This is a genomic window from Cytobacillus sp. OWB-43 (genome assembly GCF_034651445.1).
Taxonomy (GTDB): Bacteria; Bacillota; Bacilli; order Bacillales; family Cytobacillaceae; genus Cytobacillus; species Cytobacillus kochii.
The window spans coordinates 257,199-314,869 of the sequence record NZ_JAYEFF010000002.1 but is presented as its reverse complement, the minus strand read 5'-3'; the positions used below and the strand labels follow the sequence as shown (position 1 = coordinate 314,869).

The 57,671-nt window shown below is 38.1% G+C and carries 61 protein-coding genes and 1 pseudogene (1 of these 62 only partly in view); 45 read left to right on the top strand and 17 right to left on the bottom strand.

Going from position 1 to position 57,671, the window contains the following annotated elements:
* The 18 genes from atpD to U9M49_RS11300 form a co-directional block, all read left to right on the top strand.
* On the top strand, positions 1-151 hold the 3' end of the coding sequence (atpD, locus tag U9M49_RS11385) for a F0F1 ATP synthase subunit beta (protein WP_095371594.1). Its footprint begins 1,271 nt before the window's first position; the window shows 151 of its 1,422 coding nt (coding positions 1,272-1,422); its start codon lies beyond the left edge, outside the window; it ends in the stop codon at positions 149-151.
* Between the two features lie 22 nt (positions 152-173).
* Positions 174-581 carry a F0F1 ATP synthase subunit epsilon gene (locus tag U9M49_RS11380; RefSeq protein ID WP_095371595.1) on the top strand — a complete coding sequence of 136 codons (408 nt, stop codon included), beginning with the start codon at positions 174-176 and terminating at the stop codon, positions 579-581.
* Positions 582-1,367: 786 nt separating this feature from the next.
* Entirely contained in the window at positions 1,368-1,742 is a 375-nt protein-coding gene (locus U9M49_RS11375; protein ID WP_322909834.1) for an NADH-quinone oxidoreductase subunit A, read from the top strand.
* Entirely contained in the window at positions 1,733-2,245 is a 513-nt protein-coding gene (locus tag U9M49_RS11370) for a NuoB/complex I 20 kDa subunit family protein (RefSeq protein ID WP_157733862.1), read from the top strand. Before U9M49_RS11375 ends, U9M49_RS11370 begins: the two co-directional genes overlap by 10 nt.
* Before the next feature lies 1 nt (position 2,246).
* Positions 2,247-3,314: an NADH-quinone oxidoreductase subunit C gene (locus U9M49_RS11365; protein WP_322909832.1), complete on the top strand. Its 1,068-nt coding sequence runs from the start codon at positions 2,247-2,249 to the stop codon at positions 3,312-3,314.
* Positions 3,315-3,320: 6 nt separating this feature from the next.
* The gene (locus U9M49_RS11360; protein WP_095371599.1) at positions 3,321-4,421 is read left to right on the top strand and encodes an NADH-quinone oxidoreductase subunit D; all 1,101 of its coding nucleotides are present in this window, start codon (positions 3,321-3,323) and stop codon (positions 4,419-4,421) included.
* Positions 4,421-5,428, top strand: a complete 1,008-nt coding sequence (gene nuoH, locus U9M49_RS11355) for an NADH-quinone oxidoreductase subunit NuoH (RefSeq protein ID WP_095371600.1) — start codon at positions 4,421-4,423, stop codon at positions 5,426-5,428. The genes U9M49_RS11360 and nuoH overlap by 1 nt, the downstream gene beginning before the upstream one ends.
* Positions 5,429-5,443: 15 nt before the next feature.
* A complete protein-coding gene (nuoI, locus tag U9M49_RS11350; RefSeq protein ID WP_095371601.1) occupies positions 5,444-5,863 on the top strand; it encodes an NADH-quinone oxidoreductase subunit NuoI in 420 nt (139 codons plus the stop codon).
* Positions 5,860-6,375, top strand: coding sequence for an NADH-quinone oxidoreductase subunit J (locus U9M49_RS11345; RefSeq protein WP_095371602.1), 516 nt, complete (start codon positions 5,860-5,862; stop codon positions 6,373-6,375). The genes nuoI and U9M49_RS11345 overlap by 4 nt, the downstream gene beginning before the upstream one ends.
* Positions 6,368-6,682, top strand: coding sequence for an NADH-quinone oxidoreductase subunit NuoK (gene nuoK / locus U9M49_RS11340; protein WP_095371603.1), 315 nt, complete (start codon positions 6,368-6,370; stop codon positions 6,680-6,682). The genes U9M49_RS11345 and nuoK overlap by 8 nt, the downstream gene beginning before the upstream one ends.
* Before the next feature lie 48 nt (positions 6,683-6,730).
* Positions 6,731-8,596, top strand: a complete 1,866-nt coding sequence (gene nuoL / locus U9M49_RS11335; RefSeq protein ID WP_322909831.1) for an NADH-quinone oxidoreductase subunit L — start codon at positions 6,731-6,733, stop codon at positions 8,594-8,596.
* On the top strand, positions 8,596-10,089 hold the full coding sequence (locus U9M49_RS11330; RefSeq protein WP_095371605.1) for a complex I subunit 4 family protein: 1,494 nt from the start codon (positions 8,596-8,598) through the stop codon (positions 10,087-10,089). Before nuoL ends, U9M49_RS11330 begins: the two co-directional genes overlap by 1 nt.
* Positions 10,090-10,096: 7 nt before the next feature.
* Positions 10,097-11,596 carry an NADH-quinone oxidoreductase subunit NuoN gene (nuoN, locus tag U9M49_RS11325; RefSeq protein WP_095371606.1) on the top strand — a complete coding sequence of 500 codons (1,500 nt, stop codon included), beginning with the start codon at positions 10,097-10,099 and terminating at the stop codon, positions 11,594-11,596.
* 209 nt (positions 11,597-11,805) lie between these two features.
* On the top strand, positions 11,806-12,042 hold the full coding sequence (locus U9M49_RS11320; protein ID WP_095371607.1) for a DUF1146 family protein: 237 nt from the start codon (positions 11,806-11,808) through the stop codon (positions 12,040-12,042).
* Between the two features lie 219 nt (positions 12,043-12,261).
* Positions 12,262-13,011: a YwmB family TATA-box binding protein gene (locus tag U9M49_RS11315; protein ID WP_095371608.1), complete on the top strand. Its 750-nt coding sequence runs from the start codon at positions 12,262-12,264 to the stop codon at positions 13,009-13,011.
* A 33-nt stretch (positions 13,012-13,044) separates the two neighbouring features.
* Positions 13,045-14,361, top strand: coding sequence for a UDP-N-acetylglucosamine 1-carboxyvinyltransferase (gene murA, locus U9M49_RS11310; RefSeq protein WP_095371609.1), 1,317 nt, complete (start codon positions 13,045-13,047; stop codon positions 14,359-14,361).
* Between the two features lie 478 nt (positions 14,362-14,839).
* Positions 14,840-15,871 carry a stage II sporulation protein D gene (gene spoIID / locus U9M49_RS11305; protein ID WP_095371610.1) on the top strand — a complete coding sequence of 344 codons (1,032 nt, stop codon included), beginning with the start codon at positions 14,840-14,842 and terminating at the stop codon, positions 15,869-15,871.
* Between the two features lie 201 nt (positions 15,872-16,072).
* Positions 16,073-16,939, top strand: a complete 867-nt coding sequence (locus tag U9M49_RS11300) for a M23 family metallopeptidase (RefSeq protein ID WP_095371611.1) — start codon at positions 16,073-16,075, stop codon at positions 16,937-16,939.
* 78 nt (positions 16,940-17,017) lie between these two features.
* Here the strand turns inward: U9M49_RS11300 and U9M49_RS11295 are convergent, their stop codons facing one another.
* On the bottom strand, positions 17,018-17,674 hold the full coding sequence (locus tag U9M49_RS11295) for a LysM peptidoglycan-binding domain-containing protein (protein WP_095371612.1): 657 nt from the start codon (positions 17,672-17,674) through the stop codon (positions 17,018-17,020).
* Between the two features lie 653 nt (positions 17,675-18,327).
* On the opposite strand from U9M49_RS11295, the gene spoIIID reads away from it, so the two are divergent.
* The 7 genes from spoIIID (at position 18,328) to U9M49_RS11260 (ending at position 23,193) form a co-directional block, all read left to right on the top strand.
* Positions 18,328-18,600 (top strand): sporulation transcriptional regulator SpoIIID, encoded by a 273-nt coding sequence (gene spoIIID, locus U9M49_RS11290; RefSeq protein WP_095371613.1) that lies wholly within the window; start codon positions 18,328-18,330, stop codon positions 18,598-18,600.
* Between the two features lie 441 nt (positions 18,601-19,041).
* Positions 19,042-20,043 (top strand): rod shape-determining protein, encoded by a 1,002-nt coding sequence (locus U9M49_RS11285; protein WP_095371614.1) that lies wholly within the window; start codon positions 19,042-19,044, stop codon positions 20,041-20,043.
* Between the two features lie 147 nt (positions 20,044-20,190).
* Positions 20,191-21,006 carry a flagellar hook-basal body protein gene (locus U9M49_RS11280; protein WP_095371615.1) on the top strand — a complete coding sequence of 272 codons (816 nt, stop codon included), beginning with the start codon at positions 20,191-20,193 and terminating at the stop codon, positions 21,004-21,006.
* Positions 21,007-21,035: 29 nt separating this feature from the next.
* Entirely contained in the window at positions 21,036-21,872 is an 837-nt protein-coding gene (locus U9M49_RS11275; protein ID WP_095371616.1) for a flagellar hook-basal body protein, read from the top strand.
* 14 nt (positions 21,873-21,886) lie between these two features.
* Positions 21,887-22,168 carry a DNA-directed RNA polymerase subunit beta gene (locus U9M49_RS11270; RefSeq protein WP_095371617.1) on the top strand — a complete coding sequence of 94 codons (282 nt, stop codon included), beginning with the start codon at positions 21,887-21,889 and terminating at the stop codon, positions 22,166-22,168.
* 147 nt (positions 22,169-22,315) lie between these two features.
* A complete protein-coding gene (gene fabZ / locus U9M49_RS11265) occupies positions 22,316-22,738 on the top strand; it encodes a 3-hydroxyacyl-ACP dehydratase FabZ (RefSeq protein ID WP_095371618.1) in 423 nt (140 codons plus the stop codon).
* Between the two features lie 182 nt (positions 22,739-22,920).
* Positions 22,921-23,193, top strand: coding sequence for a hypothetical protein (locus U9M49_RS11260; RefSeq protein WP_322909830.1), 273 nt, complete (start codon positions 22,921-22,923; stop codon positions 23,191-23,193).
* 131 nt (positions 23,194-23,324) lie between these two features.
* On the opposite strand, the gene U9M49_RS11255 is transcribed toward U9M49_RS11260, so the two are convergent.
* The gene (locus U9M49_RS11255; RefSeq protein ID WP_095371620.1) at positions 23,325-23,756 is read right to left on the bottom strand and encodes a YwpF-like family protein; all 432 of its coding nucleotides are present in this window, start codon (positions 23,754-23,756) and stop codon (positions 23,325-23,327) included.
* 180 nt (positions 23,757-23,936) lie between these two features.
* Between U9M49_RS11255 and U9M49_RS11250 the strand changes: the two genes are divergently transcribed.
* From U9M49_RS11250 to U9M49_RS11235, 4 genes are all read left to right on the top strand, one after another.
* Positions 23,937-24,407, top strand: coding sequence for a hypothetical protein (locus U9M49_RS11250; RefSeq protein ID WP_322909829.1), 471 nt, complete (start codon positions 23,937-23,939; stop codon positions 24,405-24,407).
* Between the two features lie 184 nt (positions 24,408-24,591).
* Positions 24,592-25,002 carry a single-stranded DNA-binding protein gene (locus U9M49_RS11245; protein ID WP_307318234.1) on the top strand — a complete coding sequence of 137 codons (411 nt, stop codon included), beginning with the start codon at positions 24,592-24,594 and terminating at the stop codon, positions 25,000-25,002.
* A 661-nt stretch (positions 25,003-25,663) separates the two neighbouring features.
* Entirely contained in the window at positions 25,664-29,593 is a 3,930-nt protein-coding gene (locus U9M49_RS11240; RefSeq protein WP_322909828.1) for a S8 family serine peptidase, read from the top strand.
* An 812-nt stretch (positions 29,594-30,405) separates the two neighbouring features.
* Entirely contained in the window at positions 30,406-30,651 is a 246-nt protein-coding gene (locus tag U9M49_RS11235) for a hypothetical protein (RefSeq protein ID WP_095371625.1), read from the top strand.
* 40 nt (positions 30,652-30,691) lie between these two features.
* On the opposite strand, the gene U9M49_RS11230 is transcribed toward U9M49_RS11235, so the two are convergent.
* Positions 30,692-33,520 (bottom strand): DEAD/DEAH box helicase, encoded by a 2,829-nt coding sequence (locus tag U9M49_RS11230; protein ID WP_095371626.1) that lies wholly within the window; start codon positions 33,518-33,520, stop codon positions 30,692-30,694.
* Entirely contained in the window at positions 33,513-35,144 is a 1,632-nt protein-coding gene (locus U9M49_RS11225) for an SWIM zinc finger family protein (protein WP_322909827.1), read from the bottom strand. The genes U9M49_RS11230 and U9M49_RS11225 overlap by 8 nt, the downstream gene beginning before the upstream one ends.
* Positions 35,145-35,459: 315 nt before the next feature.
* Here U9M49_RS11225 and U9M49_RS11220 point away from each other — a divergent pair, with 315 nt between their 5' ends.
* Together U9M49_RS11220 and U9M49_RS11215 are read left to right on the top strand one after the other, a co-directional pair.
* Positions 35,460-36,122 (top strand): hypothetical protein, encoded by a 663-nt coding sequence (locus tag U9M49_RS11220; protein ID WP_095371628.1) that lies wholly within the window; start codon positions 35,460-35,462, stop codon positions 36,120-36,122.
* Positions 36,123-36,136: 14 nt separating this feature from the next.
* Positions 36,137-37,411, top strand: a complete 1,275-nt coding sequence (locus tag U9M49_RS11215; RefSeq protein ID WP_095371629.1) for an efflux RND transporter periplasmic adaptor subunit — start codon at positions 36,137-36,139, stop codon at positions 37,409-37,411.
* A 343-nt stretch (positions 37,412-37,754) separates the two neighbouring features.
* Here U9M49_RS11215 and U9M49_RS11210 read toward each other — a convergent pair whose 3' ends face one another.
* Complete coding sequence (locus U9M49_RS11210) at positions 37,755-38,582, bottom strand: DUF817 domain-containing protein (protein WP_322909826.1); 828 nt, start codon at positions 38,580-38,582, stop codon at positions 37,755-37,757.
* 193 nt (positions 38,583-38,775) lie between these two features.
* On the opposite strand from U9M49_RS11210, the gene U9M49_RS11205 reads away from it, so the two are divergent.
* The 4 genes from U9M49_RS11205 (at position 38,776) to U9M49_RS11190 (ending at position 41,447) form a co-directional block, all read left to right on the top strand.
* Positions 38,776-39,306, top strand: a complete 531-nt coding sequence (locus U9M49_RS11205; protein WP_322909825.1) for a hypothetical protein — start codon at positions 38,776-38,778, stop codon at positions 39,304-39,306.
* Between the two features lie 336 nt (positions 39,307-39,642).
* On the top strand, positions 39,643-40,035 hold the full coding sequence (locus U9M49_RS11200; RefSeq protein ID WP_095371632.1) for a hypothetical protein: 393 nt from the start codon (positions 39,643-39,645) through the stop codon (positions 40,033-40,035).
* Positions 40,036-40,189: 154 nt separating this feature from the next.
* Positions 40,190-40,453: a DUF3784 domain-containing protein gene (locus U9M49_RS11195; RefSeq protein ID WP_095371633.1), complete on the top strand. Its 264-nt coding sequence runs from the start codon at positions 40,190-40,192 to the stop codon at positions 40,451-40,453.
* Between the two features lie 58 nt (positions 40,454-40,511).
* Positions 40,512-41,447 (top strand): hypothetical protein, encoded by a 936-nt coding sequence (locus tag U9M49_RS11190; RefSeq protein WP_095371634.1) that lies wholly within the window; start codon positions 40,512-40,514, stop codon positions 41,445-41,447.
* A gap of 2 nt (positions 41,448-41,449) precedes the next feature.
* Here U9M49_RS11190 and U9M49_RS11185 read toward each other — a convergent pair whose 3' ends face one another.
* Positions 41,450-41,650, bottom strand: a complete 201-nt coding sequence (locus U9M49_RS11185) for a hypothetical protein (protein WP_095371635.1) — start codon at positions 41,648-41,650, stop codon at positions 41,450-41,452.
* A 93-nt stretch (positions 41,651-41,743) separates the two neighbouring features.
* On the opposite strand from U9M49_RS11185, the gene U9M49_RS11180 reads away from it, so the two are divergent.
* On the top strand, positions 41,744-42,094 hold the full coding sequence (locus U9M49_RS11180; protein ID WP_095371636.1) for a potassium channel family protein: 351 nt from the start codon (positions 41,744-41,746) through the stop codon (positions 42,092-42,094).
* 11 nt (positions 42,095-42,105) lie between these two features.
* Here U9M49_RS11180 and U9M49_RS11175 read toward each other — a convergent pair whose 3' ends face one another.
* The 6 genes from U9M49_RS11175 to U9M49_RS11150 form a co-directional block, all read right to left on the bottom strand.
* Positions 42,106-42,471, bottom strand: a complete 366-nt coding sequence (locus tag U9M49_RS11175) for a hypothetical protein (protein ID WP_307318250.1) — start codon at positions 42,469-42,471, stop codon at positions 42,106-42,108.
* Positions 42,472-42,486: 15 nt separating this feature from the next.
* Entirely contained in the window at positions 42,487-42,900 is a 414-nt protein-coding gene (locus U9M49_RS11170) for a VOC family protein (RefSeq protein WP_095371638.1), read from the bottom strand.
* Between the two features lie 1,037 nt (positions 42,901-43,937).
* Positions 43,938-45,263, bottom strand: coding sequence for a CitMHS family transporter (locus tag U9M49_RS11165; RefSeq protein ID WP_095371640.1), 1,326 nt, complete (start codon positions 45,261-45,263; stop codon positions 43,938-43,940).
* 155 nt (positions 45,264-45,418) lie between these two features.
* Complete coding sequence (locus U9M49_RS11160; RefSeq protein WP_322909824.1) at positions 45,419-46,117, bottom strand: response regulator; 699 nt, start codon at positions 46,115-46,117, stop codon at positions 45,419-45,421.
* Positions 46,089-47,699, bottom strand: coding sequence for a sensor histidine kinase (locus tag U9M49_RS11155; RefSeq protein ID WP_322909823.1), 1,611 nt, complete (start codon positions 47,697-47,699; stop codon positions 46,089-46,091). Before U9M49_RS11155 ends, U9M49_RS11160 begins: the two co-directional genes overlap by 29 nt.
* 110 nt (positions 47,700-47,809) lie before the next feature.
* The gene (locus U9M49_RS11150; RefSeq protein ID WP_095371644.1) at positions 47,810-48,229 is read right to left on the bottom strand and encodes an Rrf2 family transcriptional regulator; all 420 of its coding nucleotides are present in this window, start codon (positions 48,227-48,229) and stop codon (positions 47,810-47,812) included.
* A 154-nt stretch (positions 48,230-48,383) separates the two neighbouring features.
* Here U9M49_RS11150 and U9M49_RS11145 point away from each other — a divergent pair, with 154 nt between their 5' ends.
* Together U9M49_RS11145 and dnaN are read left to right on the top strand one after the other, a co-directional pair.
* Positions 48,384-49,016: an NAD(P)-dependent oxidoreductase gene (locus U9M49_RS11145; protein ID WP_322909822.1), complete on the top strand. Its 633-nt coding sequence runs from the start codon at positions 48,384-48,386 to the stop codon at positions 49,014-49,016.
* Positions 49,017-49,471: 455 nt separating this feature from the next.
* Complete coding sequence (gene dnaN / locus U9M49_RS11140) at positions 49,472-50,578, top strand: DNA polymerase III subunit beta (RefSeq protein ID WP_322909821.1); 1,107 nt, start codon at positions 49,472-49,474, stop codon at positions 50,576-50,578.
* A gap of 10 nt (positions 50,579-50,588) precedes the next feature.
* Here the strand turns inward: dnaN and U9M49_RS11135 are convergent, their stop codons facing one another.
* A complete protein-coding gene (locus tag U9M49_RS11135) occupies positions 50,589-50,933 on the bottom strand; it encodes a hypothetical protein (protein WP_095371647.1) in 345 nt (114 codons plus the stop codon).
* Positions 50,934-51,016: 83 nt separating this feature from the next.
* Between U9M49_RS11135 and U9M49_RS11130 the strand changes: the two genes are divergently transcribed.
* Together U9M49_RS11130 and U9M49_RS22690 are read left to right on the top strand one after the other, a co-directional pair.
* Complete coding sequence (locus U9M49_RS11130; protein WP_095371648.1) at positions 51,017-51,223, top strand: hypothetical protein; 207 nt, start codon at positions 51,017-51,019, stop codon at positions 51,221-51,223.
* A gap of 20 nt (positions 51,224-51,243) precedes the next feature.
* A pseudogene (locus U9M49_RS22690) lies at positions 51,244-52,073 on the top strand (alpha/beta fold hydrolase).
* On the opposite strand, the gene U9M49_RS11115 reads toward U9M49_RS22690, so the two are convergent.
* Entirely contained in the window at positions 52,070-52,381 is a 312-nt protein-coding gene (locus tag U9M49_RS11115; RefSeq protein ID WP_095371650.1) for a hypothetical protein, read from the bottom strand. The pseudogene U9M49_RS22690 and the gene U9M49_RS11115 sit on opposite strands and share 4 nt — an antisense overlap.
* 91 nt (positions 52,382-52,472) lie before the next feature.
* Positions 52,473-53,519 (bottom strand): LysM peptidoglycan-binding domain-containing protein, encoded by a 1,047-nt coding sequence (locus U9M49_RS11110; RefSeq protein ID WP_095371651.1) that lies wholly within the window; start codon positions 53,517-53,519, stop codon positions 52,473-52,475.
* A 386-nt stretch (positions 53,520-53,905) separates the two neighbouring features.
* Between U9M49_RS11110 and U9M49_RS11105 the strand changes: the two genes are divergently transcribed.
* Positions 53,906-54,055, top strand: coding sequence for a hypothetical protein (locus U9M49_RS11105; RefSeq protein ID WP_281203165.1), 150 nt, complete (start codon positions 53,906-53,908; stop codon positions 54,053-54,055).
* A 47-nt stretch (positions 54,056-54,102) separates the two neighbouring features.
* Here the strand turns inward: U9M49_RS11105 and U9M49_RS11100 are convergent, their stop codons facing one another.
* Both U9M49_RS11100 and U9M49_RS11095 read right to left on the bottom strand, forming a co-directional pair.
* A complete protein-coding gene (locus tag U9M49_RS11100) occupies positions 54,103-54,327 on the bottom strand; it encodes a hypothetical protein (protein ID WP_095371652.1) in 225 nt (74 codons plus the stop codon).
* Positions 54,328-54,371: 44 nt separating this feature from the next.
* A complete protein-coding gene (locus U9M49_RS11095) occupies positions 54,372-55,259 on the bottom strand; it encodes a helix-turn-helix domain-containing protein (RefSeq protein WP_095371653.1) in 888 nt (295 codons plus the stop codon).
* A 286-nt stretch (positions 55,260-55,545) separates the two neighbouring features.
* On the opposite strand from U9M49_RS11095, the gene U9M49_RS11090 reads away from it, so the two are divergent.
* The 4 genes from U9M49_RS11090 (at position 55,546) to U9M49_RS11075 (ending at position 57,663) form a co-directional block, all read left to right on the top strand.
* Positions 55,546-56,496, top strand: coding sequence for a rhodanese-related sulfurtransferase (locus U9M49_RS11090; protein WP_322909818.1), 951 nt, complete (start codon positions 55,546-55,548; stop codon positions 56,494-56,496).
* Between the two features lie 150 nt (positions 56,497-56,646).
* Positions 56,647-56,898: a hypothetical protein gene (locus U9M49_RS11085; RefSeq protein WP_322909817.1), complete on the top strand. Its 252-nt coding sequence runs from the start codon at positions 56,647-56,649 to the stop codon at positions 56,896-56,898.
* 3 nt (positions 56,899-56,901) lie between these two features.
* Positions 56,902-57,255: a hypothetical protein gene (locus U9M49_RS11080; RefSeq protein WP_307318264.1), complete on the top strand. Its 354-nt coding sequence runs from the start codon at positions 56,902-56,904 to the stop codon at positions 57,253-57,255.
* 3 nt (positions 57,256-57,258) lie between these two features.
* Positions 57,259-57,663, top strand: a complete 405-nt coding sequence (locus U9M49_RS11075) for a hypothetical protein (RefSeq protein ID WP_322909816.1) — start codon at positions 57,259-57,261, stop codon at positions 57,661-57,663.
* Positions 57,664-57,671: the final 8 nt, after the last annotated feature.

Below are 57,671 nucleotides of genomic sequence, written 5' to 3'. Positions count from 1 at the left end.
AGGTTCTTATGTTCCTGTAAAAGAAACTGTTAAAGGATTTAAAGAAATCCTTGAAGGTAAATATGACCACCTACCAGAAGATGCTTTCCGTCTAGTTGGTCGTATTGAAGAAGTAATTGAAGCTGCTAAAAAAATGGGCGTAGAGGTATAATTTAGGACCAGGAGGGTAAAAAATGAAGACGATTAAAGTCAGTGTTGTTACTCCCGATGGCCCGGTGTATGAATCCGATGTGGAAATGGTAAGTACCAAAGCTGAAAGTGGAGAGCTAGGTATTTTAGCAGGTCACGTCCCTATGGTTGCACCGTTACAAATTGGAGCTGTCCGTCTAAAGAAAGAAAATCAATCTGATTTGGTTGCTGTTAGCGGTGGTTTCCTCGAAGTACGTCCGGACCAAGTAACGATTTTAGCGCAATCTGCGGAACAAGCGACTGATATCGATCTTGATCGTGCCAAAAGTGCAAAAGATCGTGCAGAACAACGTTTGAATGAAACAAAGCGTGAAAACGTCGACTTCAAACGTGCAGAACTTGCACTAAAACGTGCGATGAATCGTATCAATGTTTCGGAGAGAAATATATAATCATCATGAAAACGAATCAATCCTGTTTTTATCATCAGGATTGGTTCGTTTTTTGTTTTGCGTGGGTCTATTTAAGCGTGTCTTTCGGGTGGTAAACGAACCGTGGAATGAATCGATAACATAAATTTGTGCTGTGATGCCTCTATAATACCAATACGTTTCAGAAATCCCGTGAGTGAATTAAATTGATTGGATGAGTTCAGCTGATAAACCAAAACGAGGCAAATAATGTGTGGTTGGAAAAATATGATTGGATTCGATGATAAACGAGTCAAAAAAATGAGGTAGCGGAAAAATTTGATTGGATTCAGTGATAAACGAGTCAAAAAAATGAGGTAGCAGAAAGATATGATTGGATTCGGTGCTAAACGAGTCAAGAAAATGGGGTAGAGGAAAAATATGAGTGTATCCAGTGTTAAATAAGTCAATTACGCTCAGTTTCTCAGCCTTCATCTTTTTGTAATTGCAAGCAAACATGCTCATAGTGAATTGAATTTCACTCATCCTGCTGATAAGATTTCTGACCCCTTGTGAGCAAAAGCTATATAGATCTATCTATTTCCTCACAATAATATAAACCTTCTCTTTATCCTACCAACAGTTCTTATTTTTTTCGGATAAGATTCAGTAAAAAAGATATATCCTATACAACTTGTCATATAAATGAAGTATGGGATAGATGGAAATGACTAGTGGCTTATCGACAGAATATGGCAAGGGTGTTATAATGTATCCGATTACATTTTAAAAATTTTGAATAGTTTCTATATTATGGAGGGGATGATATTGGAATTATGGCATCTGTATCAAAATAATTATTTGATAGTCCTTTCTTTTATAATTATCGGTGTGCTATTACCATTAGTTGCTCTATTTTTCGGGAAATTGTTGCGACCATATCAACCTAATGAGGATAAGTATACTACTTATGAAAGTGGAATTGATCCCTTTCAAGACTCAAGGGTACAATTCACGGTTCGTTATTACATGTTTGCTCTTCTTTTCGTCATTTTTGATGTGGAGACAGTGTTTTTATATCCATGGGCCGTAGCATATGAAAAATTAGGCATATTTGCTTTAATAGAGATGCTGATTTTCGTGTTTATGTTAGTGATAGGTTTAATATATGCTTGGAAAAAGAAGGTGCTGAAATGGATTTAAAATTAGATCAAATGAGTGAAAAAGAAATGGCTGAAATTCAGCGTAATATATTCATGTCTACATTAGAGCAGTTAAAAGGATGGGCTAGAAGTAATTCATTATGGCCGATGACGTTTGGCCTCGCCTGTTGTGCCATTGAAATGATGGGTGTGGGTTCTTCTCACTATGATCTCGATCGTTTTGGCTCTTTTTTCCGCACTTCTCCACGACAATCTGATGTCATGATTGTATCTGGTACCGTCACGAAAAAAATGGCTCCAGTAATTAGACGGCTTTACGATCAAATGCCTGAACCGAAGTGGGTGATTGCTATGGGCTCTTGTGCAACTGCAGGTGGTCCATATGTTTATTCTTATTCTGTTGTAAAAGGGGTAGACCAAGTGGTCCCAGTTGATGTGTACATACCAGGTTGTCCACCTAATCCTGCAGCACTCATATACGGTGTCAATAAGTTAAAGGCAAAAATCCGTTATGAGGCGAAAACAGGAAAGCGGGTGATCTGACTTGGATGAAAAAGATAAAGAGCAGTTAAAAAAGGAAGCAGCGGAAAAAGCAAGAGCAGCTGCACAAAGAAAACGGGAAGAGAGGGAAAAGAAAAAAGAAGAATCGCATGACTCAGTATCCGAAGTGAACCAAACAAAAGATGATGTTACCTCCAATCAAGATCTAGAAAAACAAAAAGCAGCGGCCGCCGCCAAGGCAAAAGCAGCCGCAATAGCAAAGAAAAAAGCAAAAGAGACAGAAGGAAAAGAAACAGAGCCAACCTCCAATCAAGATCTAGAAAAACAAAAAGCAGCGGCCGCCGCCAAGGCAAAAGCAGCCGCAATAGCAAAGAAAAAAGCAAAAGAGACAAAAGGAACAGAAACAGAGCCAACATCTAACCAAGACTTAGAAAAACAAAAGGCAATCGCTATTGCCAAAGCCAAAGCAGCCGCTGCAGCGAAACGAAAGGCAAAGAACGCGAATGAAAGTGGCGATTCAGAGAAGGCTAAAGCCATCGCAGCCGCCAAAGCAAAGGCAGCTGCAGCAGCAAAGGCAAGAGGGAAAACAACTCAAGCAAAAGAAACAGAAGAGCCAGAACCTATCACACCATCACCTCAACAACCAATCTTAGATCGTTACCTCAACATTGTAAAAGAACACTACAAAGAAGATATTTTAGAAGATTCCTATATTAATCGTATGAGCAAGCATGTGCCCACTATTGTTGTTAAGCTAGAACATTACTATTCCCTTGCCTTGTTATTCAAACAACATAGCGGTCTTCATTTTGAATTTTTATCAGAATTACATGGAACTGATTTTGAAACATATATGGAGATTTATGTTCATTTATACTCCTTTAAAAATAAGCAGTCTGTCGCTTTGAAAGTGAAAATGGATCGTGAAAATCCAAGAGTTGATTCTATTGCAACTATATGGCCAGGTGCGAACTGGCCAGAGTGTGAAGCATATGACCTCCTTGGTATTCAATTTACCAACCACCCTGACCTACATCGCATTATGCTTGGGGAAGATTGGGTTGGTCATCCTCTCCGCAAGGATTATGAACCTTATGATGTGGAGGTGTAAAAGGCAATGATCAGAACAGAAGAGATGCTATTGAATGTAGGACCACAGCATCCCAGTACACATGGCGTTTTTCGTCTTGTTATCAAAATAGATGGAGAAATGATTATTGATGCCAAACCAGTCATCGGTTATCTCCATAGAGGAACAGAAAAAATAGCTGAAAATCTGCAATATACACAAATCATTCCCTATACAGATCGCTTAGATTACTTGGCCGCGATGACAAATAATTATGTGCTTTGCCACGCAGTTGAAACGATGATGGAGCTAGACATTCCTGAACGAGCGGAATACCTTCGCATCATCACGATGGAACTCGGTAGAATTGCTAGTCATCTTGTTTGGTGGGGTACATATTTGCTTGATTTAGGGGCGACAAGTCCATTTTTATACGCTTTTAGAGAAAGAGAAATGATCATCAATTTGTTAAATGAAATCTCAGGTGGCCGCCTAACATTTAATTATATGAGAGTAGGCGGAGTGAAATGGGATGCACCAGACGGTTGGATAGAAAAAGTGAAGGCGTTTATTCCTTACATGAGAGAGCAGTTAGCGGGTTACGGAGATCTCGTAACCGGCAATGAAATTTTCCTTAATCGTGTAAAGGGTATCGGTCAATACACAAAAGAAGAGGCAATGGACTATTCCTTAAGCGGAGCCAATTTACGTTGTACTGGGCTTGCTTGGGATTTACGGAAAAGTGAACCTTATTCCATTTACGACCGGTTTTCTTTTGAAATATGTACAGCTGATACAGGTGATGCATGGGGAAGGTACCAAGTGCGTATCCAGGAAATAGAACAAAGTTTACGGATACTTGAGCAAGCGGTGGAGCAATTCCCTGAAACAGGTGAGGTCATGGGTAAGGTTCCTAAGGTCATTAAACCGCCTAAAGGAGAAACGTTTGTACGCATCGAGTCTCCTCGAGGAGAAATCGGTTGTTATATTGCCAGTGAAGGTAAGAAAGAGCCATATCGTCTGAAATTTAGGCGGCCGTCTTTTTATAATCTGCAAATCTTACCGAAGTTACTAGTTGGTCAGAATATGGCTAATTTAATCGCAATCCTTGGCGCAATTGATATCGTGCTTGGGGAGGTGGACGGATAATGATTGAGGGATTATTAACTTCTGAAGCGACATGGCTCCATTTCTTCATTTATTTTGCATTAACGGTTCTGCTGTTATTTATTGTTCTAGGGTTTGTCACTTATGCCATTTTAGCAGAAAGAAAGGTTATGGGCTTTATGCAATTGCGGCATGGGCCTAACCAAGTAGGAGGAAGATGGGGACTATTACAAACAGTTGCGGATGTCTTGAAGCTACTGATTAAGGAAGATGCCATTCCGCGGGCAGCAGACAAACCATTATTTATTCTTGCACCGTTAATTGCTTTTACACCTGCTTTTATGGTATTAGCAATCATTCCATTCACTGATCGATTTCAATTCGCTGATATCGGTGTTGGTTTGCTTTATTATATTGCTGTCTCGGGTATTACGACTGTCGGAGTTGTGACCGCAGGGTGGGCTTCTAATAATAAATATGCATTAATGGGGGCAATGAGGGCAGCCGCACAGATGATATCATATGAAATTCCACTAGTTATGTCGGTCATTGGTGTCATTCTTCTGACAGGAAGTATGAACTTAAATGATATTGTGTTAGCGCAAGAAAATGGCTGGTATATTCTTTGGCAACCGATTGCCTTTATCGTCTTCTTTATTGCAGCAGTAGCTGAATTGAATCGGGTGCCGTTTGATTTGGCTGAAGCGGAGTCGGAACTTGTTGCAGGTTATTTTGTTGAGTATACCGGTTTTCGTTGGGCGTTCTTTATGTTAGCTGAGTATGTGTATATGTTCGCAATGTCAGCGTTAATAACTGTCGTCTTTTTAGGTGGTTGGCTACCATTACCCTATTTAGGGTTTATACCGGGAGCCGTTTGGTTTGCACTTAAATTTATGGTTGTTATCTTTCTGCTTATTTGGTTCCGTGTTACTTTCCCAAGGATACGTGCCGACCAACTAATGGAGTTCGGCTGGAAGGTATTATTGCCAGTAGCTATAGCGAATATCTTCCTCACTGCATTATTAAAAGAATGGATCAATCTATTTTAAAGGGGTGACAAAGGTATGTTTGGATTAGCAAAAGGATTGAAATACACGTTGAAAAATATGACGCGCAAGAAACTAACCTATGATTATCCTAATGAACCCTTACCACTTCCCGATCGCTTTAGGGGAATTCAAAAATTTTATCCAGAAAAATGCATAGTCTGTAATCAATGTGCCAATATATGTCCGACAGATTGCATTACACTCACGGGGAAAAAGCATCCCGATTCAAGTAAGCGGGGGAAAATTATTGATACGTATGATATAAATTTCGAAATTTGTATACTATGTGACTTATGTACGGAAGTTTGTCCTACTGAGGCAATCATTATGACAAATCATTTTGAACTCGCAGAATATAGTCGTGATGAATTATTTAAAGATCTTGTGTGGTTGGATGAAAATGATACCCAATTACGAAAGGAGAATAAGGCATGAGCGGCGAGTTTTTCATATTTATTGTTTTATCACTCATCGCTATAGGCGGTGGGATCATGATGATCAACTTAACAAAGGTTGTTCATATGGTCGTCGCTCTCGTCTTTACTTTCATTAGTATTGCTGGCATTTACGTCATGCTTTCTGCAGAATTTATTGCAGTAGTCCAAATCCTTATCTATTCAGGTGCGATCACAATTATGATGCTTTTTGGCATTATGTTAACGCGTCATAATGACAAGAGCGAGACGAGTGGAGGAGGCTTTAGAAAATTTCTCATCTTTCTAGCCATCCTTGGGTTCGGGCTCGTCTTTTACTTAGGTATATACCAACTTGAACTAGGGGAACCATCCACTTCGTTGCATGAAAATAATACAGAGCAAATAGGGATTGCCCTTTATTCGAAATATATTATTCCTTTTGAATTAACTTCGGTTATTTTACTCGTCGCCCTTATTGGTGCGATAGTGTTAGCGAAACGGGATGATGAGGAGGGGGAAGAACGTGAGTAGTGTGCCGTTATCTGCCTATTTAACACTAGCCATTATCCTCTTTTGTATCGGATTATACGGGGCATTAACGAAGAAGAATACTGTCATTGTACTTATTGCCATTGAATTAATGTTAAATGCGGTTAATATTAACCTCGTTGCTTTTAGTAAGTATGGCATGATGCCTTCAATAGATGGCCAAATATTTGCCCTTTTTGCCATTGCAGTTGCTGCGGCTGAGGCGGCAGTCGGGCTCGCTATCCTCATAGCTATCTATCGAAATCGTAAATCCGTCAATGTAGATGATTACAACTCTTTGAAAAATTAACTTGAATGAACATACGTCATTCGTATGAATAAAAGGGGACATGAAGAAATGATGGAGATTGCATGGATCATACCGCTTTTTCCGCTTTTCTCCTTCTTAGTGCTACTTATTTTTGGAAGGAAGTGGCGGAGAGGGCAAATTGATTTCGCAGTAATTCTTTCCTTAGTTAGTTTTATATGTGCTTTACTGGTTTTATTTGCGCGTTTCACGCAGGAAAATGTAAAGGTAGAGTTCATATGGCTAACCATAGGGGAGACTCAATTGACTGCAGGTTTTGAGGTCAATCAATTAAATGCCCTTATGCTTGTCATTGTCTCGCTCGTTAGCTTCCTCGTACATATGTATTCAAAGGCATACATGGAGGGAGATGAGCGCATAACAGTATTTTTCTCATACTTAGGATTATTCACCTTTGCGATGCTTGGACTTGTTCTTTCTCCTAATCTATTACAAACATATATATTCTGGGAGCTTGTGGGCGTTGGCTCATTTCTATTGATTGGTTTTTATTTTTATAAAGAAGAGGCAAAAGTAGCTGCCAAGAAAGCATTTATCATGACGAGAATTGGTGATATCGGCCTTCTCATTGGTATGATTCTTCTCTTTTGGCAAGTAGGGAGCTTTGAGTATGATGAGATTTTTGCTGCTATCTCAGCGGGTGGTCTATCAGAAACGATGGCTACCTTAACAGCTATTCTTATCTTTATCGGAGCCGTTGGGAAGTCTGGTCAGTTCCCGTTGCATTCGTGGTTACCTGATGCGATGGAAGGACCCACGCCTGTATCGGCATTAATTCATGCTGCCACAATGGTAGCAGCTGGTGTTTACCTTGTAGCAGCACTTTATCCGTTATTCGCCTTCAGTGAGGTGGCCATGCTTACCATAGCTATTGTTGGTGGATTTACCGCCATTTTTGCTGCAACGATTGGGATGACCCAAAAAGATATTAAAAGAGCTTTAGCGTATTCTACTGTAAGTCAGCTAGGTTATATGATGCTTGCATTAGGGGTGGGAGGTTACGTGGCCGGTGTATTCCATTTAACAACACACGCCTTTTTTAAGGCACTATTGTTTTTAGCAGCTGGTAGTGTCATTCATGCTGTTCATACCCAAGATATTGAGAAAATGGGTGGCTTATGGAAGAAGATGAAATGGACTGCACCGTTCTTTCTAATTGGGACAATGGCGATTAGCGGAGTACCTTTATTATCAGGCTTTTTTAGTAAAGAAGAAATATTAGTGTCTGCCTGGGTGAGTGGTCATTACTTATTATTCACACTTGCAATCATTGCTGCTTTCTTCACTGCATTTTACATGTTCCGCTTATTTTTCTTAGTATTTGGTGGAGAAGAAAAGAAAGAGCATTCAATGGTAAAAGATTCATCCAATTGGATGACCGTTCCCATGCGAGTTCTTGCGTTGTTAGCGATTGTTGCTGGTTATATACAAACCCCTTGGTTCGGAACATTTTTAGGAGATTGGTTAACAACGGGGATAGCTGCAAATGTGCATGGTCATCTCGATGGTCCGCTTTGGGTGATGATTGTAGCCACGATTGTAGCATTCTTAGGTATCTTGCTTGCTTGGTTGATGTATAGTAAGAAAGTTATTTCCAGAGATTGGTTTACATCAAGAGCTCCTTATACGTATCAGCTTGTAGTAAATAAATATTATATCGATGAAGTGTATCAGTATATCTTTGTTAAAGGTAGCCGCTTTGTAAGTCAAGTTCTACATTTCGTGGAGGTTTATTTAATTGAAGGTCTCATTTCTCTTGTAACCATCACCATTAAACAGTTGAGCATGATTGGTTCAAAGTTTCAAAATGGGCAGACTCAATTGTATGGAACGGTTGCTTTTGTTGGGTTAGCCATTCTGATCGTAGTGTTTGCAGTGACAGGAGGTGGCTTATAGTGGGATTCCCGTTTATATTGAGCATTATTGTATTTGCGCCCCTTCTCGGTGTCTTATTATTAACACTGGTTGCAAAAACGAAGGAGAAAACGATTAAAACAGTCGCTACACTTAGTACCCTTCCTTCTCTTTTTCTATCAATCTACTTAATTATCTCATCTAAGATGGGTGTAGAGTTAGTTAGTTATTCTGGGAAATTAAGTTGGATGCAATTTGGTAATCCCGAAGTCTTTGGCAAATTATACAGTATTGATTATGAATTAGGAGTAGACGGTTTTTCTCTTATTCTATTGTTATTAACAGCCTTACTCTCTACGTTAGCCGCCTTTGCTTCATTTCAGATCAAAGCAGGGTGGAAAGGTTATTACATGCTATTTCTATTATTAGAAGTTGGCATGCTCGGGGTGTTTGCTGCTGAGAACTTAGTTTTATTCTTTATCTTTTTTGAAGTGACTTTAGTGGCAACCTTCTTTTTAATAGGCAAATGGGGGCTATATGAAAAAGAACGAACAGCCTTCTCTTTGCTCATTTATAACGGGATTGGGTCAGCAATCCTTTTAGTTGTCATCATGGTATTGTTTGCTAAAACAGGTACGGCGAATATCGAGGCCTTAATGTCTATTTTAAGTGCAGATGATGGAACGGTTTTTTCATCAAAAGAGAAAACGGGCTTGCTGCTTGCCTTATTCATTGCCTTTGGGATTAAGCTTCCTATTTGGCCGTTTCACAGCTGGATGGTTAAGGTTCATGCTGAAGCGCCAGCAGCAATTGTCATGCTTCATGCGGGTGTACTGTTGAAAATTGGCGCCTATGGTCTCATCCATTTTGGTTTAGGCTTCTTTCCTAACCAGTTTCAATCGCTCACTTTATGGCTGGCGATACTTGGTGTAATCAACTTGCTTTATGGTGCGTTTTTAGCATTATCCCAACAAGAACTGAGAAAAATTTTAGCTTACTCATCGATTTCGCATATGGGTATCGTGCTTATCGGATTGGCTGCATTAAATGAAGCGGGGATACAAGGAGCGATGTTTCAAGTGGTCTCACATGGGTTAATTGCCGCCTTGTTCTTCTATCTTATCGGTATCTTTTACGAGAGATATCAATCTAGTTCCATGGATGATTTAAATGGGCTAGCGAAAACAATGCCAATCGCTTCAGGTTTTTTGTTAGTAGCAGGTCTCGCCTCATTAGGTTTACCCGGTATGTCAGGGTTTGTCGCGGAATTTCTCGTGTTCCTGGGTCTATTTCAAGAATGGCCAGTGCTTGCAGTTATCGCATGTTTAGGAATTATATTGACGGCTGTATATATATTACGAGCAGTACTAGGGATTACTTTTGGCCAACAAGAGAAGGTGAAAAGGGTAAGAGATATGACGTCATTAGAGATTTGGCCAGCAATTATTTTGCTTTTATGTATTGTTGGTATTGGTGTTTATCCAGATATTATCGGTTCAACTTTAAAATCAATCATCATTGGATTAGGGGGGTGAAATAAAAATGGATCTTGATACATTATTATCATTTAGTTGGCATGCGATGGTTCCAGAATTCATTATTCTTGGTACAGCTACTCTACTATCCCTCCTAGATTTATTTCTACCGAGGTCGTTTCATCGGAAATGGCTCGGTTGGCTTGGTGTAGGAAGTATCGTTGCAGCTTTAATCTTTTTACTTACACTCATAGGGGACACACCTTTTGCGATCCTCTATGACACCTTCCGATTAGATTCCTTTGCGATTGCTTTTAAATTAGTGTTATTAGTTGCTGCCGGCTTTGTGTTGTTGTTAGCTATTTCATATGAACCGAAAGAAGAATTAACGGAGTTCAGGGGAGAGTTTTTCTATTTATTTTTAGTGGCATTACTTGGTGCGATGATTATGTCCTCCAGCGCTGATTTAATTACTCTTTTTGTAGGTTTAGAGCTAATGACCTTATCATCCTATATATTAGTAGGAATAAGAAAGAAGCATCTCCCTTCAAACGAGTCAGCAATGAAATATGTCATTAATGGTGGAATTGCCACAGCTATTACTTTGTTCGGTATGAGTTATTTATATGGGATTGCTGGGACAACCAATATTTTAGAAATGGCGGGTAGGCTTCAAGAGTTAACGAATACTCAACATCTATTTTTATTAGCACTAGCTTTTCTGATGATTTTAGCTGGTTTAGCATTTAAAATCGCTGCAGCACCTTTTCATATGTGGACACCAGATGTTTATGAAGGAGCGCCGATACCAGTTACCGCTTTTTTGAGTATTATTTCAAAAGCAGCAGGGTTTATTTTAATCATTCGAATGTTCATCACGGTTTTTTATCATATTCCGGATGTGAGTAACAATTCTTCTTTATTAATGGCGCTGCAAAACTTTTTAGCCGTTCTTGCTGCCGTGACGATGATATGGGGGAATTTAGTGGCACTAAGGCAAACGAAGATTAAGCGGATGCTTGCCTATTCAAGCATTGCACATGCGGGATATTTATTAGTTGCGGTAACGGCTTTCTCCGCCTTTATGGTAGAGACGATTTGGTTTTATTTAACGGCCTATTTATTTATGACAATCGCTGTTTTTTCTTTGTTACAATTAATGAATATTGAAGAGCTAAAGCAATTGTCTGGGCTTTCCAAACGCGCTCCCCTTTTAGCTGTTGCACTCGCACTTACTATGCTAGGGTTAGCGGGGATACCAGGAACATCAGGGTTTATTGGCAAACTGAATATTTTTCTAGGCGCATTAAGCACAGAACCAACGCATTATCTATTAGCTGTTATCCTAATCGCCACTACGGTGATATCTTATATATATTATTTTAAGTTGATTATTTACGCTTTCTTCCGAGAAGCGAATCATACTTTTCAAATGAGTGGGAAGAAGTTGAATAGCATTATCATAAGTATTTGCGTGATGATGACAGTATTACTAGGCGTTTTTCCACAATTAGCTTATGATTTCCTCCATCAAAATTTTTTATCATTTTATGATTTCTTACAGTAGAAACGGGTATAGAAGAAGGGAGAGCTCCTTCTTCTTTTTTATTTATGGAAAGCAAAGAGCTTAAAGTAAAGTAAATTATGGAAAAATAAATTTAGGTGAAACGAAAACTGAAACAAAAACGTCAATTGTTAAGAGGGTGTGTGCTATCTTTCTGAAGGTGATTTGAGTTAAAATAAATGGTGTAGTTTTTGATTGAAGGAGTGGGTCATGTGATCTCTGGATTTGGCCAACAGGCATTGGTTAGTATTATTGTACATTTAATATTTATTGCTGTAGCTTGGTATGCTTTGCAAGCGATTAAAATTGATACGTGGATCAAGGCGAACCATGTTTTGCAAGCAAGGGTATTATATGTATTGTTATCGATCGCACTTGGATCGATTGTCGGTAACTTTGTGCTTGATTATCTTCTTTGGTCTCAACAACTTCCATTTATTTTGCAATAATCCATTTGTCAAAAAATAGACCTTAAATATAGGTCTTCGTACATGTTTTCATTTGCTCAAAGTTTGAGTACAATGCATGATGTTGCTATAAATTTTCTTAAAACTATACATATAATCTGACTTAATATTCACTCAACTAGTGGATGTCAAAATGTGACGATAATTCCCAAGTATGCCGATCTCTCCTTTGGTAACAATGGTAGTAAGGGAGGGAGTTAAATGAAGAAGTATTCATTTATATTTTCTATAATGGGAATTGTCGGGTTAGTTTGGATTATTTTCGGCAATCATTCGGATGCAGCATCTGTAGAAGAGCTTTCACTAATACAAATCGCTCAAACTGTTCAGGACGAGAATATTTTGATTCAAGAATGGTCAGTTCATGCAAGGGAAAACTTGGAAACACTACAAACCTTTGCAGAAGTAAAAGCATATACTAAAGAGATGAAAAAGAGTTTTACGGACTGGAAATGGTCTGTCCAAAAGGAATCTCAAGAAAGATATGAAGTCATAGGAACGCTTAAAAAAAATGATCTGACTGAAACGATAAAAATACTTTCAACCGACACAAAAAACAATGTACAAACGTATGTCATTTATGAGGCGAAAGGTGCTGGCTACGAAGGCAGTATCCAGGAAAATATGGGGAACTATATGAAAAGTCAGATGTCTGACATTTTTACTAAAAAACCCAATATTTTCTCTTGTATCATTGGTCATTATGATGGTAATATGAGGGAGTCTATGCTTGAACAAATGAACGGATTATTGTCCACATTTAATGCGAAAGAAATAGAAGCGTTAGAAGAAGAGCAATTTATTTCGACATCGGCATATTCACCTATGTTCAAAGAGTCTGTTACAACGGATGGCAAAGATATGAATTTACAAATTGGCTTAAGAAAAGAAGGGTTGGGCGCTAAGACAACTATTGTTATCGGCACACCCATCATAACGATTGAATATTAATATAGAGAAAATGGACGCGGAGGGGAATACACTTTGGAAAAAATCATCGTCCGCGGCGGAAATCGGTTAAGTGGCACAGTCAAAGTAGAAGGCGCAAAAAATGCTGTTTTACCGGTAATCGCTGCAACATTGTTAGCAAGTGATGGAAAAAGCGTAATTCGTGATGTCCCAACTCTCTCCGATGTATATACAATTAATGAAGTATTACGTTTTTTAAACGCCGAAGTGGGGTTTGATAACAATACAGTAACTGTTGATGCATCTAGAGAGTTAAAAGTAGAAGCACCATTTGAATATGTTCGAAAAATGCGTGCATCTGTTTTAGTCATGGGTTCACTATTAGCGAGAAATGGAAGAGCAAGAGTAGCATTGCCAGGCGGCTGTGCGATTGGTTCACGCCCGATAGATCAACATTTAAAGGGTTTTGAAGCAATGGGTGCAACAGTTAAGGTTGGCAACGGTTTTATTGAAGCAGAAGCTCCAGAAGGAAAACTGCATGGTGCGAAAATATATCTTGATTTTCCTAGCGTAGGCGCAACAGAAAATATTATGATGGCTGCTACATTAGCAAAGGGTACAACGATTCTAGAAAATGTAGCAAAAGAGCCAGAAATTGTGGACCTTGCGAACTTCCTTAATAAAATGGGTGCAAAAGTTCGTGGTGCTGGAACAGGAACGATTCGTATTGAAGGTGTGGATGTATTATTTGGTGCTGAGCATCATATTATTCCAGACCGAATTGAAGCAGGTACATTTATGGTAGCAGCAGCCATTACAGGCGGCGATGTTCTTGTCAAAGGCGCTGTACCAGAACATGCAACATCTTTAATAGCAAAAATGGAAGAAATGGGCGTTCAGTTTATCGAAGAGGAAGAAGGCGTTCGCGTCATCGGCCCGTCAGAACTTAAAGCTGTCGATATTAAAACGATGCCTCACCCAGGTTTTCCAACAGATATGCAATCTCAAATGATGGCACTATTGCTTCATGCCAAAGGCACAAGTGTTATTACGGAGACTGTATTTGAAAACCGCTTCATGCATGTGGAAGAATTCCGTCGCATGAATGCAGATGTGAAAATCGAAGGTCGCTCTGTTATTATGGAAGGACCATCCAACCTACAAGGTGCAGAAGTTGCCGCAACCGATTTACGTGCTGCAGCTGCTCTCATCTTAACAGGACTTGTAGCAGACGGCATAACACGTGTAACAGAATTAAAACATCTTGACCGTGGCTATGTCGATTTCCATAAGAAACTAGCGAGCTTAGGTGCAGACATTGAACGTGTGACTGAAGCAGACGAAGATATGTCTACAACTGAACAAACCATCATTACTGATTTGAATGCATAAAAATGGCGAACCACTAATCTTTTTAGAGATTGGTGGTTTTTTTTAGCTAAGGATGAAAATGTAGATGTACATATATGTGAGATCAAAAAAGCCAAGTTATATTAGGGAATGGGTGCACAGAGTATATAAAACTGATGAGATGTTGGGCAAACAGGAAATGCGCACAAATGAAGTCACATAACCATCGAGATGTGATTGAGGGCAAAAAAGGACAAAGGTTCATCCACAATTTTTTTTAGGTGTTGTAGGACTCTATCTATGATTTGGTTGTGGACTCAAAACTATTCATTACCATAGTGAAGGTGAACATTTAGCTCTCGCAATTAGCCCTAACTCCATTTTCACTCGGTTCTCTATCTCTACCATTACACAAGAAATAGCTACTTTACTAGAGAAATTCAATAGTGGGATTTTGTCATAATGGCTCTATTTCGACCATATGATTGAATGAGACGTGAATCTTGATGGAGGCTAGCATATGACAAAATTCAAACCATTCATCGTACTATCAGCATTACTCTTTACACTTGTATTAATTATTCCAGCCTTACTAGTAGTTCTTCCTTTGGGAAATGATGAGAAGCAAGAGAATCGAGAAACTGTAACTGCGGAGAAGAAGAAGGGGGAGGCAACACCTTTCACCTCGATGGAACCTGCAGTTGATGTGGCTGTTTACCGTACCGATGCCAACAAAGTGGAAACCTTTGCTTTTGAAGACTATCTTATTGGGGTTGTTGCTTCTGAGATGCCTGCTGAGTTTGAGCTAGAGGCGTTGAAGGCACAAGCATTAGCAGCGCGAACGTATACAATGCAGCATCTACTGGCAGATGAGGGTTCATTACCAGATGGTGCCATGATTACTGATTCCACTGATGATCAAGTTTTTAAAAACAAAGAAGAGCTCAAGAAAATATGGAAGTCCGATTATGATTGGAAAATCGAGAAAATTACGCAAGCAGTTCAAGAAACAAGTGGGCAAATTCTTACCTATGATGGTAATCCTATAACAGCAGCGTTCTTTTCAACAAGTAATGGCTATACGGAAAATGCAGAAAATGTTTGGGCTAATGCGACCCCGTATTTAAAAAGTGTCAAAAGCCCCTGGGACATTGATACACCAAAATTTGCTGATCAAATCTCTATCCCTGTGTCCGAATTTGAAAAAAAATTAGATGTGAAAGTACCTTCGGGTCAAACTGTTGCTAAAATTGTTGAGAAAACAGATGGTAATCGAATAGGGAAAGTAAATATTAATGGAACCATGATTAAAGGAACAGATGTTAGAATGAAATTAGGATTGCAATCAACTGACTTTACCCTGAAGAGAAATGGCGATCAGATTAATATACAAACAAAAGGATATGGACATGGGGTTGGCATGAGTCAGTATGGTGCAAACGGTATGGCGAAAGAAGGTAAATCATATAAAGAAATCGTTTCTTATTATTATAAAGGAATCGAAATAAGTGAATCTGATACGATGGTGGCAAAATTAACTGCACAAAAGTAAGTTTAAACAAACAGCTTCAATCGGAGCTGTTTGTTTTCTGTTTGAATGTAGATCTCTTAGTACTTAAGTATTCAGAAAATAATTATTTTGATAAAACATGTATATAAAAATCGAGTTAGTAAAAAATAAATCCAAAAAAATTTTTAGATGATGTATATATCTTCTGGAATCTGTTCAAACTGATGCCAGAGGTGATGAAAAATGAGAGAGGAAGAAAAAAAGACTTCTCAAGATTCTAGTTTTAAAAAGTTTATGAAGAAACGTTGGGCTTATCCAGCAATTTACATCGCGAGTGCAGCACTCATACTTAGTGGCGTTCTATGGTTCCAAAACAGCAATGAAAATGCTTCAGACACAGATGGATTCGATTACGGTGAGACAGATCTTACTGGCAAAGGTAATGAGGATGCAGTTGAAGTAAATAATGCAATGGAGAACTTTGTGCTACCGGTAGAAAAAGCGGACGGAGCAGTAATCCAAACTAAATTCTATGATGTACATGGTGAGGAAGCGGCTCAAGAAGAAGCTTTGGTATTCTACAATAACACATACCAACCAAATGCAGGTATTGACATTGTTATGGAAGATGGGAAAACATTTGAAGTTCGTGCAGCATTAAGTGGAACAGTTACTAAGGTGGAAGAAGATGCAACACTAGGTAATGTCGTTGAAATTCAGCATGCTGAAGGAATTGTGACACGCTACCAATCCATTACTGATATGAAAGTAAAAGAAGGTAGTGTAGTGGAGCAAGGAGATACAATTGCTCAATCTGGTCAAAGCCAAATTAACCAAGAAGCTGGAGAGCACGTACATTTTGAAATCCGTAAAGATGGTGTAGCTGTAAACCCAGAAGAGTTTGTTGGTAAAACGTTAAGTCAATTGGAAAAAGCTGAAATAGCTGAAGAGAGTACACCTGCTGAAGATGCAGCCCAAGAAGGTTCAACGGAAAGTGCTGATGATGAATCAGATGCTGCGCCAAGTGATGAAGGCCAATCAGAAGATGATGGTGCAAGCAATGAAGATGAAACAGACGCTGATACTTCTTCGGATTCACAAGAATCATAAATAATGTTGAGACAAAAATGGAAAAGTTTCGACATTTCTCGGGAAATATTCATTCGTGAATATTTCCCTTTTTATTTCTTATGGTGTTTGAGTAGAATGTATTGATAGTAATGAATTTTTTTTATATGTAATGAATAAATCTTGACCAGTAAATGCTTGAAGTCTAGAAGCAGACTGTAGAGGTGCCAGTAAAGTGAAGAACTCTTCATCGGCTTGGAATTCGAGCACACGATCATCTGCAGCTCCAATAAGTTTAGCTTGCGATGTATACATTTCATCAATGATGGTTAATGGCTGAAAAGCGTTAATATGATTATCTTTAAGGTTGTTGAGTGTTTTTAATTCTTCAACGCTTAGTCCGTATCTACCGGCAATTCTCCATAATGTTTCCCCAGGAGCGACAATATGTATAAATGGTTCACCTGATAAACCTTGATAGTTTGTAGGATATGGAATGTCTAGCGATTGCCCTACAGTAATATAATTGTCTACAAGTTGGTTATGTATTTTTAATTCTTCGACAGAAAGATTATGTTTTTTGGCAATACGATAGAGTGTATCATTTTTTTTAACTTTATAAGTAGCGGCTTCTGATGATTGCTCATTCAAGCTGAAAATGACAGCAAGAATAATGACTGTAGCAGCCAAGATGCCTGTTAATTTCATTCTTCTTATTTTCATCCTTCTTTGTCTCGCTTCAAAGATTCTCTCTTTCCGTGGCTTTAACACTGTCAAAATAAATCACCCTTCAATTGGAAAATAATTGTTATATAACCATGTTTTATCTATTGGCTCGATTTTTAGTGTAAGTCAGGGATGGATTAAACAACAATAGGAATAAAGAATCTCTTGTTCATTATAAAGAATTGGGTATTTGGATTTTATGTATGGACTTTTATCACTTTTCATTGGTTACTGAAATACATTTAATTGAGTGATTAGAACTAAAAAATGCTCTTTTGTAATATAGAGTAAGAAAAAGGGTTTGCGAAACTTGTCGAAAAATAAGAATTTATAATCAGGTCTAATCACCCTTTTTTAAGTCATAAGTCGCAGGTATTAAATAACAACCATGTTTTATAGAGAATGTCTTCTTGAAAAAGATTGCTTAAAATGAAAAAAACATACAGCTACTTGTCCTACTTGTGTTTTTTGTGCATATATTTTAATCCAAGCTAATAAACTGTTACAAACCTTACAAAGAGAATGTTTGAGGTGAGGGGTCGTTTGTTTAGTAACAGCTGTATAATCTCTAGGATATGTTTAGCTACTGCTCGGCAGGTTTACCTGCTACTCTTTTAACAACTAGTAAAAAACACACTATAAGACAAAGTAAAAACGAGTCTCATTTCACACTTCTCACATCCAATTTAGGGAGGGCGAGTAGTGTGCACGATTACATCAAAGAGAGAACCATCAAGATTGGAAAGTATATCGTGGAGACGAGAAAAACGGTTCGCGTAATTGCGAAGGAGTTTGGCGTATCCAAAAGTACAGTCCATAAAGATCTTACAGAAAGATTGCCTGAAATAAATCCTGACCTTGCTAATGAAGTAAAAGAAATATTAGATTATCATAAGTCCATTCGTCATTTGCGAGGGGGAGAAGCAACAAAGTTAAAGTATAAAAAAGAAGAGCTTGAAGAAGAACCCATCAAATAATGTATGAAGCGGGCAGAGGGAGGTAAGATACAACCACCATCTGCCCGTTTAACCATCACTCCTTTATTACTTCAAAGTGTTCTCACCAGCTTTTATCCCAAGAATCAACCAATTCGACAATTTCTCCTTAAAAAGTCACAATATATTTTGACAAATAGTTATTTATTCTCCTAGAGATGTGCTAAAATAATTAACTAGGATATAATGAACTTGATATGTGCTTTTGTTAACGTGGAAGCCCTAGGATATACATAAAACAACTCTTTTCTCAGGTTGCTTGAGAAAGGCTTTTGTATGGGGAAATATTCGTGCGGAAACGAAAAATCAATGATAGATTGCTTACATAAGCAAAAAACACAAAAGGCATTTTACATGCCTATTAAGCCATTTGAACTGTAAAAATGAGAAGAAGATTTAGTTGCGAGGAGGAAGTTAGGAACAATGTTTGCAAGAGATATTGGAATTGACTTAGGTACGGCAAATGTACTGATACACGTAAAAGGAAGAGGGATCGTATTAAACGAACCTTCTGTTGTAGCCATTGATAAAAACACGAATAGAGTACTAGCTGTTGGTGAAGAAGCACGCCGTATGGTGGGGAGAACGCCTGGAAATATTATTGCTATTCGCCCGCTAAAAGATGGTGTTATTGCTGACTTTGATGTAACTGAAGCGATGCTTAAGCACTTTATTAACAAATTAAATGTAAAGGGCTTTCTATCTAAACCACGTATTCTTATTTGTTGCCCTACAAATGTAACGAGTGTCGAGCAAAAAGCGATTAGAGAAGCCGCAGAAAAAAGTGGCGGTAAGAAAGTCTATCTTGAAGAAGAACCGAAAGTTGCTGCAATTGGTGCGGGAATGGATATTTTCCAACCAAGTGGTAATATGGTCGTAGATATTGGTGGAGGAACAACGGATGTGGCTGTTCTATCTATGGGTGATATTGTTACATCTTCTTCAATTAAAATGGCCGGTGATAAATTTGACAATGAAATTCTCCAATACATTAAAAAGGAGTATAAGCTTTTAATTGGTGAGCGTACGGCTGAAGATATTAAAACTTCTATTGCAACAGTATTCCCTGACTCTAGAAATGAGAGCATGGAAATTCGTGGACGTGATATGGTTTCTGGATTACCTCGCACAATTACTGTTCATTCAAAAGAAATCGAACAAGCTTTAAAAGAGCCTGTAGACGTGATTGTTCAAGCTGCAAAAAGCGTTTTAGAGCGGACACCACCTGAACTATCAGCAGATATTATTGATCGTGGCGTTATTCTGACTGGTGGAGGAGCATTGCTTCATGGTATCGATATGCTTCTTGCTGAAGAATTAAAAGTACCTGTTCTCATTGCTGAAAATCCGATGGACTGTGTCGCAATTGGAACTGGAATTATGCTTGATAACATTGATCGTTTACCACGGAAAAAATTAAGTTAACAAATGAGTAAGGCTGACCTAATGATTCTCCTATAGGCCAGCCTTTTCGTTGAAGAGGAATGCATTTACCTCTAAGTAAATAATGTTAATTAATTATGCAGCCTTTCCGATATAAAAGGGAGACGATAATATACGGGAGTGACCGATATGTTTAGAGGGTTTTACACTGCAGCATCAGGTATGTTAACGCAGCAAAGAAGAACGGAAATGTTAGCTAACAATATGGCCAATGCAAATACACCTGGTTTTAAAGCAGATCAAACAGCAATTAGCAGTTTCTCTGATATGTTACTGCAAAGAATAGATAGTCAAAATATCCCTACTGAAAACGGATTTCGTATACCAGTTAACGAAACAGTTGGAAGTATTAGTACAGGTGTATATTTACAAGAAGCAATGCCTTTATATACCCAGGGTGATTTGAATGAAACAGGTCTGGCTACAGACTTATCGCTTGAAAATGGTAATCTTCCGGACGGTAGTGCATTGTTTTTTACTGTTGCTGGTGAAGATGGGAATACAAAATATACACGCAATGGTAATTTTACATTAGATAGCCAAGGGTATTTGACTTCAGCAAGTGGTTTATACGTCTTAGATACAAACGGGAACAGAATCCAACCAGGTAGTGAATCATTTACCGTTAATGATGAAGGGTATTTAACAAATGCAGCTGGAAATACCACACGAATTGGCGTAGCTTATGCGGAAACAACAGAGAATCTTCTAAAACAAGGAGATGGACTCTTCGCTACGGAAGATAATACTGCTTTGCAAAATGGTTACGGTAATGTAGCCTTTCGTATCCACCAAGGTTTCTTAGAACGTTCCAATGTTGATACCTCAAGAACGATGACAGATATGATGGCAAGCTATCGTACGTTTGAAGCCAACCAAAAAGTGTTACAAGCATACGACCGCAGTATGGAGAAAGCAGTAAACGAAGTTGGCCGTCTTGGATAACAACCAGGAAGTTATAAGGAGGCGATGAAATGAACCGTGTAATGATTACAGCAACAAACACCTTATCACAATTACAAAAGCAAATGGATATACACGCCAATAATATGGCGAATGTCGATACTACAGGTTTTAAAAGAAGAGAAGCGTCTTTTGGTGAACTTCTCGTTCAACAATTTAATAATCAACCTGCTGAAGAACTAATGGGCGTACAGAGAATGACTCCAGAAGGCGTTAGACAAGGTGTAGGGGCTAAACTTGCCCAAGCTAAGCTAGTGAGCACACAAGGCAGTCTAAAATCAACTGATCGGGCATTAGACTTCGCTTTAACAGGAGAAGGTCAATACTTCCGCATTCTTCAACAAACCGAAAACGGTGCTGAAATCCGTTATACCAGAGACGGCTCTTTCCATCTTACGCCGTCAGGGAATAATGAAGTGATGCTTGTAACTGGGAATGGTGATGCCGTTTTAGGACAGAATAATGAACCCATTACTTTTTCTTCAGATGTAAACCAGTTTACATTATTGGAGCAAGGCAGACTCCAAGCTCATACTGCTAATGGAGACATTGAAACGGTAAATATTGGGATTACGGTCGTACATAAACCACAATATTTAACACAAATCGGTGAAAATATGTTAAGCTTGCCTGCAGAGGCTGAAATGGATGGCATTGATATTTATACTGATTTAGCTGGGCAGTTCAGTGGCGATATTTCACTATCACAAGGTGTCCTAGAACAATCAAATGTCGACCTTTCAAAGGAAATGACCGACCTAATGAACACACAACGTTCATACCAATTTCAATCACGTTCAATAACGATGGCTGATCAAATGATGGGCCTCATTAATGGAATTCGTTAAAGGGGAAGAAAACGATGTCACTTAATAACGAGCAAGATTCGTCAACAAGAATAACTAAACAAAAAGCGCAACATAATTCAACTACTACACGTGAAGATAAAACCACAGTGAACCGAATTAGAGTGCGACTTATACCGATCTGGCTACGAATTATTATTGTGCTAGTTTTACTTGCCATTTGTATCATCGCGGGTGCAGCGTTCGGATATAGTGTGCTTGGTGATGGCCAGGCAACAGATATTTTTAAAAAAGAAACGTGGATGCATATGATTGATTTGGTTAATAAAGAGAACTGAAGAATGGGGAGCGCATGTATATGCCTCCTTTTTGTTTTGACTTATTTTAAGAATTTGAAAATGAAATTGTTTTATCTTTGCATTTGGGCTTTTTTTTAGTACAATAATAATTAATATTATACCTATTATTAGTAGGAGGTACTAAAAATGCTTGATATTAATGAAATAAAAGAAATTATTCCTCATCGTTATCCCTTTTTATTAGTAGATAAAATCCTTGAAGTGGAAGAAGGTCAAAGAGCTATTGGCATTAAAAATGTTACGGCTAATGAAGAATTCTTTAATGGCCATTTTCCTGATTACCCCGTCATGCCTGGTGTTTTAATTGTGGAAGCATTAGCACAAGTAGGCGGAGTGGCGATGCTGAAAAAAGAAGAAAATAAAGGAAAGCTCGCTTTTTTCACTGGGATTGATAAATGTCGATTTAAAAAACAAGTGAAGCCGGGCGATCAGCTGCGATTAGAGGTCGAAATGACTCGTGTGAAGGGCCCGATTGGTAAAGGAAAAGGTGTTGCAACCGTCGACGGCGAACTAGTTTGTGAAACAGAAATGATGTTTGCATTGAAATAACATCAAAAGAAGTAATGCCCGCTTTATATAGGGCATTACTTCTTTTTTTCTCTGCAAGGCACTATCACAGGCGGAAAATTTTACAATCAATCAATTTGAAATTTTGTTCAGGTTTTCGGGAACGATAACAAAAGACCACAATAGAGGTCAAAAATTTTTGAAATTGGAAGGGAGTTTTACCCATGAATCCAAAGCTGTTAAAATTACTGTCTGCATCTGCTTTAGCGGCGACAATGCTTGTTGGTTGTGGAGCAAACAATGAGCAAGAGCCACCGCCAGAAGATAATGATAATATTGAAGAGCCAGCAGAATTAGAGGATGGAAATGACATTAATAATAATGATCAAGACGATCTAAACAATGATGATGATGGTATGCTTGAAGATGACAATAATACAGATGAAAATTTAAATGAAGATGCACCTGCGGACGAAGAAAACAAAGATAATATGTAAATAAAAAAGAGGTTCCGATTAAACAATCGGAGCCTCATTAAAGTTTAAAGATATCCACGCGAATATTACGAGTATGAACATCTCGAAAAATCGGGTGGAGATCCTCGGAGAAAGCATATATTAGCTTTTCCTTATTTTTTATTACTCGTCAATCTTTGTGCTCTTTTCATTTGGCCTTTAAATTCAGCAAGAAGTTTTTCGCCACTTAACCCTTTAGAAACGAGGTCACTAAGTAATATCTCTGCGAATTCATTTCTTTTATGACGAATGCTCCCTAAGAAAAGGACACTCATATGTTCTTCAAATTCATTAATGGATGCAATTTTAGTAATGAAATGTGCTGGATCATTATCTTTTTTCGTAATTACTACTTGTAGCGGTACATCGATTTCTTTTTTGCGGAGATTGGAAAAGAAGGAAAGGTGCTTTTTATCAATAAAGGCCTCGAGTAGCCACCGACTATTCTCATCCTCTTTATTAATAATGAGTCCGTCCTCCAATTCGACATCTACTAACTCATCCTCATCCCAAACCTGCATGGAAACTAGCTTAAATGTCTTCATGCGACCCCTCCCTTTCTCAAAAGTTAACTGAGTTGTCTAAATTATATCATAGAAGATATACAAAACGAAAATATCTTACAAAAGGTAAGTTATAGTTTATTTACCCCTTTTTAGGTCCCCTTTACACATATAAAAAGAAATAGGATATGCTTAAGGAAAACAGTTTGAAGGAGATAAATATTGGAAAAATATCGGACCAATACCTTATATTTTACATACCATTTCACATGCTCTCCCAATGAAATAACAGCAAGCGATAAACGTGACACTGCAAAAATTCTGTCGATTGATATTTTTTTTACAATAAAGATTAACAATCAATTATATTTCCAAGCAGATTTACCTGCCTTTGAATTTTATAAAGCATTGGCGAAATGGCAAAAAAAATGGTTGAAAAATCAACAAGCGGCATTTTATTATTTTTCAATTGAGTATGATGAAGGAGCTATTTTGGAAATGATTCCTTTTCATCGGTTAGCACGATTGAACACTAGCTGGCCAGAAGCTGAGGTTTATAATGTTTTTGCCCACCAATATCTTGTAAACGAGCTAAGCTTACTAGAAGGAAATTTAAAAAACGATATAGAACGTTATTTTGATATTAAAATCAGTTCATTTATGCCTCATATTCCTTATAGAGAAGAATGTTGAAATTTGTCGAAATTTATCTTACCTTTATTGCAAAAGTTAATTTTTTGCCATATTTTTATGGGAAAATTTAAATTCTGACCGTCTATCCGCAGTTTTGAAAGCCTGTCGTAAATGAAAATTATTTTTCCGTTTTTTTACAAGTTATACAAGCTATATTAACCTAGTGTCAGAAAGGAGGAGGATGATGAATCAAGTTGGCATTGTTGGAAGGTTAACGAAAGAGCCGGATTTAAGACTTGTATCAGATGGAAGGTCGGTGGCAAATATAACGGTTGCGGTCAATCGTCAATTTCGCAATCAAAATGGAGAGATAGAAACTGATTTTATTCAATGTACACTTTGGCATAAATCTGCGGAAAATCTCGTTCAGTATTGTACGAAAGGGTCACTTATAAGTGTTGTTGGCAGATTACAATCAAGATCATATGAAAAGGATGGAAAAAGGAAGTATGTGATGGAAGTGATTGTCGAGCAAGTACGTTTCCTCGATAATCGAAAGAAAGAAAAACAACAAAGGGAGGAGATGAATCCAGATGACTCAAGAACAAAAAGTGATGGAAACACTCATAGAGAGTCTTATCAAAATGCTTGGTAATGCAAACTATCGAATGAGTGAGATGGAGAGTAGACTGGCACAATTAGAATGTATATTGAAAGAATCGTATGATAGAGGAAGAAAAAGAGCTTAAAGGAACCTCAATTTACTTTTATCCCCTTATTACCTTCTATTAGAAAGAATCAATGAACATCCTCATAATATCCCCAACTTGAAGCAGTGCCTATCGCACTGTTTTTTTCTTGTAAGTATTAGGACGTATAGGATATTTAAAAGTAAATTTTGAAGTCAACAAAATAAGGAAGCAAGTGGAGAATGGAGAAACCCCACACTCAAATAGGAAGGCTAAAAGCATTGTAGCAAAAGGGTGCAATAACAGACTTAGCAGAATAGGACCATGACAATATATCATTTTTCGTTTCCTTTATCATTTTATGCTGAAAACAAGTGCGCTTGTTATAGTTACATTTCTCCACTATACCATTTATGATTTCCCGTTTGTTTTTATTTTGAGAGAGGAAAAAGTGGGTATATGTGAATGGTTCATTAATAAAAAATATTTCGAATTATAAAATAATTATATTTTACTAGGCAAATTAGCATAAATTGGTACTTTAGTACTCTAAAACTAAATTTTTCCTTATGTTAATTTAATAGAGAAACGAAAAATTCTGAATTTTATTTACAGAGGGGGAGTTGAATGTTGAAAAAAAGCAGGATTCTTGTCGTATTAATGGCCTTTTTACTTATTTTCTCTGGGTCAGTGTCAGCAGCAGTACCTGAGAAGAAGGTAGAAAATACTAAAGGGAAAGAAAATCAGCTCAATCTACAAAAAATAGAAAAAACGGATGCCGAGGAACAATATAAGAAGTCTGATATTGTTCGTGTAATTGTCGAAATGGATAGTGAGCCGACCATTGCATACGCACAGAAAACAAAAAAAACATTTAAAGAACTACCCGCAGCAACGAAAAAGAAACTGACAAACGAGAAACTAGCAGAACAAAAAGCGGTGAAGCAAAAAGTTAAAGACAACAAAGTGAAGCTCGTCGAACATGAAAGTTTCACAACAGTTGTGAATGGATTTAGTGCAGATGTAATGTATGGGGATATTGAGAAAATTAAAGAAGTAAAAAATGTATCCTCTGTTGAAATAGTGAATGAATATGAACGCCCAGAGGAAAAACCTGACATGGTTTACAGTAAAGAATTGGTACAAGCTCAAGAGGCTTGGAGAGAATATGGCTACAAAGGCAACGGTATGGTTGTCGGGGTTATTGATACAGGTATTGATCCAGATCATCAAGATATGATTTTATCAGATGAGACGGAAGTCGATTTAACAGAATCTAAGGTTAATAGAATAAAAGCAGATAACGAGCTACCGGGAAGCTATTATACTGAAAAAGTACCATATGCTTACAATTATATGGATGAAGACGAAGTAATCGGTGATGTGGCTGAAGGAGCAAGTATGCATGGTATGCACGTATCAGGGACAGTAGGCGCAAATGGAGATGAAGAAGATGGTGGAATTAAAGGTATTGCACCGGAAGCGCAAATTCTCGGTTTGAAAGTATTTGGTAACGATCCTGAATTCGGTTCTACATATGGAGATATCTATGTAAAAGCCATTGATGATGCGATTATTTTAGGAGCGGACGTATTAAATATGAGTCTTGGGTCAACAGCAGGATTTGTCTCGCCAGAATCTGCCGAATATAAAGCGATTGAGCGAGCAGTTGATAATGGCGTCCTTATGTCTATTTCAGCTGGTAACTCTGCTCATTTTGGTAATGGCTTTGCCAACCCAACGCCAGAAAATCCGGACTTTGGTGTAGTTGGTTCGCCAGGAGTATACACAGATTCATTACAAGTGGCATCTTCTGAGAATTCATTTATGGATCTCGATGCCATTAAGGTGAATATAAATGGCGAAGAGGTGGATGCTCCATTTCTTTCAGCTGGTGACAAGCACCCTAACGATGTCGACACAAAAACGTTCGATGTTGCAGATGGAGGACTTGGCTACCCTGATCAATTAACAGAAGTTACAGGGAAATATGCAATGATTCAACGTGGAGAATTGTCATTCGTTGATAAGGCGATAAATGCACAAGCGGCAGGTGCTGTTGGCGTAATTATCTATAATAATACAGATGGTTTCGTCAATATGCAGTCAGATCCAGCTATTACAATTCCACAATTATTTATGCCAAAAGTGAATGGTGATCCAATTGTTGAAGCGCTTCGTGCTGGAGAAGAAGTAACATTTACTTTTACTGGTGAAAAAACAACAGCACCAAACCCTGAAGCAGGCAAGATGAGTGCCTTCACTTCATGGGGTGTGACACCGAACTTAGACTTTAAGCCTGAAATTACGGCGCCTGGTGGGCAAATTTACTCGACATTAGAAAATGGCCAATACGGCATGATGAGTGGTACATCCATGGCAGCTCCACATGTGTCTGGTGGTGCAGCACTCGTTCTACAAAGAGTAGATGCTGACTTTGATTTAACTGGTTATGATCGTGTATATACAGCGAAAAATATTATGATGAACACATCTCAACCAATCGATGATCAAGGCCTTGTTAATGAGTCACTTGAGTGGGATGTTCCTTATTCACCTCGTAGACAAGGATCGGGCATCATGCAATTGCACTCAGCTCTTTCTACACCAGTCGTTGTAACAGAGGTAGAAACGGATGAGGCAAAGGTAGCCTTAAAAGAAGTTGGGGATACTTTTGAGTTCACATTGCAAGCAGAAAACTTTAGTGATGAAGACGTCACTTATGACGCAGCTGCGAATATCCAAACAGATTTTGCTGCATATGGAGAATTAGGCTGGAATCCAAATGAACTTGAAGCACAAGAATTATTGAATGTTGAGGTCACTGTTGATGGTCAAGAATCGGCTGAAATTACTGTTCCTGCAGGAGAAACAGTTACGTTTACCGTTCAAGCCGATGTAAGTGATGCACAAGTAGTTGAACCGAGCCAAACGGGTAATTGGACAACGCCAGTTGATGTTGATGAAGTATTTCCGAACGGTTATTTTGTGGAGGGGTATGTGACATTAACTGATTCAGCAGATACTCACCCAGAACTTTCTGTACCATATGTAGGATTCAAAGGTGAATGGGATCAATCGCCGATATTAGATGGATTAAAGTATGATGAATCATCCTTCTATGGTATGGGTGGTGCTGTTTATGAATCTGGCGACAGTTACTATTATCTTGGTTATGACCCGATAGCTGATGCATATAAAGCGGATAAAGTAGCAATTTCTCCAAACGGAGATGGTGTACAAGATGCCATCATTCCTGCTCTTTCATTCTTGAGAAATGCCCATCAAGTGGTATTTAGTGTATTAGATGAAGATGGTAAGCAATTGCGCAAGTTGAGAACAGACAATGATCTGAGAAAAGACTATTATGACGCTGGTCAAGGTAGTTATTACAAAATTAACTCAGCATGGAAATGGGATGGAAAAGTAAAAAATAAACTTGCTGCAGATGGTAAGTATTATTTTGAAATTAAATCTGTCATTGACTTCCCTGATGCCGAATGGCAGTCAGTAAAAATTCCGGTTATCATTGATACAAAGGCACCGGAATTGGCTTTCAAAGTGACTGAAGGTAATAAAAAGTTAACGATTAATGCATCAGATCATGAAAAAGGTTCTGGCGTATCTTATCTTGATATTTTAGTAGATGGTGAGTCTTTATTAGAAACACCGCTTGCAGGGGATACAGAGGAATATACATTCTCAGAACCATTAGAGGTTGGTTCGACTGTAACTGTACAAGCATTTGACTATGCGGGCAATGTAACAACGAAGGAGCTAGAAGTGAAACCTGCCGATCAAAAGGCACCAACCGTTCGTTTAACGACTCCCGAAGCTTTAAGCACAGTGAATACAAATGATATTCAATTTACTGGTACCATTACTGATGAATCTGAGATTAGTGAATTTACTATTGCAGGTGAGGAAGTAGAACTGACTTATGATCAAGAGAAGAAACAATATACTTTTGATACAATTCTTCATTCTGAAGACGGTGCACCTTCCTTTGCCATTAAGGCAGTCGATGCAGCAGGGAATGTGGCCCAGTTCAAACGAACAATTTTAGTAGATGCAACCGCACCAGAGGTTGAGGTACTTGGATTACCTGAAAGTGAATATATTGAACATGATGCTGAAAATCCAGTTGTGGATGTAAGAGTAGCCGATAATTTTGATCAAATCCGTCTTTATTTAGATGGCGATGAGGTTTATTTCAAAGAATTCCAAGAACCTTATGAAATGAGAAGCTTTGAACATGTTGTGGCAGATATTGAGCTTGAATTACAAGACGGAGCGAATGAATTTACGTTCGAGGCAATTGACATTGCAGGCAACAAAACGGTACAAACAGTGGAATTATACAAATTAGGTGAAGGAGAAGAAGCACCTAATGGAGACGGACCAAACAACCAATTCCCGATTTCTCCAGAAAAGCCTGGAAATGTTGTGAAACCAACACTACCAGGTAGCGGAGGTGGCATTAAAGCACCGAATCCACTACCAACAAACCCAATTGCACCAGGAAAACCTGTGATTGGTGGTAAAATAGGGTTCTAAATAAGCGTAAGAGTCTAGCAGATTGCTAGGCTCTTATTTATTACGTATAGAAAAGACTAGAAATGGGTGAGGGGGCAATACAGTAGTTAAATGAAAATAAGGGTTAGTGGTATTAGCAAGTCTCTTAGAAGGGAAACTAGAGCTGAGCGCGTAGCAAATAGGAGTTGTGAGTCATTCAGAAGAAAACCAAGAGCTGAGCGCGTAGCAAATAGGAGTTGTGAGTCATTCAGAAGAAAACCAAGAGCTGAGCGCCTTGCAAATAGTGTTTGTGAGTCTCTCAGAAGTGAACCCAGAGTTGAGCGCGTAGCAAATAGGATTTGAGAGTCTCTCAGAAGAAAACCAAGAGCTGAGCGCGTAGCAAATAGGATTTGAGAGTCACTCAGAAGTGAACCAAGAGCAGAGCGCCTTGCAAATAGGATTTGAGAGTCACTCAGAAGAAAACCCAGAGCTGAGCGCGTAGCAAATAGGATTTGAGAGTCTCTCAGAAGAAAACCCAGAGCTGAGCGCCCTGCAAATAGAGTTTGTGAGTCATTCAGAAGAAAACCCAGAGCTGAGCGCCCTGCAAATAGAGTTTGTGAGTCATTCAGAAGAAAACCCAGAGCAGAGCGCCGCGCAAATAGGTTAAGCAAGTCACTCAGAAGCAATAACAAAAATGAGTGCGTAACACAACCCATACTGACATTCCATCACATTTGCGAACTGCCATCCGAACTGCCATCTAATTAAAAAAGTAAAAACAACCATTTTCCAAAAGGATATTCAGCAAACTTTGTCGAAATGGTCATAAATACCTATAGAGAGGAGGTGAAGTTATGAATGAACCTCTTGTCTACCAAAGAAAAGAAGTTCTATGTCCGATTAGTTTTTACGATGCCCTCCAATTAATCTCAAATCCAACTTCTAAAGATTTCCACCGTGTTTCCTTCCAACAACGCACACCCATCCAAAGAACTACTCCCATCAATGATCCGTTATTGAAGCAAACGCTATTTATGTGTAACGAAGCGGTTATCTTCTTAAGTAATCATAAGAAAGATAGGCAGGAATTAAAGGTTTAAAAAGAAGAAGCTGCCCGAATAAGGCAGCTTTTTCAACACACTATGACAGCAAGATCAAATCGCGTAACTCATCCGTAGATAATTTTGTTAGCCAGGCTTCGCTTTGAATAATTTGTTCATTAAGTGATTGCTTCTGATCAAGCATGCGGTCAATTTTTTCTTCTAATGTTCCTGTGCATATTAACTTATGGACATGGACAAATCGTTTCTGCCCAATTCGATAAGCGCGGTCAGTCGCTTGATTTTCAACAGCAGGATTCCACCAGCGGTCATAATGAATGACGTGGTTTGCAGCGGTAAGGTTTAGCCCCGTTCCACCAGCTTTTAATGATAAAAGAAAGACCGGGAACTCCTTGTTTTGGAAACGTTCAATCATGATATCACGATTCCCTTTAGGCACACTGCCATTTAAAAAAGGGACTTCAAAGCCATATTTCTTCTCAAGCAGTTGCTGAATCATATGACCCATCTCGATGTATTGCGTAAACACTAAGCAGCTTTCTCCTTGCTCGTGGACAGCAGCAATTAATTCATCAAGTTTCTCTAATTTTGAAGAGCGGGAAATTAATGCATGATTTTCGACTTTTTCCTTTAAATAGAGAGCTGGGTGATTACATAATTGCTTTAGGCGACTAAGTAACTGTAAGATAAGACCCTTTCTTTCAAAACCAGTTAGCTTTTCAATCTGCGCAAATGTATCTTGCACCAATTGCTCATAAAGAGCAGCCTGTTCTGAAGTGAGTGGACAATATTCCTTCTGTTCGAGCTTGTCGGGCAGATTTAACGCCACTTCTTCATCTTTCTTCGTTCTGCGTAAAAGGAAGGGACGAATATATGCTTGCAGTTGTTTAACTTTTTCCTCATCCTGGTCTTTTTCAATCGGAAGAACAAAGCGTTTATGAAAAGCACCTAGACTACCAAGGTAACCATGGTTGGTAAAGTCAAAAATGGACCAAAGCTCAGAGAGACGGTTCTCCATGGGTGTTCCTGTCAAGGCGATATGATGCGTTCCCTGTAATTGCCTGACGGCTTGCGATTGCTTTGTTTGTGCATTTTTAATATTCTGTGCCTCATCAATACTTACAGAACTCCATTCGATTTCCTTTAGGCTATCAATATCTAAGTGAGTTAGCCCATACGAAGTAAGCACAACATCTGCTTCCTTCACTGCTTTTTCTAATACTTTTCCTTTGGCACGATAAGAACCGTAATGAAGATAAACATTTAAATCAGGGGCAAACTTTTCAAATTCCTTTTGCCAATTTCCTAAAACAGAAGTAGGACAGACAATTAGGGCAGGTTGTGTATGGTTTCCGTCCTCTTGCTCTTTTACTGCCAGTATATATGAAATCAATTGGATCGTTTTTCCAAGTCCCATATCATCAGCAAGGATGGCACCAAATTTAAACGAACGTAAAAATAATAACCAGCTCATGCCGAGTTTTTGATATGGTCGTAAGTCGCCTGCCAATCCAGCTGGAATAGGCTCAATGGGGATATCATGAATATTCCGTAGTTGATTAACCATTTTCCTCCATTGACGATTTAATTCTATTTGTACTTTTGCGAATGCCCGTTGGCTTTGTGCTTGATCTTCATCTTTTTCCCCACCAAGCAATTCTTGTTCGATTAAATCCCGGACATGAAGTCCTTCTTGCTCGGCTTTCTTCATTAAACTTTGAATATGCTTTACAAAATGGGGATCAAGCTTAATCCATCGGCCGCGAATATATACAAGGCGACGTTTCTCTTCAACCATTTGCCGAAATTCTTCTTCAGATAGTTCGACACCATTCATCGAGAAGCGCCAATCATAATCAAGCATAGCCTGCAATCCAACAAAGGATGGCCTGTGACTGCTTGATGCTTTAACCTTTGCCTTTACATTCATGCTTGCCTTTTTCATTGCTTGCCACCAAGAAGGGAGAAGGATTTCAACGTCAAGAGCAAGTAAGGTCTCACTCGCTTCAGTTAAGAATAACCATGCTTCTTCTTCTGTAAGTTGAGTGGTCAATTGTTGTTTCTTTCCTTCTAACCATGGAAACATCTCGAGAATACGAATCATTTCCTTGTCTACTTCCCCCTCGTAATCGAGCCAACCAGGAGGATAATTCCCTTCATCTTTGTAATCAACAAAGAGATCTGGATTTTCTCTTCCTCTTAAAAATACGGAAAGGGACCATGTGAGGTCATCTTCTGCTGGCTCCTCAAGTTTAATCCCGAGTGAAAATGGTGTAGGAATTTCTTTTATCCCTATCCATTCCTGCCACTTTTCTTCATCAAAATACGCAGCTAATGCTCGTGCAGAGAGATATTCGTTGCGTAAAGCAAGTAGCTTCTCTCCGAACGCCGCTTTCGCCTGCTTGTTTTTTTGTAAATAATGGTCAAGGGCATGATGGAAGAGTTGCTGAATCATCGGTTTGATTGGTTCATCTAACAATGACTGTTCCCAAAAATCAGGGTGAAATTCATTAATGACATCAGCTGGCAATGCCCAGCGAAAGTGGTCACTTTCCCAAGCGTCAAAATCGGGCATCCATTGACGCTCATCGATGCAATCTTTGAGGATTGGAGCAGCAGCTAGTAGAATCTCAGCTGTTTCATCCCATTTCCAATGAATAAAACGATTAAACTGCTCGTTGGAAAATAATGTAACAATCTCCCAACTATCTAAAAGAAAACCACTGATACCATCGATAGTTTTTTCATTAATCATCGTGCCAAAGAAGCTTTCGCTATGAGAGTAAAAAAGCATGGGCTTCCAGTCAACAGGAGGTATCGTTCTTTCCTTATCATCTTTAGCAAAAATGAAAAAGGCATCCGCTTTAATCATATTTATTTGTATGGAGATCATCCTCGTTTTAAGCATGAATTAGTTTCCCTCTTTTACATTCTTCCTGAAAAGCACGTAGTCGTTTTGTGCTTTCTAACAGCTCCTCTAGGAATTGTTCCCATTCACTAGCCAATGATAATTCTTCATAAAGTGAACGAAGTTTTTGCATTTTCTTCACTGCTTGACGGTATTGCTCACGACTTTTTAAATGGATATCGTGTTGGATTGCTTGATGGTATAAGGGAAGTAGCAATGTGGGCTCTGCTTTTTCAAGACGCTCTAGCCGCTCTTGTGAAATGTCAGTGAGTCGGATGCTGAGCAGTGCTTGGAGATCAACCCATTTCTCCCATTGTTCATATTCATATAAGAAATCATCGTAATAATAAAAGCTATAAGGTAATGTTTCAGTTAAAACTTTTTCGTATAAGTCATTCCGTTTTGTTTGTTGGCAATAAGGTGTAATGACCTCTAAAACCATTTTTACGAGGTCTGAGCATTTATGAAAGTCATCTTCTTCCTCTAAGTATTTAATTGCATAAGGAAGGAGTGTTTCGATATATTGTTCTGCACGTTTCCATTCTTTTTGAGCATTTAGTTGATATATCCAATAAAAGAAATAAGGTGTATAATCATAATCGCCCTCATCGATCAATTGAAACACTTTTTGATCATCATGTAGTAAAAAATGTAAATGGGCCATGCCGATAGTACATGATAGCGAGGCATCAGTTTCATATAGTGTACGTAGTTTCTCTAACTCTTCTTCACGCCAACTCTTTTGTTTGAAAAATTGTGTCCAAAGTCTACGGTATAGTTGAATTCTTTCAAATTGAACTATCTCAGAACGGTGGTCTATTAAGGCTGTTGCTTCATTTCTTAACCGTTCGATAAATGGATCAAAGGCAAATGGGACTGTTTGCTGGGAAAGTCTTTCCATCATGACAGAGGACTCTTCCATTAAGTCTTGAAAAAGGTGGAGATAATGGCGTTCTATCTCCTTTTCACTATGTTTACATTCAGTGGCAAATTGTTCGAGTAGCATAAATGTATGCATGCTACCAATTAATTGGTATAGCAATTTCCATTCTTTTTTTATAGGAGCATAGGCATTTATTTTTCGTAAATAAATATAAAATAAATCAGAAACGACGTATGGCTTTGGATATTGTCCAGATTGATACATAATTTGCTGGAAATTCTCTGTAAAGGTACGAATCCAATTATCATAATCAGGTTGTTTTGTTGGGTTCGTTTGCATAAGGTCACGTGCGCGCTTCAAGCCAAGGTCTGCTAAGGTCTTCCGTTCCTTAATGGGGGCACGCCAACTCTCTATCCAATTAGAAACACTGTTATTTTTCGCTAACAGATAAAAGAATACCGCCATCATATGTCTACAAGTATCTTCCGCAGGACAAGAACAACGACTTATATGATAATCTTCTATATTAAGGGACACTTGGACTCGGTTTACATCTAATACAGCTGCTGTGATGGAGTGTGACTCATAGCGAATCTGCTTCACGAGCCCTTGACGGTATAGAATTAATCCTTTTTGCACAAGTGCTTGATCAGTAGCTGCGTGTGCGTCTAGCTCTTCCTTCACTTTGCGTGCCATATCCTCTAACGGCTCTAAAAAACGCTCAGGAATCCCATTATCCATAGCCTTCACTCCATTCACATCAATTATTGTACCTTTTTAGCATTCCTCCATTATACCATTTTCTAGGCAAAGGTTGAAGCCGCCCGCAGGATTATGGAAAGAACGGCTTTCGTAAAAATATACTCTTTAATCAAACGAAAATATCCATTTCTTAATCGGTCTATTTATGTAAAAAGAACGATAGATGACGAATCGTGTCGAACCTTGACATAAAAGGGTTTTTCGTGCCTTAATGGTACCTTTAAACTATTCAAATATATGATTTTTCAGTTACAATATAAATAGACTAGAAATTTTTGGCTTGGGGGACATAGTATGAGTGAACGAGTACCTCTTTTCCGTGGATTGAAACAGCCGCAATTTGTCGCTTATCAATTGGGAAAAGAGGAGGAAGTTGTCGGTTTATGGAAACCGGTTGTTTGGCTTACTTTAGCGAGTATCATTATTGCAGGCATTTCAGCTTTTTTCGGTATAGGTAGTGAGTATGTTTCAAGATCATTGCCGGATTTAACGAGGAGTGGATATGAAGCCTATCAAACTTTTTTTGCTGTGGGACAGGTAACATGGGGACTCATCTGGATATTATTAGCTATCTTTATTCCTTCACTCTTTTTTTGGACCATATTAGAAGTAGATTATCGTAAATTATTATTTGTACAACTGATTATTACGATGATATTTTTAATAGAAAAATTAGTTTTCATTCCAGTACATTTGTTTTTAGGAATCAGTGCTGAATCGAATATATTTTCACTAGGAATTATCGCCCAAACGTTTACTTCGATTGAGCTCATTATATTCTTTCTAGCCAATATTACGTTATTCAAAGTATGGGCTATCATTCTTACATATAAGTATTATCGCCACTTATCTGAGCGATCCCCACGTTTTATTATTTGGACTTTAATAGGTTTTTATTTATTTGTTGCAGTTATATCATCCTTACTTTCATACATTAAATTCGAAAATATTATTTAAGAAGGGGTTCTCTCATGAAGCTGAAATGGAAGCTTTTGATAGCAGCAGTGATTACGTTATTCATTGCTTTGAATATCACACTTATATTTACAAGTGAAAAAGAGATTAACCGCGTAAACTATATTTCAAAATGGACCGTTGCCAACGAACAGGATTTAATAGAAACGCTACCTGTTGCTGGTATGTTTATGCCAAAGGAAGAGCAGTTTTTCTACCACGATCAAGATAAAGGGAGTTTTCAGGGCTTTCTTGTGGAAAAAGGTCAGGCAGTAGAACCAGGAACAGCCGTACTTGAATATTCCCCACAAAATATTAATGAAACAAAGAGTGCTTTTCAAATGGAAATCGATCGTCTCAATCAGGAAGTGGCGAGTTTAGATCAGCATATTTCTCAGATGGAACAGTTACTTGCCACATCAAACACAATGCCAGCTTCGTCAACAGGTACGAGTCAGCAATTGCAGACCCCAAATGATGATTCAATTATTGTACAAGTAGAGCCCTTTGATAGCACAGCGTATATACAACAATCGATCGCTCGCGATATAGAGAATAAAGAATTGGATAAAAGTAAGTTGGAAAGTGAAGTCGAGAAATACGAAGAAATGCTAACCGCAGCTGATTCAAGCATGATAGAACTCACTGCAGAAAGCATGATTTCAGGAACGGTAAAGGAACTAAAGCATACGCTTGAAAATCCGATTCTCACAATCATCTCTAACGAGCAAAAAATCGAAGGGGAATTAACAGAGGATGAAGTGCAACAAATCTTACCGGGCATGAAGGTCCTGATTACTTATGAAAATAGTAATAAACAATTAGAAGGGACTATTGATACCGTTTCCGTATATCCAGAAGAAACACCAGAGATTGGCAAGGAGAATAGCTACTTGTATACGGTACAATTAACCGAGCCAGAAGATGGAACAAGCGTTTTTGGCCAGCATGTCAACGTAAAAATCGTTACCAATGAAGTACAGGGAGCAACGACTGTTCCCGTAAAAACGATTAAACACACAGATAAAAAACAAGTGAGTTATATCCTTGGTGCTGGAGGTTATGTCGAACGAAGACAGTTGGATACAGGGATGAAACTCGACCATACAGTAGAGGTACAAAAGGGAGTAGAAGCAGGAGAACTAATTGTACTCGACCGTCCACTACTAATCAAATCTAACCACCCGTTCATTACACCACTCTCGCCAACCAAAAACACAAAGGCCAGCTACGGGGCTATGTCAGGTATGGAGATCTTTAAAACAATCTCTAAAGGATTTTTATCTAGATAAATTGGAGGCACGAGCAAATTTTTTTGTTCGTGCTTTTTCGTGGTACCAGCGGGTTCTAAAAAGGGAGGTTGGCAAAATAAAATAAGTCAAGAGGTAAAGAAAGATAAAGCCAAGCGGGTAGACTGATCAAGTGGAATGGGAATGAGCACATAATATGAGTCGAAATTAGCAGGAAGTATGAGTGAATAGGTAATACTCACACGAGCGGGTACAAAATGAGTAAGAAGTATGGCAAATTAGGAATGCCCACACAAGAGGGTACCAAATGAGCAGGAAGTGTGGGCAAACAGGGAATGCCCACACAAGTGGAAACAAAATGATTAAGAAGTGTGAGCAAATATGTTTAGTTTTCTCCTAATCTGTTAGAGTGAAGTGATTCATAATCATCCACTTTTAATCGGAGGGTAGGTTGCTTTTCCTTCACTCTTTTCAAAGTCGCGACAATCAGAAAACTCACGATAACAAGTAAGAGCCATGAACTTACTTTTCCTAAATGAACTAAACTCCATGCTTCTGTTTGGTTTGGATATTGCCACGCCCCAAAGTAGGTGGCAATATTTTCAGCAATCCAAATAAAGAAGCCGATGAGTACAAACGAGAGGGCCAGTGGCATATGGTAAAACTTGTGACCAACTTTATACGCTACCGCAGTCCTGAAGAATACAACTATTACAGCCGCGCCCAACCACCAACGTATATCAATCCAGAAATGATGAGTGAAAAAGTTTAAATAGATAGCTGTAGCGAGTGGCACTGACAATATAAAAGGTGGCCATTTGATCAATTTAACATCTAGTCTTCGCCAAGCCTGACATAAATAACTCGCCACACTTGCATACATAAAGCCACTATACAAGGGAACCCCGAAAACCTTCGAGTAAGCTTCCTCTGGATAAGCCCATGACCCCATATGTACTTTGAAGATCTCCAATGCCAACCCAATGATATGAAAAAGAGTGATGACTTTCAACTCATCTTTCGTTTCAAGTCCAGAGCGAATCATTAACCACTGAGTCACTATACAAATGAGCAGGAGCCAATCGTATCTTGGTAAGAGAGGGAGGGGGATGATCTGCGTAATCGCCAATGATGCAAAAATAACAACTGGAAAAATACAAGATAACGCCTGTGACCAACCAAATCGTACGAGCTGTTGTATGGAAAAAAACATGAATGGATACCTCCGAATTTTATTAATGTTACTTTAACAGGTTATTTATTGTTTTTCAATAAAAAAATAATGAAATAAGAAAAATAATTATTCTTTTGCTGCGTACTTAACTAGGTTCAACAGCGTATCTGATAATGGAAGATTCTACTGAATCACATCAAGAAAGACAAAATTTATTGAGCATGAATCCGACTTGCGCGTAAAACATGGTAGATTGACAAGCGCAATTGCGCGCAAAGCTAGAATATGCGCAAAAGTGAAAGGAAGTCTGAGAAGAATTGCGCGCAAAGCTAGAATACGCGCAAAAGCGGAAGGAAGTCCGAGCAGAATTGCGAGCAAAACCAAAATACGCGCAAAAGTGAAAGGAAGTCTGAGCAGAATTGCGCGCAAAACCAAAATACGCGCAAAAGCGGAAGGAAGTCTGAGCAGAATTGCGCGCAAAACCAAAATACGCGCAAAAGCGAAAGGAAGTCTGAGAAGAATTGCGCGAAAAGCCAAAATACGCGCAAAAGCGAAAGGAAGTCTGAGAAGAATTGCGCGAAAAGCCAAAATACGCGCAAAAGCGGAAGGAAGTCCGAGGAGAATTGCGCGCAAAACCAAAATACGCGCAAAAGCGAAAGGAAGTCTGAGAAGAATTGCGCGAAAAGCTAGAATACGCGCAAAAGCGAAAGGAAGTCCGAGCAGAATTGCGAGCAAAACCAAAATACGCGCAATACATCAATAGATACATTCGTTCTTTTGCATGAAAGCAGTAAATCACATTACAAAAGGAAAGTTATCTGCCAAAACACCTAGCCTAAAGTAAGTACAGATTCACTGAGGTGAAGCGACCGACATGATAAAACTACTCACAATATCTTCATCTATTTAATTCAATCCATTCCCGCAAAAATAGGGGTTCTGTGCTCACCGAGATTTCATTATAACGGTGTATCAAGTACACGAAACGATCAATTGTTCCTTGCTCTGCATAATCAGTTATTGTAAAGTAAACTTAACATTTAATATGGATAAACAAATGCATGATTATCTAGATTGTTTTGAAAGGGAAGTGGGGAAGATGGTAGGTAAAGCGAAAGAAAATCGTTATCTGTACTTAAGTTTAGGTGTGTTACTAACTATTTTAGGTATTTATTTTTCTTATGAAGATTTTGCTCGAGGGGAGTTTGTTGATTCTGTCATGATCTTGGCATTGGGTGTGAGTCAACTTTTCTTTGCATATTTATCTCCGCATATTTTTCCTAGGGATGAACGAGCAAAAGCAATTATTGGTAAGGCAATGACTGCGAATTATTTTATTTTGTTTGTTGTTATTTTGATATTATTCTTAATTACTGGACAAGGGTCTTTAGGTATGTGGCAATTGAGCGCGAACCAAGTATTAATTATCCTTTTCAGTATAATGATTATTGCGATTCCTGGGACAATGGTTGTTTTTACGAGATTGATGTAAAAAAGAGAAAGAAATTCCCATATTTAAATGAACTTCAGGTGAATTCAGTTCATCGGGAGGCACCAATCTAATAAAATGAGTTCGGTTCGTCGATCGTTTAATCTTTTCTCTTTCTCATTAAATCAGTATTTAGTTAACTTTTGACTGCTTCGCTATTGCTCTATCAAAAGGAAAAGGTGCATGGTTAATTGCGGGTTTTAATACAATGTCGGATAGTGAGAAAGCTAAATACAATCGGGTCGCTTTGTGTAAATTCATGAGCAAGGTAATCTATGGTATCTGTTTAAGCCTCCTATTATGGGCATTAAGTGATCTATTGAAATTAACTTGGCTCTATATACTAGGTATGGTTCTATTTGTAGCCCTTCTTCTTTTTACCATCATTTATGCTAACACAGGAGATCGTTTTAAGAAATGAAACTTTATTCCATTTAAAACGTAAAGATATCATTAGAACCTTTCCAAGGGGGATGGCAATGTTTCAGAATATTAATGAGCGTTTGGCTAAAACGAAGGATAATCAAAGAAAGAAACAAAAATACGAAATGCATATAGAACGTCTGACGGACCATATTCGAGAAGAGGGCCTGAAGAAGGAACAATTACAAATTCAGTTAGAAAAAGAAAAAGAAGATGTGAAAAAGCTAGAAGGATTTAGTTTAACAAACATTTTCTATACGATTACAGGCCAAAAACTTGAGAAGTTAGATAAAGAACAACAAGAAGTGTTAGCGGCCAAATTGAAATATACAGAAGCGATTGAAGCGATTGATGATATGAATGCAGAGCTTATTGAATATAAAGGGAAGTGGCAAGAAGTTGCCGATGCAGATGTACAATATAAGTCATTATTAAAAGAAAAAGAGCGAATGATTCACTCTCATGATGAGATGGGAAGTAAGCGATTATTTGATTTGGCAAATGAAGAAGCGGAAGTGCACGCGAATTTAAAGGAATTTGAAGAAGCGATTGAAGTTGGTAGCAGGACAGTAAGAGCATTTGATCAAGCTTTAGATTCACTCTCTTCGTCAAAAAGTTGGTCCACTTTTGATATGTTCGGTGGCGGAGCCCTTTCTACTGCGATGAAGCATAGCCATTTAGATCAGGCGAAATCAGCGATCCATATTGCACAACGGTTGTTAAGACAGTTCCAAGAAGAGCTTTTGGATATAGACAACCATTTTTCCTCTCAACATGAGATCGGTAATCTGTTAACCTTTGCTGATTATTTCTTCGACGGTATCATTGTTGATTGGGTCGTTCATGGAAAGATTAATGATAGTTACGACGAGACAGAGAAAACAAAAAGAAAAGTGCAGGCAGTGCTTCATCAAATTAGGGGTGAAAAAGATGTCATGCAGAATAAACTACAGGAAATAGAGAAAAAGCGTATGCAAATATTTGAAAGGTAACGTTATAGGTCTCTTCTATTGTGTTTTTGCACATACATTGCACTTGTTTGATTCGCATATTGGCCAATAATACTAGCGATGCATATGAATAACCCTCCAACAAAAAAACCGACAAGATAATATCCGATAAAGAAGAGTACAAAAGAGGAAACAAGTGAGGCGATCAAAATTAAGATGATAGCAATTTTGAATTTTTCTTTCATCTGTATTTCACTCCTTATGACTAATAGGTAAAGAGTATAAAAATGAATGTTGATACAAACTAATAAGGAAATCAATAGAAAGGACAAGAGTGGATGATTTCCTTAGTTATCACAATAGGCCGACTGCTGTCGGCAGTGTATAGAGCAATGAAGGAACCTGTATTTAAATCGTTATTAACAACTCTGCTATTTATTCTTTTTTCTGGTACGATGTTTTATCACAATCAAGAGGGGTGGAATTGGATTGATTCTTTTTATTATGCATTTGTCAGTCTTATTCCTTCCAGTGTAAATACAGGTCTAGTGCCAGATACAACAATAAGTAAATGGTTTACGATTCTTTATTTAGTCGTAGGTGTAGGAGTAATGCTGATGCTATTAGTAACAATTGGGCAAGCTGTCATCAAATTCGAAAAGAAGGAAGATCAAAAACGTCACAAATAAGCATGGCGTTTCTAGTTAGCTGTTATAATTTTCTCCTGTTTCATCTCTTTCCACTCTTTATATATATTGATGGAGGCAATGATGCTTGAAAACCAGAAGAGATAACCATCAAAAGAAAAGCCGATTTGAGATTTCCCCCCTAGAAAAGTGAATAGACTCATTAAAAAGATCATATAAAGAAAGGAAATGATTTGATCTTTCAAACTGTAGGCATGTTTGTCCAGATACCCCTTCCCAATTAGGGTGCCAATTAACAAAAGAAGTAAAATGCCTTGTGGTATTGTCTCTGCTACGATACTTTTAGGAAAATAATCAGCAAAGAAAAGAACGGTGAATAATATGAGAGTCAGACTATTTAATACAGTTATCCATTTCATTTCATCATCCCTCAATTAAGACCAAGCTGGATTCCATACAACTTCCCAAAGATGTCCATCCGGATCTTGAAAATATCCAGCATATCCGCCCCAAAAAGTCTCATGCGCATCCTTTGTAATCGTCGCACCTGCTTCTTTTGCACGCTGCATGATTGTATTTACTTCTTCCTTACTACTCACATTGTGACCAAGTGAACACTCCGTGGCACTAGCTGGCCCCTGCTGAATATGAGCATCATGAGCCAAATCCTCCCGTTTCCATAATGCCATTTTCAAACCTGGTTGTAAGTCAAAAAAAGCGACAGCACCATGTTCATATTCTGTACCAGCAATTCCGTCTGTTGGAAATCCAAGACCATGATGATAAAAATAAACAGCCTTCTCTAAATCATCGACTCCTAGTGTAATCACAGTGATTTGAGGTTTCATGCACATCACGTCCTCTACTAGATTAATAGTAAGATTTTTCTTAATTGTACTAAAAATGGATAAAGGAAACAATAAAAGATAGATGATAAATGGAATTGAAAAAAAGAATTATTAGATGTGAAAGTGATTTTTACTATCATTTCACCCTCGGACTCTTTCAAATAGAAAATAATATAATGTCGTCTAAACACCGTTTTTTTCTAAGATAAGTAGCGCAAAAGCGAGAATCACGACTAAAAAAAGCAGAGAGGAAAAGATAAGTAGCGTAAAAGTAAGAATCGCGACTAAAAAAAGAAGAGAGGAGAAGATAAGTAGCGCAAAAGCGAGAACCGCGACTAAAAAAAGAAGAGAGGAGAAGATAAGTAGCGCAGTAGCGAGAATCACGACTAAAAAAAGAAGAGAGGAGAAGATAAGTAGCGCAAAAGCGAGAACCGCGACTAAAAAAAGAAAAGAGGAAAAGATAAGTAGCGCAAAAGCGAGAATCAGGACTAATAAAAGAAGAGAGGAAAAGATAAGTAGCGCAAAAGCGAGAACCGCGACTAAAAAAAGAAGAGAGGAGAAGATAAGTAGCGCAAAAGCGAGAACCGCGACTAATAAAAGAAGAGAGGAGAAGATAAGTAGCGCAAAAGTGAGAATCGCGACTAATAAAAGGAGAAAGGAAAAGATAAGTAGCGTAAAAGCGAGAACCGCGACTAATAAAAGGAGAAAGGAAAAGATAAGTAGTGCAAAAGTGAGAACCGCGACTAATAAAAGAAGAAAGGAAAAGATAAGTAGCGCAAAAGCGAGAACCGCGACTAATAAAAGAAAAGAGGTTTATGGAGAATTGACCACAGCGAATATATGAGATTCAACTAGCTCAGATTCGTTATAAATGCGATAAATTTGTCCAGTTTCATCATGATATGTCCGCATTGCCAAAACTGTTGACGATAAAATGGTTGGATGCATTGAAAACAGATCAAAGGTTAGTCATTTAATTAGAAAATCGCTACTAACAAACAAGCAGAACTTGCAGATTAGTAGCGAACGAATCATATTTATATCACACCAATGACTACAGCAGTTAGAACGAGCACAATACTTAGTCCCCAAAGCCAGAAGAGAGAATAGCGTAAATGTTTGCCCATCTCTAGGCCAGCAAGACCTAGGGCAAGCCAAACAGCTGGAGCAAGTGGACTGACAAAGGTACCAACAATATTACCAATAATCATAGCATAAGCTGTTGATAAAGAGGCGACTCCGTATGTGGCTGCAATTTGATCAACTACTGGTAATAAAGCAAAGTAATATGCATCAGTACTCAACACTAGATCAAAAGGAACACCAAATATTCCAACGATAATATGGACAAATGGGCCAATAAAGGCAGGTAGAATACTAGCTGCATCCTCAGCAATAGCTGTTAACATACCGGTTCCGTTGAGAACACCTAAAAATAGACCTGCTGCGATGATAATGGATGCCATTGTCATTGCTCCTGGTGCATGAGCTTTAACTCTCGCCATTTGCTCATCGACTGTTCTAAAGTTAATAGGTAAGATGATACTAACACCAATTAAAAAGGCCAGTCCTGCAGGGATAATACCTGATACGAGAACCCCTAAGACGAGCAGGGCTAAGATTGCATTGACCCAAATTAGCTTGGGTCTAGCGAGGTGATTTGCCGCTGCCTTTTCTGCTTCTTGATCATGGAAGTCTTCAGCAACTTCAATCGCAGCAGCTGCTTCTAAGGAACCATACATTTTTGTAATACGTTTCTTCTCCCTTATACCCATATAAACAGCCAATGAGAGTATTAATAATAATCCAATTAATTGGATAGGAATAAGCGGCTTCCAAAGCTCCGTTACATCCATTTCTAATACCGACGCTGTTCTTCCTAATGGGCCGGCCCAAGGAATCATATTGACAATCCCTGCACTTCCCGCAATTAACAGAAGTAATAGGTAAGGATTCATTTTTAATCGTTTGTACAGAGGTAATAGTGCAGGAATGGTTAATAAAAATGTTGATGCACCTGAGCCATCTAAGTGAGCAACTGTTGCGACCAATACAGTACCGACCGTTACAGCGATAATATTTCCATTTGAAAAGGAAACAAGCTTATTAATTAACGGATCAAATAGGCCAACATCTTGTAATATACCAAAGAAAATAATAGCAAACATAAACATGACTGCGACGTTAATAACAGAACTTATACCGCTTTCAAAAAATCCCCCAACCTCAGCAAAACTATATCCTGCAAGCATAGCGCCGATAATTGGTGGAATCACCATCGCAACAATCGGACTGACTTTTCCACTAATCAGTAAAGCGACAATAATTATAATTGTAATAATACCTATTAAACTCAAACTCAATTTTTTCCTTCCCCTCTTCGTTCATTCATTGATGAATGCGTTTTCAAATATCATAAAAATAAGATTAGTATGAAAATAACACGAGGAGAAAAAAGAAAGAATATTTTGTTCATAATCTGAATATTATTCTTTCTTATCTATTTTGTTCATAAGTTTCATGAACAGATCACGTATTTTCTTTGTGGTCGACCGACACTACCGTAAATGAGTCGCGTCTCTACCCGATTCATAGATACGAGATATTCTAAATATCTACGAGAGGTTGAGCGACTTATACCAGTTTGCTCACTTAATTCAACTGCTGTTAAACCTTCTTCTACTAACCCTTCAAACAAGTGTAGGATCTTTTCTAGCGTAATCGCATCAATGCCCTTTGGGAGTAATTGCTCTTCTTCCACATGGGTAGGATGAATATGAAATACGTTTGTTAGTTCATCCACTTGTTCTTGATCTAATTGCTCATCTGACCATAGTTGTCTAAAACGTTCATAGCGATTTAAACTTTGGAGGAGTCGATCCATACTAACGGGTTTCACTACATAATCAAATACCCCTGCTCTTAATGCGATTCTAACAGAGTGGGCTTGTTTTTCAGCACTAATAATAATGATATCAATGGATGGATAAAGCGAACGTATTTTCCAAAGTAATGACATACCCTCCACATCAGGAATATATATATCTAGAAAAATAACATCAATTTCATGAGCATTCTTTTCTAAATAAAGTAGTGCATCCGCAGCGCTTCGAGCAACCTCTTTAACGGAGAATTGATGATTTTGCTCAATATAACTTTTGTTAATATCTGCTACTCGGAAATCATCTTCAATGATGAATACGTGGTATTTTTCCATCCTTACTCTTTCCCTTCTTTGGTAAAATAATGATAAAACTCGTTCCACTATTTTCCCCACTTTCTACAAGAATCTCGCCGTCTACGTCGTTAATCATTTTTTTAGAAATAGCTAAGCCTACCCCACGATAGTCGCCTTCTTTCATCGTAAATCCTTGATCAAAGATTTTCTCCAGCAACTTGTCTTCAATGCCAGTACCTGAATCTTGAACCTCGAAAACACAATCATTTCCGATATCTGTAAAATAAATACTTACTTCGCGCACGCCATTTTTTTGGCCTCTTACAGCTTCTAAGGCATTTTCAATAATATTCCCTAGTGCTGTTAAAATAGCATTCTGTCTTTCTAGCGAAAATGATATCATCATTCTACTCTCTTCATGGATCGTCATCTCGATGCCCCACTCATTTGCCTGATTGTACTTACCTTGTAATAATGCTTGCAATAGGGGATCAGCAATCCTTTTCGTTAAGAAATTTAGGCGGGTCATTTGCGAATGATTTTCTTTACGAATAAAGGACATCGCTTTTTGCGTTTCATTATTTTGTAATAGTCCAAGAATGATATGCATTTTGTTAGAAAATTCATGGGTGAATGCCCTTTGCGCATGAGCATATTGTTTAATTCGACTCAATTCTTTGACTACGCCTGCTAACTCTGTTTTTTTCCTAAAGGTATAAACGGCCCCAGGCTGTTCTCCTTGAAGGGAGACTCCGTTTAGGAGAATAATCGTCTCACCTAATATTAATTCTTGATCACGAATAAGTCCTGTTATCTGCTGAGGAACTGGCAGTAATGCGCGAATCTCGCGCCCTATAAATTCGCTTTCTTCGGCATCTGTCCCGATAATCTCTCTCGCGTTCTTATTAACGGCAGTGATGTGTCCTAAATGATCAACAGCGATCATTCCTTCATGTGTGGACTGTAGAATCGCTTTATTTTGATAATATAATTGAGAGATCTGCTCCGGCTCCATATGAAATAATATTCTTTTTATGTAGTTAGTAATTAAAACGGCCCCAGCCATACCTAATAAAATCGCTAATACGAGTGCAACGAATAGTGGTTTGCTCTTATCTTGAATAATTTCTTGAATATTCCCGTTGAGAAAACCAACGGAAACGACACCAATGATTTCCCCATCCTTTTTAATCGGTACTTTCCCCCGAATAGATAATCCCAATGTTCCCTCTTTTTTAGATTGATAAGATTCACCGTTCAAAATCGCCCGTTTATTATCGCCGCCAACCATTTTTTTCCCAATAAAATCAGGGTTAGGGTGAGAATATCTAATGCCATCTCTATTGCCAACAACAATAAACTCAGCTCCTGATGCCTCTTGAATAGGTGTAATGATTTTCTGAATGGTAGAAGCGGGATTACTTAGCTCAAAGGCATCCTGAATTTCAGGTATATTGGCAACTGTATGTGCTAAGCTTAACGCTTTTTGTCCTGTTTGTTCTTCAACCATATCGGATAGGTAGCGAAATAAATAAATAGTAAAAATCAAAAATACAAGCAAAATGAGTAAGCTAATTAAAGCAATCATTTTTCCTTTTAAGCCAAAGTTTTTCCACTTCATCTGCTCCGCCCCTACTGAATTTGTAATAGTGAAAATAATGATATTATAACACGAGATAGTCGTTACTTTAACAAATAGAAAGCGCCCGAAAATGGACCTCGGGGCGCCTTCTATTTATTATCAATTTCCCTTACAACATCTTCAAGCGTCACATTTAAAAGAACCTTTTCCATGGCAAGCTGTGCTGAGATAAAAATAGGTTCTATCGTTTGTTGAATATTTCTCCCTACAAAACAATCAGGGTTCGGTTGGTCATGGAGACTGAATAACTCATTTTCCGAAACGACTTCAACGGCTTGATAGACGTCAAGTAGAGTAATGTCTGCTAAGCCTTTTTTAAGTTTAGCCCCAGCTTTCCCAGGGTGGACTTCAACGAGATCGGCTTTTTTCAGCATCCCGATAATTTTGCGAATGACGGCTGGATTTGTATTGACACTGCCTGCTATCGTTTCAGAGGTATTAATCTCTTTATTTAATTCAAGTAATGTTAATATATGAATTCCCACAGCAAATCGACTGCTTATGGTCATGTTTATCACCTTTCTTTAAAAGGAAGAATCATAGTGAATATTATTATACCGCAATCACAAGAAAAGGAAAAAGGTGAGAATTGACAAAAAAGACACCTGTAACTATAATGATTACATGTAATCAACTCAATTACAACAAGGAGGTATTTTTATTATGAAAATAGCTATTATCGGGGCTAGTGGAAAAGCAGGTCAATTCATTTTGGATGAAGCAGTAGCCAGAGAACATGAAGTAACGGCAATCGTAAGAAATGCAGGAAGAATAAATAATAGCCAAGTAGAAGTGATAGAAAAAAACATTTTCGATATACAAGCTAAGGACGTAAAAAAATACGATATCATTGTGAATGCTTTTAAATCACCTCAAGGCCAAGAGGAACAACATGTGGAAGCAGGCAAAGTACTGATTGATGCGCTAAAAGGTCAGCAATCTAGGCTAATCGTTGTTGGTGGTGCAGGCAGTCTATATGTAGACGAAGAAACCCGTTTATATGAAACAGCAGATTTTCCTAAAGCTTACCTGCCAACTGCTACACAAATGGGGAAAGATTTAGCGCAACTTCAAAACAGCCAAAACGTCAACTGGACATATATCAGCCCAGGTGCTTTCTTCGACGCAGAAGGTAAACGAAGCGGAAGCTATCAAAAAGGAAAAGATAAACTATTCTTCAACAATCAAGGAGATAGTTATATAAGCTATGCAGACTTTGCTATCGCTGTCCTTGATGAAGCTGAACAAGGCAAACATTTAAATGAACGCATTGCTGTTGTTGGCGATAGAGCATAAAGGAATCGAGAACAATGAACTTACCCCTTCTATATAGATGGGGTATTTTTTATGAGCAAATGAAGATGCGAACACAAGAGAGGAGAAAAAACAAAATAGCCCAGGTTAGTCCTGAAATAAGTGAATTCAAGTTGTAGGGTGTGTATGGAGCTTATCCTCTTTTCCTAGGTGTTTAAATTGATTTTCCAACATACGGACGTGAAAGTAGAGGTGCTTGGGCGCAAATCACTAGTTGTACGTATATAAATAAATCCAGCTCATCTCAATAGCGAAAACTCATCACATACTCATAATCCCGCTGCTTAAAACCCTGTTATTTTTATTGTAAGTGAACAAGTATCTTTCATTATAATTCCCCTGTTCTGGCGATAAAAATTAGTACTTACTGGCAGGATTCGACATGTTTCTACCGAATGTATAGCCTAGACATAGCGATAAAGTGAGGAAAGAATAACATGGAATTAACCATTTGTAAGTCTACATTGCAGGGCATACTAAAAAATATTAGTAAGGTGTTAAAAAATAGTCAATCTCCTATGAAAATAATTGTAAACAGTCATCAAGTCACGTTCATTGCTGGAAATGAAGATGTGCTTATGGAAATAAATATACCCTCCGAAACGGACGAGGGACTCATCATTAAACGCACAGGCTCTGTTATTATTTCTGCCAAATACTTTTCTGATATTATTAAGAAGTTACCAGCCAATATACATATTTACTTGAGTGAGCATAGTACGATTAACATTCAATCAGAAGAAATTCATACAAGAATTTTCGCTTTAACAAACGTAAAGACACTAAATATTCCTGATGTGCCAGCAGAAGGGGTTCTTTCATTGAATGCAGCAGAACTTCATACGCTCATCCGGCAAACAGTGTTTGCTGCTGCTGTTCATGACAATCGTCCGGTCTTAACGGGTGTTAAAATCGTTGCTCGTCATGGCGAGCTCACTTTCATAAGTACAGATGCTCATCGTTATTCTATTAGTTCATTGACGATACCTTCACAGTTAGAAACAGAAATGATTGTTCCAAGTGAAAGTCTACTTGAATGGTCGAAACTTAGCTTACATACAGAGGAAGAGGTTACATTATCACTTTCTAAAAACCATCTAGCTTTGAAAAGTAAACATTGTCATTTTTATATAAGACTGATAGAAGGACGATATCCGGCCACAAGTGATTTTATTCCAAAGCAAAAGGTCAGTTCTTTTCATATCCATACTGAAACCTTTTTACATGGAATTGAGCGAGCAGCACTCTTTTCGGATGCTAAAAAGAATCATCATATTAAATTACAAATACAAAATGGGAGACTGCGGATATCTTCCAATGCCAAACAAATAGGCAGGATTGAAGAATGGCAACCAATTGAAGAGTTATCAGGGAAAGGTGATGTAGAAGTATTTCTTGATAATCACTTTTTATTAGATTATTTGCGCGTAATAGATGATGAATATATTTGCTGTACATACAGTGGAACGATGAAGCCCGTTTTATTTGAACCAGTGAAGGGTTCTCATTTCCAACATCTGATATCGCAAGTGCGATCTTTTTAAGAAATCATGTTCATTTACCTTTTAATAACCAAAAACCAACCAATATCACTACAATTCCGAACCCTGTCCGAAGAGTAGGTGTTTCTTTAAAAAAGAGGTAGCCAATGATTAGACTAACAAGAATCTCAATCCCTTTAGAGGCGATGAGGGAAAAAGAAAGGTTATCGACATGTTTGCTTAAAAACTTTACACCATAGCCAATCATTAAACTGGCAGCAATAAATAAAGGAACAAGTTTAATATAGTACCAAAGTGTAGAAAGAAAAAAGGTATCAATGTGCTTCGTTTGATAGGCATAAATGCCGTTGATAATAAATAATCCACAAACCATCAATAGAATCGCTAAGAATATCATATGTTGAGCTCCCTATATAAAAAGAATACTTTAGTTTGCTCAGTTTGTTATTTAATTATGTGTTTGAGTAAGGAGGGATGAAAATGCAAAAAGACAAGGTGAAATTACTTATATTATTATTAGGAAGTGTGTTTATTATGGGTGCTGCGATGGTTATTATGCTCAAAATATATAACCAACATGTCGAAAATGAACAGATTATTGAGCGCTGTTATGAGGAGTCAGGTGACCGATCATTAACGATTGAGAAAAACGGTGTATTTTCAGAAGTATCTTGCAAGTATCATTAAAGTAGGGATGGTGGAGAAGGATGTGGAAAAGAAAAATGCTCCAAACCCAAAGAGGTGTGTTTGAAATCTTTCAAAAGGGAGTTGGAAAGCCTTTATGCGTTGCGCATCTTTATGCCGTCTTTAATGAAACAGGAGACTATTTTGCTGATACATTCTCTAAGCGTTTTTGCGTAACGTTAATAAATATACGCGGGGTGGGAGAATCAGAGCAAGCTCATGAGCCATATGAATATAGTATGGTAGATAGCGTATTAGATATAGAGGCAATAAGAGTAGCATTAGGGTATGAAAGATGGATTTATGCCGGTCATTCAACAGGTGGAATGATTGGCCTTCTTTATGCACTGCTTCATCAGTCTTCGTTAGAATCACTTGTTATTGTGGGTTCAGCAGCAAGAGACTACACAGAGTCCTCAGCATGCATCTATAATGAAAACATCCCAAATTTGCTGAAATGCAACAGTATCAATTTGCATTAACTCAGCCAAATGTAACTGCAATAGATAAAGAACAGTTAAAAAAGAAACGTATCCAGCTTTCTCTATTTGAACCCGAAAAATACACCCAATATTTTACGGGCAACATATGTAAGGATATGTCAGGGGTGAGGTTGGATTTTTTCAGTAGAGAAGCCGTTCTTTTTGATATAACAAGGAAATTAAAGCAAATCAACATACCGACGAACATTTGTTGTGGACGTTATGATGTCCAGTGCCCGGTTGAGTATTCGAAGGAAATCCACCAAGAAATACCCCAATCACAGCTATTTATTTTTGAAAATAGCAATCATTATCCATTTTTGGAGGAGAAAGACTTATTCCAGAAAGTAATCGTTCAAGCCTTGAATTAATGACGGTACATCTCACTTTCTTCGGAAATATTCACTCGAAAACGAAAGAAAATACCTCCAAGAAGTGTAATGACAACTAAAGTCCAAGTAAGAAAAAAGACGGTTCCGATTGTTGAAAAATCAATTAGATAATTCGTTGTTCTCACTTGGTACATCACAGAAAACAGAGGAAAAGAGACGGCACCGAAAAGTAAAATCAATAGACTTAATCGTGTAGCTGTTTTTCGATAGAGCTTTGAAAAGATCAGTAGAAAACTAATTAAAAGCAATATCAATGTCATGATGCTAATAAACATAAAGATACTCAATTCGATTCACCTCTTTTAGAAATTGAAAGGGGGTGAATTGACATGGACCCCCCTTTTATTTATTTACCATTGACGGTAAAGATAAACTTGTTTAATAAAGTCGCTTGAAACTATCAAAATGTTTGCTCCAATAAGGGTTGTCTAAGCTGGTGATCATAACACCACTTGATGAAGCATGGATGAATTGATTATTTCCGATATAAAACCCTAAGTGAGAGATTCCTTTTTTATAAGTACCCTCAAAGAAAACAATATCACCCGGTACAGGGTCGTTTACATAATACGAACGGCTAAAATAACCCTCGGCGTTTGTTCTCGCAATGTTTGTTCCTGTTTGCTTCAGTACGTAATAGATAAATCCACTACAATCAAACCCACTTGGCGTCGATCCGCCCCAAACATAGCGCGTATTTAAGTGCTTCTTAGCCTCATTAATTATGGCAGCGGCATTTCCTGAGATATTGTCATTTGTTGGATTAGACGGCTTCGTCTCTGTATCCTTACCAGCATTATTACTGGTTACATATAATTTTTTTCCGGCAAAAATTAAATCAGAACTTAACTGATTCCACTTTTTTAAATTGCTAACAGTCGTGTTTGTCTTTTTAGCGATGCCACTTAGTGTGTCTCCAGGCTGAATAACATATGTATCCTTCTTGGAATTGGAATTCCCGCTACTTCCATTTGAACCGCTTGATGGTTTGGAAGAAGCATTTCCAGAATTACTTGAGGATGAACCATTCACTTTAAGTGCTTGTCCTGGGAAAATGAGATCGCCTTTTAAATTATTGAGATCTACTAAAGCTTTAACAGTCATATTATGTTGGCGTGCAATCTTAGATAAAGTATCTCCTGACACCACTTTATATGTACCTGAACTAGACTGATTAGAAGAATTATTCTCTTTTGCAGGTGCTGAGTTTTCACTAGAGACAATGAGCTTTTGGTTAATTTGTAAGAAGTCTGAGTTTAAATCATTCCATTTTTTTAGCTGAGAAACAGATGTATTGTATTTCTTAGCTATATCCCATAATGTATCTCCTTGTTTTACAGTATGAGTTGAGTCAGCGGACGCTTGAGCGGCAAAAGCAGAGGAAACGACAGCAATCGTGGCCATCGACACCATATGTTTTTTCACGTCTAGTAATCTCTCCTTTACTCCAAGATTTCGTCAATTCTATCATAATATCGTCTATAGAATTATATTTTTTACAACCTTTTACAAAATAAGATGAAAAAACATTATTTTCGAGGACTTTCGACTTGGTTCTTGAAACATACGACATAATGTGACAGCTTATGATAAAGTTCTTGTCGAAGAAAAATGTCGACTATCATCGAATGAGCAGACATATGTCAAATGATGTTGAAAAATGGGGGTAAATTAGGTGGAAGGATATATTTATTTAAATGCTTCCATATAAGTATATTTACAAAAACGGAAATTTTTTGACAATTTAATATTGATTCATATTGGGAATTTTAGTATAATATTCCTAAGAAATACTAGGAGGATAGTTTGGTTTGGATGCAGAAAACCCTATTAATCTACTAGAATTATTATTGAAGGCGCACGAAAATGGAATGAGTCAAGGGGATGTAGATGTAGAGAAATATGTCGAACAATTGGCAGTGGATCTTAAACACTTACTAAGCCCACGGCGTTCCTTTTAACAAGAAAAAGCACCTTCTGGCGGGAAAGTGCTTTTGCTCAAACCTTATTAATGTTGGGTAGGTAGTGGTGCACCATGTTGAGTCGGCAGCGGTTCAGCGCCATGTTGAGTTGGTAGTGGTGAAGATCCGTGTTGAGTTGGAAGCGGCTCAGCACCGTGCTGAGTAGGAAGTGGTTCAGCGCCATGTTGGGTCGGTAGCGGTTCAGCTCCAACAAATCCTCCGAAAGCAACCATTGAAAGTGCAACAACTGATGCAGAAACGAATTTTTTCATTTTCCTTTCTCCTTTCAATATAGAAATATCTTACAATACAAATATTAACACTTTTCTAATAATTTATCTAGCTCTATCCCTACTAATTTGGCAAATTTTTCATCATTTTGTAGTAAAAAGATAGATTTTGCCCGATTAATATACTCCGTACCTATATCTATCTCACCAATTTTGATGTAACTTTCGCCCGATTGGAAGTAAAATTCCCCAAATAAATAGAGAATCTCATTATTAATGCAATAATTAATCCCTAAATTACTATATTTCAACGAGTCCTCATAATTATTCATTGCTGCTAATGTTTGTGACAGCCCATACAAAATCCGCAATTTCACTTTCGGATCCAATATATGCGGAAGCGAATCCAAATTATCTAACGCATCCTCAAACATATTAGAAGCAAATATGAAGTCCTTTTCTTCAAGTTTAATAATCGCTAAGCTCGTAAGAATTTCAATTTCGTTCTCTGTCAGTCTACTTCTATCAGGGTTCGTTAAATCGATTGCTTGATAAAGGAGTTTTACCGCATCATCCTCATTTTGGTGTAAATAATACTCACAAATCCCCTCATGCCAAAGCATAAATTGCATAGAAATTCGCTGCTTAAATAAAGGGTTGTCCCTCTCTTGTTCAATAATCCCATAAATCGCTTGATAATCACGTTCACGCTTATACTTCTTAATTAATAAAAAAACAGCCGTAACATAATTGAAGGTACTTGATGATGCATAGTCAATGAAATGGCTGACTTCTACATTCAACCGTTCAGCCAATTCATATAACTGATCTAATGTTGGATACTTCTTGCCTTTTTCATATTCGATGATTTCTTCTGACGAACAAATTCCTTGTGCTAAATCCTCAATTGATAGTTTTTTAAATTGACGAAGATCGCTGAGAATTTCTCCAAAACTTACTGGTGCAAGGCTCATAAACATACCTCCTTTTCCTTTTATAATAAGTAAATTTTGTATATTTATCAATAATTTTAAATGTTCAGATATAGGTAAAATTAAGTATTTTTTCGATTTTTTATATTAAGTATGAAATTATATTGCGGTGGATAAACTGTTAGTCGGGTAAGAATACCAAAAAAAGGTCAATAAATCGACATTATTTCCTAGCGTTTTTTTGTTATAATACTGTCAGTAAGAAAATGGTGTAAAAAACCTATTGAACCATTATATCTTGCAAATATAAAAAGAATAGGTGAAGAAAATGGAAGAAAAGAATAACTATCGCGTATTGTTATACTACATGTACGTACCAATTGAAAACGGAGAAGAGTTCGCGAATGAACACAAAGCATTTTGTAACGAACTAGGATTAAAAGGCCGTATTTTGATTGCAGATGAAGGAATTAATGGGACTTGTTCAGGAACTGTAGAACAAACAAACCGCTACATCGAGCATATGAAAGCAGACCCACGTTTTGCTGATATGATTTTCAAAATCGATGAAGCAGATGAACATGCGTTTCCAAAAATGAAAGTACGTTATCGTCCAGAGCTAGTTACTCTTCGATTAGAAGACGATATCAATCCAAATCAATTAACAGGTAAACATTTAAGTGCGAAGGAATTCTACGAGAGCTTAAATGATGAAAATACAGTTGTTTTAGACGCAAGAAATGATTATGAATATGACTTAGGTCACTTCCGTGGTGCCATTCGCCCAGATATTACAAACTTCCGCGACCTCCCTAAATGGGTAAGAGATAATAAAGAATTGTTAGGCGAGAAGAAAATTGTCACTTATTGTACTGGTGGTATTCGTTGTGAAAAATTCTCTGGCTGGTTACTTCAAGAAGGCTTTAAAGATGTCGGTCAACTGAATGGTGGTATCGTCACTTACGGAAAAGATCCCGAAGTTCAAGGCGATCTATGGGATGGCCAATTATATGTATTCGATGAAAGAATCGCAGTACCCGTCAACCGCAAAGAACATGTAGTTGTAGGGAAGGATTACTATTCTGGTGAGCCATGTGAACGTTACGTCAACTGTGCCAACCCAGAATGTAACAAAAAAATCCTTTGTTCTGAGGAAAATGAACACAAACATTTACGTAGCTGTTCCGAAGAATGCCGTTCACACCCACGCAACCGCTACATCGCAGAGCACGGGTTAACTGAAGAAGAAGTTAAAGAAAGATTAGCAGTATTATCATAATTAATGGAACCCCCGCAGGCTTTGGTCTATGGGGGTTTTTGTGTTTTTGGAAAAGGTATTTGTGTAGGTGCGTAATTGATTGATATATGTAAATGAAAGTTGATTTGGGGTAAATATTGCGCGCGAAAGAGAAAGGGAAGAAAGCAGGAATTGTTCGTAAATGGTGGATACGCGCAAAAGGGAAAGGAAAGAAAACCGGAATTGCGCGCAACAGGCAGATACGCGCAAAAGAGAAAGGAAAGAAGCCGGGAAATGCACGTAACAGGTGGATACGCGCAAAAGGGAAAGGGGAGAAAGCAGGAATTGCGCGCAACAGGCAGATACGCGCAAAAGAGAAAGAAAAGAAGCAGAGAAATGCGCGTAACAGGTGGATACGCGCAAAAGAGAAAAGAAAGAAAGTAGGAAATGCGCGTAAAAGGCGGATACGCGCAAAAGAGAAAAGAAAGAAAGCAGGAAATGCGCGTAAAAGGCGGATACGCGCAAAAGAGAAAGGAAAGAAACCGAGAAATGCGCGTAACAGGCAGATACGCGCAAAAGAGAAAGGAAAGAAGCCGAGAAATGCGCGTAAAAGGTGGATACGCGCAAAAGGGAAAGGGGAGAAAGCAGGAATTGCGCGCAACAGGCAGATACGCGCAAAAGAGAAAGAAAAGAAGCCGAGAAATGCGCGTAACAGGCAGATACGCGCAAAAGAGAAAGGAAAGAAGCCGAGAAATGCGCGTAACAGGCAGATACGCGCAAAAGAGAAAGGAAAGAAGCTGAGAAATGCGCGTAACAGGCAGATACGCGCAAAAGGGAAAGGAAAGAAAACCGGAATTGCGCGCGATAGGCAGATACGCGCAAAAGAGAAAGAAAAGAAGCCGAGAAATGCGTGTAACAGTCGGATACGCGCAAAAGAGAAAGGAAAGAAGCCGAGAAATGCGCGTAACAGGCAGATACGCGCAAAAGGGAAAGGAAAGAAAACCGGAATTGCGCGCGATAGGCAGATACTCGCAAAAGAGAAAGAAAAGAAGCCGAGAAATGCGCGTAAATGGTGGATACGCGCAAAAGGGAAAGGAAAGAAGACGGGAATTGCGCGCAACAGGCAGATACGCGCAAAAGAGAAAGGAAAGAAGCCGAGAAATGCGCGTAACAGGCAGATACGCGCAAAAGAGAAAGGAAAGAAGCTGAGAAATGCG

What these genes read in the sequence shown, in the direction of transcription:
- dnaN (WP_322909821.1), top strand. Translation starts at nt 49,472, where the DNA reads ATGGAATTAACCATTTGTAAGTCTACATTGCAGGGCATACTAAAAAAT.
- U9M49_RS11300 (WP_095371611.1), top strand. Translation starts at nt 16,073, where the DNA reads ATGAGAGAGGAAGAAAAAAAGACTTCTCAAGATTCTAGTTTTAAAAAG.
- U9M49_RS11210 (WP_322909826.1), bottom strand. Translation starts at nt 38,582, where the DNA reads ATGTTTTTTTCCATACAACAGCTCGTACGATTTGGTTGGTCACAGGCG.
- U9M49_RS11260 (WP_322909830.1), top strand. Translation starts at nt 22,921, where the DNA reads ATGAATCCAAAGCTGTTAAAATTACTGTCTGCATCTGCTTTAGCGGCG.
- U9M49_RS11315 (WP_095371608.1), top strand. Translation starts at nt 12,262, where the DNA reads ATGAAGAAGTATTCATTTATATTTTCTATAATGGGAATTGTCGGGTTA.
- U9M49_RS11360 (WP_095371599.1), top strand. Translation starts at nt 3,321, where the DNA reads ATGATCAGAACAGAAGAGATGCTATTGAATGTAGGACCACAGCATCCC.
- U9M49_RS11090 (WP_322909818.1), top strand. Translation starts at nt 55,546, where the DNA reads ATGGAAGAAAAGAATAACTATCGCGTATTGTTATACTACATGTACGTA.
- U9M49_RS11130 (WP_095371648.1), top strand. Translation starts at nt 51,017, where the DNA reads ATGCAAAAAGACAAGGTGAAATTACTTATATTATTATTAGGAAGTGTG.
- nuoN (WP_095371606.1), top strand. Translation starts at nt 10,097, where the DNA reads ATGGATCTTGATACATTATTATCATTTAGTTGGCATGCGATGGTTCCA.
- U9M49_RS11215 (WP_095371629.1), top strand. Translation starts at nt 36,137, where the DNA reads ATGAAGCTGAAATGGAAGCTTTTGATAGCAGCAGTGATTACGTTATTC.
- U9M49_RS11100 (WP_095371652.1), bottom strand. Translation starts at nt 54,327, where the DNA reads ATGAAAAAATTCGTTTCTGCATCAGTTGTTGCACTTTCAATGGTTGCT.
- U9M49_RS11180 (WP_095371636.1), top strand. Translation starts at nt 41,744, where the DNA reads ATGATTTCCTTAGTTATCACAATAGGCCGACTGCTGTCGGCAGTGTAT.
- U9M49_RS11145 (WP_322909822.1), top strand. Translation starts at nt 48,384, where the DNA reads ATGAAAATAGCTATTATCGGGGCTAGTGGAAAAGCAGGTCAATTCATT.
- U9M49_RS11095 (WP_095371653.1), bottom strand. Translation starts at nt 55,259, where the DNA reads ATGAGCCTTGCACCAGTAAGTTTTGGAGAAATTCTCAGCGATCTTCGT.
- spoIID (WP_095371610.1), top strand. Translation starts at nt 14,840, where the DNA reads ATGACAAAATTCAAACCATTCATCGTACTATCAGCATTACTCTTTACA.
- U9M49_RS11220 (WP_095371628.1), top strand. Translation starts at nt 35,460, where the DNA reads ATGAGTGAACGAGTACCTCTTTTCCGTGGATTGAAACAGCCGCAATTT.
- U9M49_RS11255 (WP_095371620.1), bottom strand. Translation starts at nt 23,756, where the DNA reads ATGAAGACATTTAAGCTAGTTTCCATGCAGGTTTGGGATGAGGATGAG.
- U9M49_RS11175 (WP_307318250.1), bottom strand. Translation starts at nt 42,471, where the DNA reads ATGAAATGGATAACTGTATTAAATAGTCTGACTCTCATATTATTCACC.
- U9M49_RS11285 (WP_095371614.1), top strand. Translation starts at nt 19,042, where the DNA reads ATGTTTGCAAGAGATATTGGAATTGACTTAGGTACGGCAAATGTACTG.
- U9M49_RS11270 (WP_095371617.1), top strand. Translation starts at nt 21,887, where the DNA reads ATGTCACTTAATAACGAGCAAGATTCGTCAACAAGAATAACTAAACAA.
- U9M49_RS11075 (WP_322909816.1), top strand. Translation starts at nt 57,259, where the DNA reads ATGCGCGTAACAGGCAGATACGCGCAAAAGGGAAAGGAAAGAAAACCG.
- U9M49_RS11380 (WP_095371595.1), top strand. Translation starts at nt 174, where the DNA reads ATGAAGACGATTAAAGTCAGTGTTGTTACTCCCGATGGCCCGGTGTAT.
- U9M49_RS11245 (WP_307318234.1), top strand. Translation starts at nt 24,592, where the DNA reads ATGAATCAAGTTGGCATTGTTGGAAGGTTAACGAAAGAGCCGGATTTA.
- U9M49_RS11155 (WP_322909823.1), bottom strand. Translation starts at nt 47,699, where the DNA reads ATGAAGTGGAAAAACTTTGGCTTAAAAGGAAAAATGATTGCTTTAATT.
- U9M49_RS11080 (WP_307318264.1), top strand. Translation starts at nt 56,902, where the DNA reads ATGCGCGTAAAAGGCGGATACGCGCAAAAGAGAAAAGAAAGAAAGCAG.
- U9M49_RS11345 (WP_095371602.1), top strand. Translation starts at nt 5,860, where the DNA reads ATGAGCGGCGAGTTTTTCATATTTATTGTTTTATCACTCATCGCTATA.
- U9M49_RS11135 (WP_095371647.1), bottom strand. Translation starts at nt 50,933, where the DNA reads ATGATATTCTTAGCGATTCTATTGATGGTTTGTGGATTATTTATTATC.
- U9M49_RS11235 (WP_095371625.1), top strand. Translation starts at nt 30,406, where the DNA reads ATGAATGAACCTCTTGTCTACCAAAGAAAAGAAGTTCTATGTCCGATT.
- U9M49_RS11150 (WP_095371644.1), bottom strand. Translation starts at nt 48,229, where the DNA reads ATGACCATAAGCAGTCGATTTGCTGTGGGAATTCATATATTAACATTA.
- U9M49_RS11190 (WP_095371634.1), top strand. Translation starts at nt 40,512, where the DNA reads ATGTTTCAGAATATTAATGAGCGTTTGGCTAAAACGAAGGATAATCAA.
- U9M49_RS11240 (WP_322909828.1), top strand. Translation starts at nt 25,664, where the DNA reads ATGTTGAAAAAAAGCAGGATTCTTGTCGTATTAATGGCCTTTTTACTT.
- U9M49_RS11370 (WP_157733862.1), top strand. Translation starts at nt 1,733, where the DNA reads ATGGATTTAAAATTAGATCAAATGAGTGAAAAAGAAATGGCTGAAATT.
- U9M49_RS11225 (WP_322909827.1), bottom strand. Translation starts at nt 35,144, where the DNA reads ATGGATAATGGGATTCCTGAGCGTTTTTTAGAGCCGTTAGAGGATATG.
- fabZ (WP_095371618.1), top strand. Translation starts at nt 22,316, where the DNA reads ATGCTTGATATTAATGAAATAAAAGAAATTATTCCTCATCGTTATCCC.
- nuoI (WP_095371601.1), top strand. Translation starts at nt 5,444, where the DNA reads ATGTTTGGATTAGCAAAAGGATTGAAATACACGTTGAAAAATATGACG.
- U9M49_RS11185 (WP_095371635.1), bottom strand. Translation starts at nt 41,650, where the DNA reads ATGAAAGAAAAATTCAAAATTGCTATCATCTTAATTTTGATCGCCTCA.
- U9M49_RS11280 (WP_095371615.1), top strand. Translation starts at nt 20,191, where the DNA reads ATGTTTAGAGGGTTTTACACTGCAGCATCAGGTATGTTAACGCAGCAA.
- U9M49_RS11160 (WP_322909824.1), bottom strand. Translation starts at nt 46,117, where the DNA reads ATGGAAAAATACCACGTATTCATCATTGAAGATGATTTCCGAGTAGCA.
- U9M49_RS11230 (WP_095371626.1), bottom strand. Translation starts at nt 33,520, where the DNA reads ATGCTTAAAACGAGGATGATCTCCATACAAATAAATATGATTAAAGCG.
- nuoL (WP_322909831.1), top strand. Translation starts at nt 6,731, where the DNA reads ATGATGGAGATTGCATGGATCATACCGCTTTTTCCGCTTTTCTCCTTC.
- nuoH (WP_095371600.1), top strand. Translation starts at nt 4,421, where the DNA reads ATGATTGAGGGATTATTAACTTCTGAAGCGACATGGCTCCATTTCTTC.
- U9M49_RS11275 (WP_095371616.1), top strand. Translation starts at nt 21,036, where the DNA reads ATGAACCGTGTAATGATTACAGCAACAAACACCTTATCACAATTACAA.
- U9M49_RS11200 (WP_095371632.1), top strand. Translation starts at nt 39,643, where the DNA reads ATGGTAGGTAAAGCGAAAGAAAATCGTTATCTGTACTTAAGTTTAGGT.
- U9M49_RS11170 (WP_095371638.1), bottom strand. Translation starts at nt 42,900, where the DNA reads ATGAAACCTCAAATCACTGTGATTACACTAGGAGTCGATGATTTAGAG.